At 42.9% G+C, this 57,671-nt stretch carries 49 protein-coding genes and 1 pseudogene (2 of these 50 only partly in view); 27 read left to right on the top strand and 23 right to left on the bottom strand.

From position 1 onward, the window contains the following. Positions 1-995, top strand: the 3' portion of a protein-coding gene (locus ACVW2L_RS20265; protein WP_457129773.1) for a mechanosensitive ion channel family protein. 61 nt of this gene lie to the left of the window's left edge; the window shows 995 of its 1,056 coding nt (coding positions 62-1,056); its start codon lies off the left edge, out of view; its stop codon occupies positions 993-995. A 193-nt stretch (positions 996-1,188) separates the two neighbouring features. Here ACVW2L_RS20265 and ACVW2L_RS20260 read toward each other — a convergent pair whose 3' ends face one another. After that, positions 1,189-2,397 carry a zinc dependent phospholipase C family protein gene (locus tag ACVW2L_RS20260; RefSeq protein ID WP_457129772.1) on the bottom strand — a complete coding sequence of 403 codons (1,209 nt, stop codon included), beginning with the start codon at positions 2,395-2,397 and terminating at the stop codon, positions 1,189-1,191. Positions 2,398-2,669: 272 nt separating this feature from the next. Then, on the bottom strand, positions 2,670-3,560 hold the full coding sequence (locus ACVW2L_RS20255) for a winged helix-turn-helix domain-containing protein (RefSeq protein ID WP_457129771.1): 891 nt from the start codon (positions 3,558-3,560) through the stop codon (positions 2,670-2,672). A 115-nt stretch (positions 3,561-3,675) separates the two neighbouring features. On the opposite strand from ACVW2L_RS20255, the gene ACVW2L_RS20250 reads away from it, so the two are divergent. The 6 genes from ACVW2L_RS20250 (at position 3,676) to ACVW2L_RS20225 (ending at position 8,467) form a co-directional block, all read left to right on the top strand. Further along, complete coding sequence (locus ACVW2L_RS20250) at positions 3,676-3,888, top strand: hypothetical protein (RefSeq protein WP_457129770.1); 213 nt, start codon at positions 3,676-3,678, stop codon at positions 3,886-3,888. Beyond that, positions 3,888-4,361, top strand: coding sequence for a WD40/YVTN/BNR-like repeat-containing protein (locus tag ACVW2L_RS20245; protein ID WP_457129769.1), 474 nt, complete (start codon positions 3,888-3,890; stop codon positions 4,359-4,361). Before ACVW2L_RS20250 ends, ACVW2L_RS20245 begins: the two co-directional genes overlap by 1 nt. Positions 4,362-4,414: 53 nt before the next feature. Further along, positions 4,415-5,437, top strand: a complete 1,023-nt coding sequence (locus ACVW2L_RS20240; RefSeq protein WP_457129768.1) for a ligand-binding sensor domain-containing protein — start codon at positions 4,415-4,417, stop codon at positions 5,435-5,437. Positions 5,438-5,606: 169 nt separating this feature from the next. Further along, the gene (locus tag ACVW2L_RS20235) at positions 5,607-6,464 is read left to right on the top strand and encodes a hypothetical protein (protein WP_457129767.1); all 858 of its coding nucleotides are present in this window, start codon (positions 5,607-5,609) and stop codon (positions 6,462-6,464) included. Between the two features lie 46 nt (positions 6,465-6,510). Then, positions 6,511-6,813, top strand: a complete 303-nt coding sequence (locus ACVW2L_RS20230) for a hypothetical protein (protein WP_457129766.1) — start codon at positions 6,511-6,513, stop codon at positions 6,811-6,813. Positions 6,814-6,907: 94 nt separating this feature from the next. Then, positions 6,908-8,467 (top strand): carboxylesterase/lipase family protein, encoded by a 1,560-nt coding sequence (locus tag ACVW2L_RS20225; protein WP_457129765.1) that lies wholly within the window; start codon positions 6,908-6,910, stop codon positions 8,465-8,467. A 70-nt stretch (positions 8,468-8,537) separates the two neighbouring features. On the opposite strand, the gene ACVW2L_RS20220 is transcribed toward ACVW2L_RS20225, so the two are convergent. Beyond that, positions 8,538-9,614, bottom strand: coding sequence for a DUF922 domain-containing protein (locus tag ACVW2L_RS20220; protein ID WP_457129764.1), 1,077 nt, complete (start codon positions 9,612-9,614; stop codon positions 8,538-8,540). Between the two features lie 160 nt (positions 9,615-9,774). Between ACVW2L_RS20220 and ACVW2L_RS20215 the strand changes: the two genes are divergently transcribed. The 4 genes from ACVW2L_RS20215 to ACVW2L_RS20200 all read left to right on the top strand — a co-directional run bounded on the left by ACVW2L_RS20215 (position 9,775) and on the right by ACVW2L_RS20200 (position 12,231). Continuing rightward, positions 9,775-10,014, top strand: coding sequence for a hypothetical protein (locus tag ACVW2L_RS20215; RefSeq protein ID WP_457129763.1), 240 nt, complete (start codon positions 9,775-9,777; stop codon positions 10,012-10,014). Between the two features lie 109 nt (positions 10,015-10,123). Next, positions 10,124-10,900, top strand: coding sequence for a helix-turn-helix domain-containing protein (locus ACVW2L_RS20210; protein WP_457129762.1), 777 nt, complete (start codon positions 10,124-10,126; stop codon positions 10,898-10,900). A 59-nt stretch (positions 10,901-10,959) separates the two neighbouring features. Continuing rightward, positions 10,960-11,472, top strand: coding sequence for a hypothetical protein (locus tag ACVW2L_RS20205; RefSeq protein ID WP_457129761.1), 513 nt, complete (start codon positions 10,960-10,962; stop codon positions 11,470-11,472). Between the two features lie 129 nt (positions 11,473-11,601). Further along, the gene (locus tag ACVW2L_RS20200) at positions 11,602-12,231 is read left to right on the top strand and encodes a CatA-like O-acetyltransferase (RefSeq protein ID WP_457129760.1); all 630 of its coding nucleotides are present in this window, start codon (positions 11,602-11,604) and stop codon (positions 12,229-12,231) included. A gap of 73 nt (positions 12,232-12,304) precedes the next feature. Here the strand turns inward: ACVW2L_RS20200 and ACVW2L_RS20195 are convergent, their stop codons facing one another. Beyond that, positions 12,305-14,344 (bottom strand): M3 family metallopeptidase, encoded by a 2,040-nt coding sequence (locus tag ACVW2L_RS20195; protein WP_457129759.1) that lies wholly within the window; start codon positions 14,342-14,344, stop codon positions 12,305-12,307. 181 nt (positions 14,345-14,525) lie between these two features. Beyond that, positions 14,526-16,791, bottom strand: a pseudogene (locus ACVW2L_RS20190) (aconitate hydratase). A gap of 307 nt (positions 16,792-17,098) precedes the next feature. Here ACVW2L_RS20190 and ACVW2L_RS20185 point away from each other — a divergent pair. Together ACVW2L_RS20185 and ACVW2L_RS20180 are read left to right on the top strand one after the other, a co-directional pair. Beyond that, entirely contained in the window at positions 17,099-18,163 is a 1,065-nt protein-coding gene (locus ACVW2L_RS20185) for a branched-chain amino acid aminotransferase (protein WP_457129758.1), read from the top strand. A gap of 150 nt (positions 18,164-18,313) precedes the next feature. Then, positions 18,314-19,450 carry a hypothetical protein gene (locus ACVW2L_RS20180; protein WP_457129757.1) on the top strand — a complete coding sequence of 379 codons (1,137 nt, stop codon included), beginning with the start codon at positions 18,314-18,316 and terminating at the stop codon, positions 19,448-19,450. A 10-nt stretch (positions 19,451-19,460) separates the two neighbouring features. On the opposite strand, the gene ACVW2L_RS20175 is transcribed toward ACVW2L_RS20180, so the two are convergent. Then, positions 19,461-20,255 carry an O-methyltransferase gene (locus tag ACVW2L_RS20175; protein WP_457129756.1) on the bottom strand — a complete coding sequence of 265 codons (795 nt, stop codon included), beginning with the start codon at positions 20,253-20,255 and terminating at the stop codon, positions 19,461-19,463. A gap of 40 nt (positions 20,256-20,295) precedes the next feature. On the opposite strand from ACVW2L_RS20175, the gene ACVW2L_RS20170 reads away from it, so the two are divergent. After that, the gene (locus tag ACVW2L_RS20170) at positions 20,296-21,153 is read left to right on the top strand and encodes a transglutaminase-like domain-containing protein (RefSeq protein ID WP_457129755.1); all 858 of its coding nucleotides are present in this window, start codon (positions 20,296-20,298) and stop codon (positions 21,151-21,153) included. A gap of 127 nt (positions 21,154-21,280) precedes the next feature. Here ACVW2L_RS20170 and sov read toward each other — a convergent pair whose 3' ends face one another. The 14 genes from sov to ACVW2L_RS20100 form a co-directional block, all read right to left on the bottom strand. Further along, the gene (gene sov / locus ACVW2L_RS20165; protein ID WP_457129754.1) at positions 21,281-28,348 is read right to left on the bottom strand and encodes a T9SS outer membrane translocon Sov/SprA; all 7,068 of its coding nucleotides are present in this window, start codon (positions 28,346-28,348) and stop codon (positions 21,281-21,283) included. A 24-nt stretch (positions 28,349-28,372) separates the two neighbouring features. Then, complete coding sequence (gene ruvA, locus ACVW2L_RS20160) at positions 28,373-28,957, bottom strand: Holliday junction branch migration protein RuvA (RefSeq protein ID WP_457129753.1); 585 nt, start codon at positions 28,955-28,957, stop codon at positions 28,373-28,375. A 60-nt stretch (positions 28,958-29,017) separates the two neighbouring features. Then, positions 29,018-31,294 (bottom strand): NADP-dependent malic enzyme, encoded by a 2,277-nt coding sequence (locus ACVW2L_RS20155; RefSeq protein ID WP_457129752.1) that lies wholly within the window; start codon positions 31,292-31,294, stop codon positions 29,018-29,020. Between the two features lie 105 nt (positions 31,295-31,399). Further along, the gene (locus ACVW2L_RS20150) at positions 31,400-32,674 is read right to left on the bottom strand and encodes a transglycosylase SLT domain-containing protein (RefSeq protein ID WP_457129751.1); all 1,275 of its coding nucleotides are present in this window, start codon (positions 32,672-32,674) and stop codon (positions 31,400-31,402) included. Positions 32,675-32,738: 64 nt separating this feature from the next. Further along, a complete protein-coding gene (gatA, locus tag ACVW2L_RS20145; RefSeq protein WP_457129750.1) occupies positions 32,739-34,166 on the bottom strand; it encodes an Asp-tRNA(Asn)/Glu-tRNA(Gln) amidotransferase subunit GatA in 1,428 nt (475 codons plus the stop codon). 98 nt (positions 34,167-34,264) lie between these two features. Next, positions 34,265-34,432 (bottom strand): twin-arginine translocase TatA/TatE family subunit, encoded by a 168-nt coding sequence (gene tatA, locus ACVW2L_RS20140; protein WP_457129749.1) that lies wholly within the window; start codon positions 34,430-34,432, stop codon positions 34,265-34,267. A 27-nt stretch (positions 34,433-34,459) separates the two neighbouring features. Further along, the gene (locus ACVW2L_RS20135; protein WP_457129748.1) at positions 34,460-34,927 is read right to left on the bottom strand and encodes a Sec-independent protein translocase subunit TatA/TatB; all 468 of its coding nucleotides are present in this window, start codon (positions 34,925-34,927) and stop codon (positions 34,460-34,462) included. Between the two features lie 59 nt (positions 34,928-34,986). Further along, positions 34,987-36,249 carry a murein hydrolase activator EnvC family protein gene (locus ACVW2L_RS20130; protein ID WP_457129747.1) on the bottom strand — a complete coding sequence of 421 codons (1,263 nt, stop codon included), beginning with the start codon at positions 36,247-36,249 and terminating at the stop codon, positions 34,987-34,989. Between the two features lie 19 nt (positions 36,250-36,268). Beyond that, on the bottom strand, positions 36,269-37,066 hold the full coding sequence (locus tag ACVW2L_RS20125; protein ID WP_457129746.1) for a DUF4292 domain-containing protein: 798 nt from the start codon (positions 37,064-37,066) through the stop codon (positions 36,269-36,271). Then, a complete protein-coding gene (locus ACVW2L_RS20120; protein WP_457129745.1) occupies positions 37,044-38,792 on the bottom strand; it encodes a tetratricopeptide repeat protein in 1,749 nt (582 codons plus the stop codon). Before ACVW2L_RS20120 ends, ACVW2L_RS20125 begins: the two co-directional genes overlap by 23 nt. Positions 38,793-38,814: 22 nt before the next feature. Continuing rightward, positions 38,815-39,246 carry a dUTP diphosphatase gene (gene dut / locus ACVW2L_RS20115; RefSeq protein ID WP_457129744.1) on the bottom strand — a complete coding sequence of 144 codons (432 nt, stop codon included), beginning with the start codon at positions 39,244-39,246 and terminating at the stop codon, positions 38,815-38,817. Beyond that, positions 39,243-40,766, bottom strand: a complete 1,524-nt coding sequence (locus tag ACVW2L_RS20110) for a lipopolysaccharide biosynthesis protein (RefSeq protein WP_457129743.1) — start codon at positions 40,764-40,766, stop codon at positions 39,243-39,245. Before ACVW2L_RS20110 ends, dut begins: the two co-directional genes overlap by 4 nt. A gap of 29 nt (positions 40,767-40,795) precedes the next feature. Continuing rightward, positions 40,796-41,080, bottom strand: coding sequence for an acylphosphatase (locus ACVW2L_RS20105; protein WP_457129742.1), 285 nt, complete (start codon positions 41,078-41,080; stop codon positions 40,796-40,798). A gap of 110 nt (positions 41,081-41,190) precedes the next feature. Then, positions 41,191-42,363: an amidohydrolase family protein gene (locus tag ACVW2L_RS20100; protein ID WP_457129741.1), complete on the bottom strand. Its 1,173-nt coding sequence runs from the start codon at positions 42,361-42,363 to the stop codon at positions 41,191-41,193. Between the two features lie 130 nt (positions 42,364-42,493). On the opposite strand from ACVW2L_RS20100, the gene rlmN reads away from it, so the two are divergent. The 9 genes from rlmN (at position 42,494) to ACVW2L_RS20055 (ending at position 48,304) form a co-directional block, all read left to right on the top strand. Continuing rightward, positions 42,494-43,546, top strand: coding sequence for a 23S rRNA (adenine(2503)-C(2))-methyltransferase RlmN (gene rlmN / locus ACVW2L_RS20095; RefSeq protein WP_457129740.1), 1,053 nt, complete (start codon positions 42,494-42,496; stop codon positions 43,544-43,546). A gap of 164 nt (positions 43,547-43,710) precedes the next feature. Further along, positions 43,711-44,280, top strand: a complete 570-nt coding sequence (locus ACVW2L_RS20090; protein WP_457129739.1) for an RNA polymerase sigma factor — start codon at positions 43,711-43,713, stop codon at positions 44,278-44,280. Beyond that, positions 44,277-44,591 (top strand): hypothetical protein, encoded by a 315-nt coding sequence (locus tag ACVW2L_RS20085; RefSeq protein WP_457129738.1) that lies wholly within the window; start codon positions 44,277-44,279, stop codon positions 44,589-44,591. The genes ACVW2L_RS20090 and ACVW2L_RS20085 overlap by 4 nt, the downstream gene beginning before the upstream one ends. A gap of 9 nt (positions 44,592-44,600) precedes the next feature. Then, a complete protein-coding gene (locus ACVW2L_RS20080; RefSeq protein ID WP_457129737.1) occupies positions 44,601-45,182 on the top strand; it encodes a Spy/CpxP family protein refolding chaperone in 582 nt (193 codons plus the stop codon). A 113-nt stretch (positions 45,183-45,295) separates the two neighbouring features. Further along, positions 45,296-46,087, top strand: a complete 792-nt coding sequence (locus ACVW2L_RS20075; RefSeq protein WP_457129736.1) for a YHYH protein — start codon at positions 45,296-45,298, stop codon at positions 46,085-46,087. Beyond that, entirely contained in the window at positions 46,059-46,643 is a 585-nt protein-coding gene (locus tag ACVW2L_RS20070; protein WP_457129735.1) for a toxin-antitoxin system YwqK family antitoxin, read from the top strand. The genes ACVW2L_RS20075 and ACVW2L_RS20070 overlap by 29 nt, the downstream gene beginning before the upstream one ends. Further along, the gene (locus tag ACVW2L_RS20065) at positions 46,640-47,281 is read left to right on the top strand and encodes an SCO family protein (RefSeq protein WP_457129734.1); all 642 of its coding nucleotides are present in this window, start codon (positions 46,640-46,642) and stop codon (positions 47,279-47,281) included. The genes ACVW2L_RS20070 and ACVW2L_RS20065 overlap by 4 nt, the downstream gene beginning before the upstream one ends. A gap of 290 nt (positions 47,282-47,571) precedes the next feature. Next, positions 47,572-48,081, top strand: coding sequence for a ComF family protein (locus ACVW2L_RS20060; RefSeq protein WP_457129733.1), 510 nt, complete (start codon positions 47,572-47,574; stop codon positions 48,079-48,081). Between the two features lie 55 nt (positions 48,082-48,136). After that, on the top strand, positions 48,137-48,304 hold the full coding sequence (locus tag ACVW2L_RS20055; RefSeq protein WP_457129732.1) for a ComF family protein: 168 nt from the start codon (positions 48,137-48,139) through the stop codon (positions 48,302-48,304). Between the two features lie 92 nt (positions 48,305-48,396). Here the strand turns inward: ACVW2L_RS20055 and ACVW2L_RS20050 are convergent, their stop codons facing one another. Beyond that, positions 48,397-51,522 (bottom strand): PAS domain S-box protein, encoded by a 3,126-nt coding sequence (locus ACVW2L_RS20050; RefSeq protein WP_457129731.1) that lies wholly within the window; start codon positions 51,520-51,522, stop codon positions 48,397-48,399. Continuing rightward, the gene (locus ACVW2L_RS20045) at positions 51,522-52,808 is read right to left on the bottom strand and encodes a serine hydroxymethyltransferase (protein ID WP_457129730.1); all 1,287 of its coding nucleotides are present in this window, start codon (positions 52,806-52,808) and stop codon (positions 51,522-51,524) included. The genes ACVW2L_RS20050 and ACVW2L_RS20045 overlap by 1 nt, the downstream gene beginning before the upstream one ends. A 585-nt stretch (positions 52,809-53,393) precedes the next feature. On the opposite strand from ACVW2L_RS20045, the gene tnpA reads away from it, so the two are divergent. Both tnpA and ACVW2L_RS20035 read left to right on the top strand, forming a co-directional pair. Continuing rightward, a complete protein-coding gene (gene tnpA, locus ACVW2L_RS20040; protein WP_457129729.1) occupies positions 53,394-53,858 on the top strand; it encodes an IS200/IS605 family transposase in 465 nt (154 codons plus the stop codon). Between the two features lie 43 nt (positions 53,859-53,901). Then, a complete protein-coding gene (locus tag ACVW2L_RS20035; protein ID WP_457129728.1) occupies positions 53,902-54,948 on the top strand; it encodes a hypothetical protein in 1,047 nt (348 codons plus the stop codon). A gap of 6 nt (positions 54,949-54,954) precedes the next feature. On the opposite strand, the gene rsgA is transcribed toward ACVW2L_RS20035, so the two are convergent. Then, a complete protein-coding gene (gene rsgA, locus ACVW2L_RS20030; RefSeq protein WP_457129727.1) occupies positions 54,955-55,875 on the bottom strand; it encodes a ribosome small subunit-dependent GTPase A in 921 nt (306 codons plus the stop codon). Between the two features lie 84 nt (positions 55,876-55,959). Here rsgA and ACVW2L_RS20025 point away from each other — a divergent pair, with 84 nt between their 5' ends. Continuing rightward, the gene (locus tag ACVW2L_RS20025; RefSeq protein WP_457129726.1) at positions 55,960-56,766 is read left to right on the top strand and encodes a carbon-nitrogen hydrolase family protein; all 807 of its coding nucleotides are present in this window, start codon (positions 55,960-55,962) and stop codon (positions 56,764-56,766) included. Between the two features lie 230 nt (positions 56,767-56,996). Beyond that, positions 56,997-57,671, top strand: partial view of a bifunctional aspartate kinase/homoserine dehydrogenase I gene (thrA, locus tag ACVW2L_RS20020; RefSeq protein ID WP_457129725.1) — the beginning only. It continues 1,776 nt past the right edge of the window; the window shows 675 of its 2,451 coding nt (coding positions 1-675); its start codon is at positions 56,997-56,999; the stop codon falls past the right edge of the window.

Genomic DNA, 57,671 nt, shown 5'->3' with positions numbered 1-57,671 from the left:
TGATTGTAGCTGCTGCGTTGTTAGGATACCTTGTTAAAGTTGTAATAACGATTCTGCTTCATTATTATAAAAACACGAAAGACTACTCGCTTTTCAAGTCGATACTTACTCATTTAAGCAAGCCACTAAATTATTTTGTGCCATTGCTTACCCTAAATGCGCTGCTGCCATTTTTAATGTATGAGGGTGGATACATAGTCTATTTTAAAAAACTGCTTGAAATATTATTGATCATCTCTTTTTCAAACGTCTTGATGAATTCCATTAAGATATTTGAAGACTATGTATACTATGCTTATGACTTTAATAAAGCAAATAACCTTGAAGAGCGTAAAATACAAACGCAGTTAAGGTTTATACGTAAACTTATAGGAGCCTTTATAATAATCATAACAGTGGCCGTGGTGTTACTCACGTTTGATAATGTTAGAAAAATCGGCGCCGGTTTATTAACAGGTGTCGGTATCGGCGGTATTATTATTGGCTTTGCCGCGCAAAAATCCTTGGGCAGCCTATTAGCCGGCTTTCAGATAGCATTTACGCAACCTATACGGATTGACGATGTTTTGGTAGTTGAGGGTGAGTGGGGCAAGGTTGAGGACATTACCCTTACTTATGTGGTACTTAACATTTGGGATCAGCGAAGGTTGATTCTACCAATTACTTATTTCATTGAAAAGCCTTTTCAGAACTGGACGCGCACTACGGCTGAATTGTTAGGGACCGTTATTTTATATGTGGACTACACCTGCCCGGTTGAAGATGTACGTGGCGAATTAAACCGCCTTTTAGCGGAGACATCGCTTTGGGATAAACGGTTAGGCATCTTACAAGTTAGCGATGCCAGAGAAACCACAATGGAATTGAAAGTTATCGTAAGTGCTGCCGACTCGAGCAAAATCGGTGACCTCAGGGCCTACTTACGAGAAAAACTCCTGCAATTTATACAGCAAAACCATGCCGGCGCGTTGCCAAGAATAAGGGTAAATCAATAAAAGTGCCTTCTTGAAGTGCAGTGTAAGCAACAAAAGTATTATGATTTCGTCTCGGAACGGACTTGAATCGATCAATCTTACTTAAAATGCCATACTGCGCAAATCATATAAAAATAGTTCGAGATAGGCCCACTTTTAGTTTACCATTAAAACTTAGCGACACCAAAAAGTATCTTACAGATATAATTCTTTATCAGTATTTTAAAGCTCCGAACATTATCGGCAAATCAGATTGCTTTCTATCATTATCTATTTGATTAACGGCTAAACCCGATATCTCTACTTTACTATAAAACGCAAATATGTTTCGCTGTAGTGCGGGGGTAATTACTGCCCCTTTGTCAATTTGTAGTTTGGCTACCCATTCGTTGTAAGTGGCATCAGCCAGGGCATATTCATTTAAGGCCGTTGGCCTGCCAGTATCATAGTCAATATTGGCAAGCACCAGTTGGCTATTGGCTACCGTGGCCAGCGCCGCATCATAATTAACCATAATGCTATCCATGCTTTGTAAAAACATGTCTTCGCAGGTAACGCCCGGGTATTTAAATCCCATTTTTTTAAGCGGACCTATTTTGGGTAATCTTTGAATTATCCGCGCCAGTGACCTGGCAACAAAACCTGTGTGGCGGGAAGAGGTACTGTATTGTTCGTTAAAACGATTCTGCGGCATGCGCGAACTGAAATTTTTACGGGTAATATTATTACGCGATACTGCAATTCCCACCTTATCAGATCGCCATGCCACGCGGGCCAGTTCCGGAAAAAGATCGCGCACGCCCCAGCGGAAATGAGCAACAGACGATTGGAAATTAGGAAATACCGTAATAATATCCTGCCCATATATCTTTCTGAATGCCCTTTGTAAAACCGGCGTAGCTATTTCAAATCCAATAAAATTATGATACGCAGCACCGGCGTAATTGCCTTTAACGGTTTGGATCACATCAAAAGCAAACTCTATTCTGCTGTGCGAAGCATGATCATCTTCATAAGTAACCACATCGCCAAATTTCTTTTTCAACTCAGGGTAATCTATAGCAACAGACAGGTTAGTTGCCAACGAATGTCCGTACTTATCGGCCATATAGTGCGACATAGCGCCTAAGGCAAAGGCATATTCATCCAGGTTTTGGGCCTCATCAATCAGCGTTGTTACAAAATCGCCGCTCCGTACGTAGTGCAATAAATTGGTAAAGTAAGGGCTGCCAAAGGGCATGTACCCCATGTCGGCTACAAGGCTACCACCATAAGTATAAGCATAAGCGCGTTTTAATTCATCTGCGGTGGCTGAAGGGTATTTTTTAAGCAGTACAGGTTTAATATGATTTACCCATGAGGCATCAATAATTGCCTCGTGTGCTAATATAGAGAAGGCACGGACAGGGGTGAAGACAACCATGCAGCACAAAAAGAGAAGGATTTGTCTGCATTGGTACATCCGTTTCATGATAACTGTACCGTATTATATATTCGCCCGTAGATCACGATACAAATATCGCGCTGCAGTTTAAGCTGAAACTTGCTTAAAATTAAGATTGCGTTAAATAATTAATTCTGAATTGATGGGTGTTGATTTCATTGTAACAAAAAAGACACTTCTTGGTAATCTCTAATTAACAAATAGCTAATTTACAACGCCGGCAGCCATTAATACGGAGCGGAAGTTCAATTTTATGCGCTTATTTCAAGCCTGTATCCCTTACCACGGATAACAACGATATTAATGTCAGGATCAACCTCCAGCTTTTTTCTGAGTTTTGATATAAACATATCCAGACTGCGCCCAACAATAACGCCTTCATCTTCCCAAATCTCTTTTTGCAGCCTGCTTCTCGCTATCGTTTGGTTAGGCGATAAAGCGAAAATGCGTAACACACGGGTTTCGGTACCGGTTAAATCTATGGTGTTTCCATGTATGGTAAGTTTGCGGTGCTGCGCATCGAAAAAAGCGGAGCCTATAGCAATAATGCCGGTATCCTGACTATCCAGTGTCTCCCTCCTCGGCTTGGCAGATCTAAAAAAAAGAAAGCCAACAAAGGCTAAAATAGGCAGGCCGCCCAAAATATATTCACCTGTTGCTGCGCTTAAGCCTGTAAGTTTAAATTTAACATTAATGGTATAACATGCTGTGGGTTGTTTTCGTCCTTTACATGTAATAATATCATCTTTCTTGTTTTTAGATATAGCGTATCCATATACTACACCGGCCTTGCCGCAGTTTAAAACATTGACAACATAATCACGGGCCATGGGGTCCTTAGCCAGCAAACGTCCGGTAGTACTCACCAGCGAGTCGGGGCTAAAAGTAAGCTCGTTCTCAAACCTAATCTGGTATTCATTTTCCGCAATCGTTTCTACAGGCAGCACCCTTGATGTACTATCGCCCGATTGCAAGAGCAGCTCGTGCCCTATTTTTCGGAGCAAGACTTCGCGCCTGGCTATGCCGAAGTTGTCATCATCCTTCAAACTGAAAGCTACGCTGATCACAGCGATAAACGGAAGCAGTACCAATCCTGCCAGGTATTTGCGTTTCCCGGAGAGGAGATTTGGGCTAACATGCATAACGTCAATATTTTATTTACAAAGTTTACATTTTTATTTACAATCCTGATTCTTCAGCCGAAAATATATCAAAGTAATTTCGCTGAATCAATTTTAACAGGATGAAAATAAAAATATGAAAAGATTATTTGCGTTTGTTCCGGCCATGATGGTTGCACTGTTTCTGCTAAATTCTTTTGTACTAAAAGAAAAGGACGCGGCCAGGATATATAAATATAAGCCCGGCCGTATAACCACCGTTTTAAAATCTATTGACGGTGGACAAACATGGCAGGACGTTAGCAAAACGCCGCCGGATATTGATCGGCTTAGGCGAAGGGTAAGGTAGTGCAGTTAGAAGGAGTGCTGATTGCTGCGGATGCAAAAGGGATCATACGCTCTACGGATGATGGCAAACACTGGCGATTGGCAATAAGCGAGGGTGGCGCCGGAATAGCTGTTGAACGCATCAAGGGTGGATTTGCTGCCATAACTTATAACACCACAACCCAATGCAATAAGATACGCATCTCATTGGATAAGAGAAAAACCTGGCGAGCAATTGACAATGACCTTTCGCCTTCCATTTCATCTATTAAGCAAATGGGTAAATATTTAATATGTGGTGACATGGGTGGCCTATTCCGCTCATCTGACATGGGTAAAACATGGAGCAGGGTTCGTTTCGCTATCATTGCTCCCAATGCGTTTCAATTTTACCAACAATACATAATCCGCCCTCCTGTAGATTCTAATAATGTATTAAGGTTATATGTTGCTGGCGATACACTGTATGCTGTAGCTGAGCCTGCCGGATGCTGAAAGACCCATCTCGACCGGGCATTATAAAAAAATGATTTAAATAAATAAAAACTATGAAATACGCACACATTTACATCTTGTTGCTGCTGGCCGCCTTTTGTGCTCCCAGCAAAGCACAGAACAAAGCCGATTTACTAAACAAAACAGCTAACACCCGCGGACCTAAAACTGTTACCCGGAACATCATACAAGATAGAAAGGGCGACGTTTGGATAGCTTCCTCAGAAGGCATTTTTAAATATGATGGGCAATCGTTTACCAAAATTACAGCTAAGGTAAGTTCCGCGCGTTTCTTCTCTGTTTTAGAAGATAGCAAAGGCAACTTCTGGTTCGGCTCAATTGGATCGGGTGTTTACTATTATGATGGGAAATCTTTTAAAAATTTTACAACTAAGAATGGGCTGGCTAATAATGATGTTACCACTATTTATGAAGATAGAACCGGTAACATTTGGTTAGGTACTAACGGCGCCGCGAGCCGTTACGACGGCAAATCCTTCAAAAATTTTACAACGAAAGACGGTTTGCAGAGTAATGATATTAATTCGATCATTGAAGACAAAACCGGAAAACTTTGGTTCGGAACAAGGGGATACGCATCTGTTTATGATGGCAAGAACTTTACAGTCTTAACCCGTAACGGCAAACCGTTTACCAATATCCGTAGCATAATTCAGGATAAAAAGCGCAATATCTGGTTAGGCGGCAACGACGGACTTTGGTGCTATAACGGCCGCACATATACCAAATTGACGGATGACTTTGTTGGCTATGTTTACGAAGACAAAAAAGGGAATATATGGACAAGTTCAGAACGTTCAAATGACAATTTCCCGACTATGCAGACTGATAGCATGCCCAGCGGTTCTGTAAATAGTGCCAAGGGGTGGGTGCTTTCGCGATATGACGAAAAGTTTTTGTTAACGGAAAAGCCAACTGTAACCAAAATAAAACCGGAAGATGGTGTAAAAATTACGCTTTTTGGGATTTTAGAACTTAATGACGGAAGCATTTGGGCTGGCGCCGAGAATGGGATATACCGCTATGATGGATATACCTTTAACAACTTTAAGTAAACGGGGCATGATTCCGATTCGGACTACATTTTAGATAGTTTAAGTACGTGGTACTTAACCGCTTTAGCTATACTTTATAAGCCTCAAGTTGGAAAATTTGAGGCTTTTTTAAATTAATATTGCACATTAGTGGCCGATAAAAAATCACAAGTTAAAAGTATAATTGCATATGCGCGTCAAATTATTACTAGCCTTTGTTTTTGTTACAACAATTGCAGCAGGTCAAACACTTAAAGTGGAAATTGACAATATCTATAATTTTCAACCAAGTAAACTTTCCAAGTCTGAACAGGAAGCAAAGTTTCCGGCAATGGATAAACTTTTTAATAAGATTACTAGTGATACCGCTCGGTATTTACCTCAGTTACGAACTGAATTAATTGCTTCAGGGCACAACCCTTATTTTTATTACGATGGCTGTGCTTTGTTATTTTCATTGTCTAACAAAATCTCTGATAAAAATTTAATAGCACAAACGATTGTAAAAGCCGACCTAGAAGATTTAAACCCTGAATCATACACAAGGATGTTAAATCAATTGGCTAATGAAGGCGTGGATGTAACTGCCGCTGCTTTAAAGATATTAAATGATGATAAATTTTCGTTTTTTCTACCACAGCATGCCTTCACCTTCAATCAGGGATATGCGCTTGCTTATATGCTACTTCCACAAAAAACCACATTGTATGTCGACAATTTGATCGCTATTTTTAAAACTTCAAACCCTGCAGCCCAAAAATCGATACTTATGACTTTGTCGTTTGTTTATAGTTGTAAAGGTGATGCTTTAATAAAAGCGTCCCTTGAAGATAAATCATTAGGTAAAGATGTTAGAGAATTTGCAAAAGATGCAATGGCGCATGGCAAATTAGGGAAAGAAGAAATCAACTACGTCAAAACACTTGATAAGCCTGCATTATTAAATTTGAGAATGATAGCGTTGAAGCGATTTAGTGACGAAGCTGTAGGAGAATTAGACTTAACAACAAAAGTATTGCGCAGGGACGAGAGTTGTCTGCAAAATTAACACACATGGTATCAACAAATGCCTGCCTTTAAATAAGCGAAGCATAATGAAAACCCTAACCGATTTTAAAGCATCACTAAATTTACCACATCCGGATAGCGCGCTTTCTGTGCAGTTAAAAAGTCTTTGGTACGATGGTAAAGGTGACTGGCATAAAGCACACGCGCAGGTTGATCAGCAAGCCGATCGAGCATCTGCGCAGGTACATGCCTATTTACATCGTAAAGAAGGGGACATTTGGAACGCTGATTACTGGTATACTAAAGCAAATTATAAACGGCCTAAAGTATCTCTTGATGAGGAGTGGGAACAATTAGTATTACATTTTCTTAATTCCATTAAAACATAGCTCACCCTCTCCGAATCTGCAATTCGCCAAAAACTTAAAGTTGCAAAACTTTACTAACAAAATAATTAGCTTTGATAAACCAATAAAACCACACATGAAACGCTTAACATCTTTGCTCGCCTCAATACTGTCGGCAGCTTTTTCATACGCTCAAATCCCAACCGCGAAAGTTGCGGAAGGCGCCTTACAGGGAACCATAGAGGGTAATCTTTCAGTTTATAAAGGCATTCCGTTTGCAGCGCCACCAATTGGCAATCTGCGATGGAAAGCACCCCAGCCTGCCGCCAAGTGGACAGGCGTACGTGTAGCCGATAAATTTGCACCAGGCCCTATTCAAGGGGGTAACATCCCGTCTGGTAAAAGCGAAGATTGCTTGTATCTGAACGTTTGGACACCCGCAAAATCAGCCAGCGAAAAGGTACCTGTACTGGTTTGGATCTATGGCGGCGGCTTTAACGCAGGCGCTACTTCTGAGAGCAATTATAACGGCGAAAAGCTGGCAAAAAAAGGTGTTGTACTGGTATCAATAGCTTACAGGGTTGGCCAGCTGGGTTTTTTGGCACATCCTGAGCTGAGCGCAGAAAATCCGGATAAAGTATCAGGCAATTATGGTTTGCTGGATATGATAGCAGGCTTGCAATGGATAAAGAAAAACGTAGCGGCCTTTGGCGGCGATCCAAATAAGGTAACCATTTTCGGCGAATCTGCCGGGGGCATTGCCGTTAGTCAATTGTGTGCATCGCCATTGGCAAAAGGTTTATTTCAGGGTGCTATATCAGAAAGCGGTGGGTCATTCGGTCCATCGCGTGCTATAACTTTCCCCGGCGAAAACATGAAACGCCTTAAAGATGCAGAAGCCGCCGGCGATGCCTATGTTAAAGGCGCAGGCTTTGCATCAATTGCCGATCTGCGCAAAGTTGAAGCGGATAAACTACCGGCCGTGCGCGGTTTGGCCTGGCCCATTGTTGATGGTAAGGTAATACCTGACGATCAGTATAAACTTTACGAGGCAGGGGAATATAATGAAACGCCCATATTGGTGGGCTATAATTCTGATGAGGGTTTAAGTTTCTCGCCACCAAAAACTACTGAAGATTACATCGCCGGCGTGAAAGGGAGATATGGTAAATTTGCGGATGAGCTTGTTAAAGCTTACCCTGCCGGAAACGGCAAGGTTGAAAAAACTGCGCGCGACCTTGCCCGCGATGCCGCCTTTGGCTGGCAAACCTGGGCCTGGGCTAATCTGGTAGCTAATCGTGGCAAGTCAAAAGTGTTTTATTACTATTTTGATCAGCATGCTGATTATCCTGCAGGCTCACCAAAAGAAGGTAACGGCTCGCCCCATGGGCAGGAAGTGGCTTATGTGTTTGGAACATTAAATACCACCAGCCCACAAGCTTTAAAAACCGACGCTGAGATCTCTGATGCAATGGGTACCTACTGGACCAACTTTGCCAAATACGGCGACCCTAACGGTGCCGGCGTACCTAAGTGGCCCGTTTATAATACTACAGGTGGCAATAACGTAATGTACTTTGCCCAAACACCGCATGTTGGCCCTGTACCAAGCGCATCATCGTTAAAAGTACTTGAGGGTTATTTTAAATGGAGACGCTCGCCCGAGGGTGAACAATGGGCGAACAGGCAGAAATAGAGCAAGCCCGGCAAAGCCATAACCACCAGACGCTCCACCGGAACGTCTGGTGAATTGATTGCGTTGTCTATTACTCTGCCAACATTGCATCGATCTTCTTACCCCATGCAGATTGTGCATCTTCATTAATGCCATGGCGGGTTTCTTTGTCGTAAGCTTTTTGTAGCGCGTTCATATCCCGGTAGGAATCGAGGTATTGCATGTTGATAAATGCCTCGTACGTATCGGGTGTTAAACCTGCGGCCAGTATTTTTTTCTGATATTCTTTGACTATACCGCGGGCAATGTCAAAATGCCGCTGCTCATGGTTAAGGCCGTAACTATCGCGTACGTTGCCTGCCCAACTATCGCTTTTAGCAACGTATGTTTTCATTTCCATCTCCACATTAATAACCCCGTTTTTTACTTCCCGGTTTAAGTTATATCCAAAGCCTGGCATTATCATGGCTTCAAATGGACCCGGCGGACGTATTTTCGATTGAAAATCATTCCATTTAAGTGGCCTCGCAGCCGAATAATAAATGGTGTCGCCCTCTGCGCTGTCAGAATAATCAGTAAACTTAAACGAAACGGCTTTAGCCAGCTTTGGATCACGATCAACGTTAGCCTGCATCCAACCGTTAAAATAGACCAGGCCTGATTTTATTACATTCCGTAAGTGGGCCTCAATAACCTCGCTTTTGCCCGGTATCCGCGTATAATGCAACCCGCCCCTGTATTGTATCAGTTGCTGCATGCCATACTCTTTAGGCAGTCCAAAGCTCAGGCCAATCTGAATGCGGCCGTCTACCCCACCGTTGGGTATTATGGTTTCGGTGAGTTTAAAATCTTTAATGCTGATGTTTACCGCCCGCTCTGAGGTGTCTTTTTTTAGGTTACGGCTTATAAATCTACTTATCGCCACGGCGGTGCCTCCTTGCAGATCGGCTTCGTGTATTTCAGATTTACCATTGCTTCCCAACGCCAGTATTGCAATAACCCCCTTTTCGGCGCGGTCATCCGTAACAGAACTGATATAAAAACCCTGCGGCACAATTTGCAATGGATAATCGTTTAGAACGATATCGTTTTTAAGGGTGTAAGAAGTAAGCATTATGCCTGCCGTTGCCAGCGCGCATACTAACCCATAAACTCTTGCATTATACATAGTGCTATTAACGATGGATGACCACCAAAAGTATAATTGAAACCATTGCTGCGGCACCGAATTGATACCACACAAGCTTTTTAAATCCGCGCCAACAATACACTTTACTTTTTGTTATAAAAAATAGACTTCGTGAGGGTCCCGTTAAAATAAATGTATCATGAAAAATCCATTCAAGAAAAAAAATAATACCGCCATTATAGCAACAATTGCCGTAGCCAGCATAGCCGCAGGCGCTGTTGCCTATTTATTTTTAACAGAAAGTGGCAGCAATGTACGTTCCGGCTTAAAGAAAAAGATTAAATCAATAGCCAAAGATGCCGCGGTTGATGCCATTGCCAAACACACCAGGATCCCTAAAAAGGTGGCCAAAGCGGCTGCAGCACATGTTGCTAACTAATCGGCTTAATTAAAACTTATTGATAAACAGTCTTGCATTTTGCAGGACTGTTTGCATTTTATGCCTTTTTGTTTTTACGGTCGACTTAAAAATCAATATATTAGGCATAATGTTGTACAAAGAATATCTGCCCGCGCCCGAATTACGACAATGGGTGGAATGTTATTGGAAATTTGTAGTGCCGGCGAACCACACAGCACCGGCAAACCCTTTTGAGCATGTATATCCACCGGAAGGTGCCTGTTCATTGCTTTTTATAAAAGTTCCGGCTATACATTACAAGGGGATCTTTTTTGCAGGACCATCAACGCAGGTGCATGAGGTTAATGTTTTTGCGGACTCGATAAATGTTGGCATCCGTTTAAAGCCGGGCTATGCTGCCTGCATTAATCCAATTGATCCTGGAGCTATACTTAACTCAAGCTTGTCTGTAACTGAGCCTTTACAATGGCAAACCGATTTTCTAAATAACCTTACTGTTGATTTTGATCGTCCGCAGGTGTTGGATGCCTTGCTGCTTGAACATTGCGCCCCAATAACCATAACACCCGACGAGCGTATTATAAAAGCCGTAAACCTTATAATTAAAAATGCAGGCGACATAAGCCTTACCGCGCTATGCGACCAATGCTTTCTGGGCGAACGGCAGTTGCAAAGGCTGTTTATTAAACACACGGGTGTAGGTATTAAGCAATTTTGCCAGATAAGGCGTTTAAGGCAGGCGGTGGTAGACCTTTACGTGCAGCGCAGGCCATGGGCCGAAATGGTGGTTGAGCGGGGCTTTACAGATCAGGCACACTTTTATAAGTCGTTCCGCAATGTTGCGGCTTACAAATTAGATAGGTTTTTAAACCATATAGATCTAATAGACCACCAATTGTTATAAAGTCGGTTTTGTACAATACTGCATTAAGCCCTGTTGCTAACTTTACCTAAAAAAACAACATGAAAAAAATACTGACTATACTTTTATTATTAGCAGGTTATGCTGCCCATGCACAGGATGCAGTTGCTGAACGTTTAGATAAAATGTCGCACGTTAAATTTTTAGTAGGCCAGTGGAAAGGCACAGGCTGGATGCTGATGGACGGCAAAAAAGAATCGTTTGAGCAAACCGAAAGCATTACTACCAAGCTGGATGGCGGCGTTATTATGGTAGAAGGCATGGGTAAAGTGCCGCAAACCGGTCGCGTTATACATAACGCCCTTGCCATGCTTACCTATGATGTTATTAAAAAACAATACCGGTGGACCTCAACCACAACTGCCGGTTATATAACCGACATAGTGCCTGAGGTGAGCAACGAAAAATTTGTTTGGATGCTGAACTCGCGCGGCGGTAAAATTCGGTACACCATTACTTTAGATAAAGGGGACTGGCTTGAAATTGGCGAGCAATCAAATGACGATGGCAAAACCTGGGCGCAGAATTTTGAAATGCGCTTGAAAAAGATGTAATGATCCGTCAATAATTTTAATCCTGAGTGGTGTAGCACCCACCCGCTACGCTACAAACCTGGTCGTTTTTGAATAGCTATTTATTTTATCGAAATTTATCTGCGACGGATAATCCGTCGCAGATAAAATATGTACAAGGAAATTGACCTGAAAAACTGGAGCCGCTTAGATACTTACAACCATTTCTCTGGTTTTGAGCTACCCTTTTTTAACATCTGCAGCAACGTTGATATCACTCCGGTTTATCAAAAATGCAAGATCAATAAGCAATCCATTAGCCTGGCATTGCAGTATTGTTGCCTGCAGGCTGCAAACACTATCGACGAGTTTAAACTGCGTATACTAAGCGGCGGCGTAGTACAATACAATGTAATACATGCGGGCGCAATAGTGTTGCTGCCTGATAATAACATCCGCTTTTGCATGTATGAGCATACTACCGGCTTTGAAGAATTTGAGTCTAAAGCTTTTGTTACCCGCCAAAATGTTTTAGACACCCGGCAAACCCAACCCCGCAGTCAGGAGCAGGATGTGATACATTTTTCGGTACTGCCCTGGATATCCTTTACCTCTATCTCTCATCCACGCGGGTTGAATAGTAAAATGGAGAGTATCCCCAAAATTACCTTAGGCAAATTTTATAAAAGCGAAGAACGGATCTTGCTTCCTATCTCTGTTGAGGTTAATCATTGCCTGATGGATGGCTACCATTTAGGTTTGTTTAATGAATATCTGACAAAAGCCATTGATAGCTTTTAGGTCATAACACAAGGCCGCCCCATTTTGGAGCGGCCTTGTCAATATTTACATCCGATATTGAAAATCAAAATCCCTACAGTCCTATCGACTTTAAAAATGCTTTTGAATTTGGTTTGCGGCCTAAAAAGTTTTGCAGCATTGTAGCCTCATCCACGGTAGCACCTTTTTCTAATATCAGCTTACGGTATTTTATACCAGTGGTGGGGCTTAGCACGCCATTTTTTTCAAACACCGAAAATATATCTTGCGCGTAAACTTTTGACCACAAGTAGCCATAGTAATTGGCACCATAGCTACTAAGGTGATTGAACGCGTAAATAAAATGCGAACCTTCTACAAAGGGTAACTGTGTCATGCTATACAGATCTTTTGATATCTGCCAGGCGCCTTTTTGTTTGGTTTCGGCATAGCGGTCCTCGTAGGTAAAATCTATCATGCTATAATAAACCTGGGCAATTTCGGCATTACTAATACCCACCAGTCTTGATTTATCTAATTTGTCAAATAAGGCCTTTGGCATTACCTCGCCTGTTTTGTAGTGCTTAGCAAAAAGTTTTAAGCAATCATAGTTCCAGGTAAAATTTTCCATAAACTGTGATGGGGCCTCAACAAAATCTCCCTTTACAGAAAACGCATTTTGCGACGAAATAACCGGGTGACTTAACAGAAAGTGCACAAGGTGCCCAAACTCGTGAAACATAGTTTCCACATCGCCATGTGTAAGCAATGTTGGCTCGCCTGTGGCTCCTTCCGGGAAATTGCAGATCAACGCACCGGTAGGCAGCACTTCCTTGCCTTTATTGTTGTTATAAAACGAAATAGGGAAGCAGGCAAAGTGGGTGTATTTATTAGCGCGCGGGTAAAGGTCCAGGTAAAAGGTCCCCATTTTCTTTCCATCCTTATGTAGCTCATACGTTTTTACTTTGCTGTACCAAACAGGCAGGCCCTTTACCTCTTTAATAGTAAAGCCAAAAAGTTTTTGATAAAAGCCCAACATACGTTCAATGGTATTATTCATTTCAAAATACTGCTTTAGCTCATCGGTATTCAGCTTATATTTATCATCAAGCAGTTTTTTGCCGTAATAAGAAAGGTCCCAGGCGTTTATACCTTCTTTAAGTGCCGGGTTCAAACGGTGCTTAAGTGCGGCCAGTTCTACAGTTGTTTCGGGCACATGCGGACTTAACTTGTCGCGCAGATCATCAAGAAAACTCCAAACATTAGCCGGTGTTGCCGCCATTTTTTGTACCAGGGCATATGCTGCATAACTTTTATAACCCAGTTGCCCGGCCAATTGCTGGCGATAAAAAAGCAAACTGTCTAAAACCTTTACATTGGCCGGGTAAGCGCGGTTATTGTATTTAATAAGCATGGTTTGACGGGTTGTTTCATCGTCGGCGTATTTAGCTATGTTAGTGTAATTAGGGCCATTTACTGTGAGTACATAGTTTCCGTCGGGGCGTTTCCAGGCTTTGTTAATTGTTTCCGGAACGCCTTGTAACTGCGCTGCTGTAAATTTAGCGCTGTCCTTATATTCTGCTATGTTACGATCAAATGTGCTTCCTAAGCCTATAAGTTTCTCGTTGGTTTTTTTAAGTGCTGCACGGCCCGCATCGCTAAGTTTGGTGCCATTTATTTCAAACGAAATCAGCGTTTCGTTAATAAATTTTTTCTGATCCGGACGGAGGGTTTTAGCAACTGCGCTGGTTGAGAAACGTTTTAAAGCCCTGTAAAGATCAACGTTTAACGCAATATCTGAATAATATGCCGATAGCCTGTCGCCCTGGCTTGTACCGGCGTTACGCGTTTTATCATCCTCAAAGGTGGCCCCAATAATGCTTAGCTTACCACCCAGGTCTGAGAGTTTATAGTATAAGTCATCAAACCGATTTAAGGTATTAGCCGCAGTTTGCTTCCCTGTGGGGATGCTTACAACGGCTTTGATCAGCGCGTCGCTTTCATTAATTACTTGCGTTACCGCGTTATTAATAATAGCACTATCTATCTTCTCAAAATGAGTAGGCACGTTAGAGCGGGTGAGCAGGGGGTTAATAGTTTGAGCACAAACGGCCAATGGCGATAGCATCGCCAAAAAAAGTATCTTTTTGAGCATAGTAAAATCAGTTTAAACAAATATATCTTTTTGAGGCGAAAGGTAAAAGCAGAAAGCAAAAAGCTTCTATTGGTCACCCTAACAAGTTGCATAACAAAAACGACGTCCGGAATTTTCCGAACGTCGCCATGCTATAAAATCTAAATAAATCCGAAATCGAAAATTCGAAATCCGAAATCAATTAAGCCATTTGTTTCCTGATGATGTTTAATGCGCCACCAGCTTTAAACCACTCAATTTGCTGAGCGTTATAGGTATGGTTAACAGCAAATTGCTCGGTTATACCATCCTGATGATGCAACACAACGGTTAATTGCTTATCAGGAGCAAATTCAGTCAAACCTAAAACATCAATCTTATCATCCTCGCGAATTTTCTCATAGTCGTTAGTATCAGCAAAAGTAATACCCAGCATACCTTGTTTTTTAAGGTTAGTTTCGTGGATACGGGCAAATGATTTTACCAATATAACGCGCACACCTAAATGGCGTGGTTCCATAGCTGCATGCTCACGTGATGAGCCCTCGCCATAGTTTTCATCGCCAACTACAATTGAACCAATACTATGTGCTTTATAATCACGCTGTGTAGCCGGAACGGGGCCGTACTCGCCGGTTAGTTGGTTCTTAACGCTATCAGCTGTATTGTTAAAATAGTTAATGGCGCCTATCAGCATATTGTTACTGATGTTATCCAGGTGACCACGGAACTTTAACCATGGGCCTGCCCATAGAAATGTGGTCGGTAGTACATTTACCCTTTGCCTTAATTAACAAACGTAAACCTTTAAGGTCAGTACCTTCCCAAGCTTTAAATGGTTCTAATAATTGCAAACGGGCAGAAGCAGGGTCAACCTTTACTGATACCTGGCTGCCGTCCTCTGCAGGGGCTTGATAACCTGCATCTTCAACAGCGTACCCCTGTATTGGCATTTCAATGCCTTGTGGCTCATCTAACTTTACCTGTTCGCCTTTTTCGTTCGTAAGGTAATCAGTAAGCGGATTAAAGGTAAGGTCGCCTGCAATAGCCATAGCGGTCACCATTTCGGGCGAAGCCACAAAGGCGTGCGTATTAGGGTTACCGTCCTGGCGCTTGGCAAAGTTACGGTTGAATGAAGTAATGATAGAGTTTTTGCGGGTAGGGTCATCGGTATGACGCGCCCATTGGCCAATACATGGGCCGCAGGCATTAGCCAACACTACACCACCCATTTGGTCAAAAGTATCCAGATAACCGTCACGATCCACAGTGTAACGCACCAGTTCAGAACCTGGGGTAATGGTAAATTCAGCCTGGGCTTTCAAGCCCTTATCTATAGCCTGCTTAGCTATAGAGGCTGAGCGGGTAATATCTTCGTATGATGAGTTGGTGCAAGATCCTATCAAACCAACTTCCAGTTTTGCAGGCCAGTTGTTTTCTTTAACTGCAGTAGCAAATTTCGAAATAGGCCAGGCCAGATCGGGCGTGAACGGTCCGTTAATATGCGGCTCCAACTCGCTCAGGTTGATCTCAATAACCTGGTCAAAATATGCAGAAGGGTTAGCATAAACCTCGGCATCGCCCGTTAAATACTCGGCAACCGCATCGGCAGCATCGGCAATTTCCGCACGTTTAGTGCCACGCAGGTAAGTAGCTATTTTTTCATCATAGCCAAAAACTGATGTAGTAGCGCCAATCTCGGCACCCATATTACAGATAGTTCCCTTACCGGTAGCGCTTAACGATTCTGCGCCTTCGCCAAAATACTCAACGATAGCGCCGGTACCACCTTTTACTGTTAAAATACCTGCAACTTTTAATATAACATCTTTAGCTGATGTCCAACCTGATAATTTACCTGTTAGTTTTACGCCGATCAGTTTAGGGAACTTTAGTTCCCATGGCAATCCGGCCATAACGTCGCAGGCATCGGCACCACCTACACCAATAGCAACCATACCTAAACCACCCGCATTAGGCGTGTGCGAATCGGTACCTATCATCATACCACCCGGGAATGCATAGTTTTCTAACACTACCTGGTGAATGATACCTGCACCAGCTTTCCAGAAACCAATGCCATATTTGTCAGACACCGAAGAAAGGAAGTCGTAAACCTCTTTGTTTACATCCTTGGCGGTACTCAAATCAGCATCGGCACCAACTTTAGCCTGTATCAGGTGATCGCAATGTACGGTTGAAGGTACTGCAACTTGCGGGCGGCCGGCTTGCATAAATTGCAGCAGCGCCATTTGTGCTGTCGCATCCTGCATAGCAACACGATCCGGTGCAAAGTCAACATAATCTACACCACGCGTGTAAGCTTTAGAAGCATCGCCTTCACTAAGGTGCGCGTATAATATCTTTTCGGTCAATGTTAAGGGTTTACCGGTAGCGTTGCGTGCCGCAGCTATGCGGGTGCTGTACCTGCTGTAAACCTGTTTTATCATGTCAATATCAAAAGCCATGGTTGTATGTCAATTAAAATGAGAAGAAAATGTAAGTAAAACTACATTTCTGCCTTGCAATTTCTTAGAAATGTGGCGTAGAAATGAATATCGGCGAATCTACAAAATATAACAATAAACCCGAAACCAGTGTTTTGCTTAAAATTATTTAGAAATGTTCTGAATTAGATGAGTTTGAGGGAAATCCATATAGATTTCCCACGATTTCCATTGTCTTTATCATAAAAAAGTAATTTTCATCGGCGTTCTGTTTTCATGTAGTCTGTTTTTTAGGTAAATTGCAAGTTCAATATAATACGCAAAAGCCATGACAGAGACGCTGGATATTAAGATCACCAAAACAAGCAACTCCCGTTTAGCACAAACGGATTTTGAAAACCTGCCCTTCGGACAAATTTTTTCTGACCACATGTTTGTGGCCGATTATGCCGATGGCGAATGGAAAAACCTTCAAATTGTTCCTTACGGTGATATTCTGGTCAGCCCTGCTATTTCATCGCTGCATTACGGTCAATCTTTTTTTGAGGGATTAAAGGCTTACAAACATGCCGACGGAAAGGTATCTATTTTCCGCCCCGATAAGAATGCTGTGAGGTTTAACAAATCTGCCGACCGCCTGTGTATGCCTGCTTTACCTGAAGAAACTTTTATTCAGAGTATAGCTGCTTTGGTAGACATTGACCGCGATTGGATACCTACCAAGCCTAATCAATCATTATACCTAAGGCCATACATGTTTGCTACCGACCGATTTTTGGGGGTAACACCATCTAAAACTTTTAAATATATGGTGTTAGCTTGTCCGGTAGGTGCCTATTTTTCAAAGACGCTGCGCGTAAAAGTTGAAACGCATTACACCCGTGCTGCCGAAGGTGGAATGGGTTACGCAAAGTCATCCGGTAACTATGGAGTGTCAATGTATCCTGCACTTAAGGCTGCCGAAGAAGGCTTCGATCAGCTAATATGGACCGATGCTAAAAACCATGAGTATGTTGAGGAAATGGGAGCAGCTAACGCCATGTTTGTGTTAGACGGCAAATTGATAACTCCATTGGCCGGAGATACTATTTTAGATGGCGTAACCCGTAATACGGTTATAACACTGGCTAAGGAATGGGGCTATCCGGTTGAAGAGCGCAAGGTATCAGTTGCTGAAATTATGGAAGGAGCCAAAAATGGCAAACTCACCGACGCTTTTGGTGCCGGTACCGCTGCAACCATCGCTTCTGTAGGATCTATCAGCCACAATGGCGAGGAGTATACCCTTATTGATCCAAAAGAGAGAGAATTTTCGCAACGCGTGTTAAAAACTATCGACGCCATACGTTACGGCAGTATTGCCGATACGCATGGTTGGAATTATATAGTTTAGCAATTGGAGATCTTTGTTTTAACAACAACATATATAATATAAAAGGTGGCCCCACATTCTGGTCCACCTTTTTGTGTTTTATGTAGAAAGCTAATTCCCTATCATGTAATGCGGTGTTTAAAAGCTATATTAGCAACACCGTATCCTTATATGAAGAAACTTGTAGGTATAATTCTCATTGTCACAATTAGTCTCCAGTCGGCAACGGCGCAACGCATCATTCCAAAATTCATCCGCAAAATGTATTTTGAAAAAGATACCAGCAAACGCGGTGGTTTTGTGCTGATACCTGTACTTTCATCAGCACCCGAAACAGGCGTAGAAGTGGGCGGCGCAGGCTTGTATTCTTTTTACACCGATACTGTGCATAGGGAAACACGCGTATCTAACATTTATACCTATGCCACTATTACAACCAAAGGGCAAAACAGGTTTAATCTGAGTACAAGTCGCTGGTCGTCACAAAACAAGTATCATTATACGGCTGCCATTACGTTTGTTAATTTCCCGGCCAATTTTTATGGGATAGGTAATAATACCCGCAAGGCAGATGCCGACCTGTTAGACGAAAAAAGATTAAGGATTGATATTGCCGCCGAAAAACAGGTTGTGCGCAACTTGTACATTGGCTTTTTAAGCGGCATGTATTATTACAGGTACAACAACAAAACAGCAGGAGGTATTTTTGACACGGGTGCCGGAATACAGGATAAAGACGGCGGACCAATAGCTTTTTTAGGCCCCAGTCTGATCTTTGATTCGCGCGACAATAATACTTATACCACAAAGGGCTCGATGTTTACAGCCCAGTTTAAAGCCATTAAAGGCGTTTTTGGCAACAACGGCTATAACGGCGGACTGGTAAACATTGAATATGCCAAATTTTTAAAGCTGAGCAGTAAATTGATTTTAGGGCTAAATGCGCGGGGCCAAAGCCTCACGGGCGGCGCATCGCCATTTTACCTGTTGCCACAAATGGGCAACGACGAAATAATGCGCGGTTACTATGGCGGTCGTTATCGCGATCGTAACCTGGTGGCGGGGCAGGCTGAACTGCGGTATCGCTTAACCGAACGTATTGGCATAGCCGGCTTTGCCGGCGCTGGCGAGGTGTTTCGCAGTAAATTCGCTATGTCAGAACTGAAGCCCAACTTAGGTGGAGGTTTACGTTACTTTTTTGATTTAGAAAAGGGCCTGGCCGTAAGGGTTGACTATGGCATTGGCCAAAAACCTACCGGCGAAACCCGTGCAAGCGGCTTGTATGTAGCGCTGGGGCAGTCGTTTTAAGATGTGCATATTAGCATATTTGCAACTTTATCACAAAATCTTCCTTCACCTGCCCTTTTCTGAAATAGACTAACCCTATCCAAAAAAGATCAACCGTTACGGTAACCTGAGGATGTGCCTTTATTTGGGCCCAGGCTTGTTTCATGCCTTCGCTCCAGTAAATGTCATCAAAAATAAGCAAGGTACTTTCGTGCACTTTGGGCAGGCACCATTCAAAGTATTCAAGAGTGGCGTCCTTACGGTGGTTCCCATCAACAAATACAAAATCAAGTTTATCCAAACCTTTTATAACATCTGGCAGGGTGTCGTCAAAATTACCTACCACCAATTGTATATTATCGGTTTTGGCTTTTGCGAAACTTTCTTTGGCTACTCCTGCAGTCTGCGGGCAGCCCTCTAAGGTATAAACCTCTGCTTTCGGCGCTGCCTTTTGCAGATAAGCTGATGTAGTGCCCAAACAAGTACCCAATTCAATAATATTATCGGGTTGCGCATCTGCGGCGAGGCGATAAAGTAGCTGCGCCAGTGTTGGTGGTTTAAGGGCGTTTTTGGCAATGTCCCCAACCCGCTTTTGCTTGTTATTGTTAACGTGGGATCCGGCACCTAAATCCGTGACGGTTATCATCCGGTCATCGGCAAGCAGATTTTTACGAATGCCCTCTACCTCATCATATACTTTTTTGGCACTATAATCGTATATTACTTTATCAACCAAACGGTACACAAATGGCGAATGTAGACCATGCCTGGTTTTGGCTTTTAAGCGGTATAAAAGGTAGTCAAACCCGAACCTTATATTGAACATGTTGTAAAATTATACAAACCTTAGTATTTTAGCGGTATAGATGATAAATCAAACAGAAGTAAAATCCCTTATACACCTGTTGGATGATCCGGATCAGGAAATATATAACCACGTACACGATAAATTGTTGTCGTACGGCAGCGAGGCTATCGAATATTTGGAAAGCGCCTTTGAGCAGGCTTTTGACCCCATACAACAGGAACGCATTGCCAACCTGGTGCACGAGATACAATTCGGCATTTTAAAAACTGATCTAAAGCTTTGGCACCAGAGCGGATCTTTTGATCTGCTGCAGGGCATCCTTATACTCAACCGTTACCAATATCCCGACCTTGATGAGCAAAAGCTGATCAATCAGATAGAAACTATCAAACGCGATATTTGGATCCAGATGATGAACGAGGCCAGTCCGGTGGAGCAGGTTAAACTCATTAATCATGTATTTTACCATTTACACGGCTTTAGCGGCAATACTACTAACCATCAGGACCCGCAGAACAGCTACCTGAGCCAGGTGCTCGAAACTAAAAAAGGCAACCAGATATTGCTGGCCAGCATTTACTCTATCATTGCTCAAAAACTGGATATCCCCGTTTATGGCGTTAACCTGCCGCAGCATTTTATATTAGCTTATATGGACGAAAGTCAGCAAAGCGAAATGGAAGGCGGTGTGCTCTTCTACATCAATGCCTTTAACAAAGGTTTTATTTTTGGCCGAAGGGATGTGGATATGTTCCTGAAACAGCTTAACCTAAACTTTGACAAGCAATTTTACGAGCCCTGCTCCAACACCGATATCGTGCGCCGCATTCTGCGCAACCTCATCAGTTCCTACGAGCATTTGGGCTCGCCTGATAAGGTTAACGAATTGAATGAATTATTGGGCATTTTAGATTAGCATGTAGCGCAGCAGGTAGGGTGCTACACCCCGCTACAAACCTCCTACACAACTTAGGGTTATCAAAATTTATATTAAGAAAATAAATTTATCCCGCCGTCCCTGTTGCAATTAGGTATTCAGATTTTTACTGTAACAACAACTTCAAATTAACCCCAAAGTTAGTGAACGAGGTATTGAATGACTGCGAGGTGTACGGCCTTGTAAGGTTCGAATCGTAAAACAGCGTCATATTAAACCGCTGACTTATGCTGTAATCTATAGATGGGCGGTAGGTAATGTTTTGCGCGCCTGATGAAATTTGCGCAGCCTGAACATCGGCACGGTAGATCAACGTTTTATTGTCCCGCAATGCAAAATCTACTTTAAAGTTAAGTTCGTTTTTAAGGATGGTATTAGGGAACAAACCAAACGGGAACCTGAAATTTCGCGTTTTGTAACCCATTCCAAATTGAACCACCTTCTCATTTTGCTGCGTAAGCTGGCTGTTTGCCATACTCAAACTTAATATGCGGCTTTGTCTGTATTCGAAATTTGCAGTTACATTGTTTCTAAAGCGCATGTCGGCGCCCAGTAAAGGGACAAATTGCTCATAAATGGTTATCTGCGAAAACTGGTAACGCGGCAAAAAGTCGTTATTAACATCGCGCGAAACAGCATGCCCGCCAATCTCTTTGTATTGCAACAAACTGCTGTAGCCGCTTATAGTATAGGTTGATTGATACCCGTGGCGAAGATCAAATGAATCAAAAATTTCCTGCATAAAAGGGATCCTGCTTAAACCGCCATAAGTAATTTGCCAGTTAGGAATTGGTATGGCTGGGAACTGGTTAAGGCTGGCGCCCGATGGATCTTTACCTGTTACGGCAGCCAAAAATGCCGGAACCAAAACATTTTGAGCATTGGGCCCAAAACCGTCAGCGTACCCAGAGGCGCTGGTACCTGCTGAATTCGGATTTTCTGTACCCAGGCGTTTTGAAATAGCGGCCCTGTTTTCTAAAAATTTTAAAAACGTTGCAGAAGTATTCTCAATGCCCGACGGTGATGAGAACGCGGTAGCCAACGATAAGAAAGAAACACTGTAATCCCCTGCGGTAATTGCTGCCATGTTTTCAAACCCGCCGGTAACATCAGAATATTTATAGTTGGTTTGATAGTTGCGATTTTGCGATTTAAATGATGATAGCTGTATCCGCAGGTCGCGGATAGGCTCAACCATAGCTTTAAGGCGCAGATCTTCATTAAAAGTTCTTGAATAAAGTTGATTCTGCAAGGTGTTTTTTGACAGCCACCCGTTAGCTATTGCCTTCTCGCGCAGATCAGCCTGGCTGCCTAACAAAAAGCCCAGCCCGGGAGCATCATATGTAAAATCCTGCCCGAAGACATTGGACTGCGGCAGGTACCCGGGCAAAAATGTACCTTCTGTACGGGTGTAGGTACTGCTTATGTTTTTTATGCTGAATAACGCCCCCATAAAGAAATTGCCTATGCCCTTGCCCTCAAAATCGGGTTTCTGTCTGTCACGGTATGCCGAAAACTTACTGTACAACCGCGTAAAATCAAGCGAAGGCGTAAGTTGAATAGTCCGCCCGTTCTGAATGCTATTGCCTACGTTAAGCGATGGATCCCTAATGCCGAATAAGGGCTGTGCCTGCCAGTCAAAATGCGCTGTGTAATGCACTATCATTGTTGTCCAGTCAAGGCCGGGTATCTTATTTATGGGCGTTGTATAATTGATGTTTAAATTGTGAGTGTAATTAGTGGTACGGCCCAACTTTTTTATATTCTCCCAAAGGGTATCGCGCTTTAAACCTGTTATGCGCCCATAAGGCTCGTCAACTACCGCCAGATTGGTTGCATCAATATCCATGGTTAATGATTTGGTCAGGTTCCACCCTATGCCATAAATACGTATAATGTTAAAGTTTTTGTTAAAGTTGGTAGGTATAGCGGTGGGGTTATCTTTATCAATGTTACGCAAAGTATTTTCAGCATAAAAGCGGTTAAAATTCATGCTGAAGTTTAGTCGCGACGGCATGGGGCTAAAATTGATATCGCGCAGCAAGGCTAACGGATTGCTTTTGATAACCTTTGCCAGCGGACTTATATATTTAGGCTGGTTGGCATAATTATAAGCAAAGGCACCTGTATAAGTTCGCTCAACGTTGTTCTCGGTTATGTAATCGCGGTGCAGGTATTCGCTAAAGGCGTAGCTAACGTTAAAATTTTCAATGTCCCATAAATGCACAGAGGCCGTTGGGTTGGTTCGCTCCTTATGCACATTGGTAAAATTAAAACTGCGGCGTTTGGTATAATCTTCGGCTACTGTTTTTATCGAGTCGCGCTGTTTTTCGGTGGCGGCGTTATCCATTGATTGTTTAAGCAGGATATCTGGCTGACCGGGATCATACATCGGCGTGCTAACCTGCGATGAAAGGTTTATATATGTTGGTATTTTTATCCCCGACTTTTCAGGAAAAAACCTGCCAATGTCCATACTTGCGGAAATATCATAAGCCTGGTTATCATTTAACGATCGCTCCTGTAGCTTAGAGTCTAACGCGCCAAAGCCCGCGGTAGATCTGCTGCCTGCCATGGTTACATCAGCAAAATCAGCCAGTTTAAAATCAGCACGCGCCATTGCCGCCCAGCCTTTCTTAGTTTTAAAATCAGTAAGCCTCAGCTCATCAAACCAAACTATACCGGCTTTCGGTAATCCGTCGTCAACACCGGGGGCCGAGTTTGCTTTAAGCGGATTGCGTACCCCCAGCATAATGGTGCGCAGGCGACTAAGGTCAGGCACACCCATTATGGTTATCCTGTTTTTCCCATTTGAATAGGTAAACGGCCTGTTAACCGGCCAGGGCAGGCCCATATATTTAGCGTTGTTACGGGCCAGCTTAGCATCGGTTAATATGCTTAGGTCAATATCCAGCTCGTTTTCTGTGGGCCATATACTGCTTGCATTGGTTGTGCCCGGCTGTGTTACAACAAGCGGTATTTCGTATTCGTAGTAATTATTTTGGTAGTCCGTTCCTAAACGCACAAATGCGCTTAGGTCGCCATCGCGCAGCATGCCTTGTGCCACAGCCTCCGCGTGGATAAACATTTGCAGGTGATTGTACCGGCGCAGGTCATTATAAAATGTTTTGAACGACGCCCTGGAGTAACCATCAGTTAAATTAGCTACCGTTTGCGAGAGCGACTGCTCATTTAGCTGCGTGTTAATTTGTAAGTTGTTATAATCGCGCTGGCGCTGTATACCAGGGGGTACCACATAAGGGATAGGTACTCTCTTGCCATTTTCTTCAATATTAACGGTTTGCACAGCATAGGTTGAATTATCAAGCGGCGGATTATTTAATGCTACATCAGCAATAACATTAGCAGGATTGTTTTCTGTATTAAAAGCGCGCCAATCGCCTCTTACCAGTTCCATCGTCGCGAAGCGCAAAACGGCAGTATCAGCAAAATTGGTCATGAACATACGCATATAGCGGATGGCCTTAAAATCCTGTATACCACCAATTGTTGACTGGTAGGACGTAACCGGGATACGGAACTGATACCAGGTAACGGGTTGCGTAGTACCATCGGCCAGTTTTACCTGTGACGTAAGCTTATCATTAACAAAGTTTTGCCCAACCACCAGATCATTTGGCCGCATGGATACTTTATATTGAAAGTACTGATCATCCTGGCTCATGTTATTATCGCGGTCAATGTCTTCCCCATCCGGGAGTGCTGTTGATGCCGATGTTGGCAGCCCTAATTCTGCCTGCGATTGCTCTGCCGTTTTTGAGTTACCTTCATTACCATTAAACCTGCTGTAGCGGGCCAATATTCCAGCCCCTGCCTGATCCTGGTTAGCGCCAAGGTAGTACTGAAAGTCATCAGAAGACGGGTCATTGTTAAACGCGGCGGCAGCGGGTCCGCTTACTTGCCCCTGTATTTGTTGGATAGCATCGGCAAAATTTATACGTTCGTCTGCACTGTTCAACCCATCTAAGCCAATATCCTGCAAAGACCGTGATGTTGGGTTACTATCAAAAGCATTGATAACAGGTTGGGTGCGCGTTACACGCCCCCAAACGGTATTGTCAACAGTGCTGTAGTCGCCGTTTGCAGGCAGGCCATTTTCCAGACTTTTGCGGCCATCTTTTAAAACATCTTCGGATGTACTTCCCAAATTAACATACAGATCACCGCCTTGCGATTGCGGTTTATAGATAAAGGGATCCATTACCCAAAATTCAATGTACTGCACGTTAAGCGACTGGAAATCTGTAATTGGAATGCTGCGATATATGCCGCCCCAGCGTGAGCGTGGGTTTTGCAGTGTACCATCGGCGTTAATGCCGCTTGTTGCATAGTTATAAGGGCCGCGTACGGTTGGATAAAAAGCCAGATCTAACGTAGCAACGGCCAGCGGCTGCCCCGTAACCGATTGTTTGTAAGGGAACACTTCCGTTTGGAAGATCTGCCTTACATAATGGTTAGATAATTGGGTACGCGATACTGGTATTGATCCTGAAGTATAAAATATCGGGTCGATATTATAAAATGCAAGCCGCGCACGGTTGTAGCCATAAGCTAAATTATTAAACACGCCCGATTCCGGGAACAAACGCGGCGTGCCCGATAGTTGCCACGCATTAGCGGCCTTTACATCAATAACCGATTGGCTGTTCTCAAAATCATCCAGGTAAGATGTACCGTTCCGTGCACCGGCATAACTTAATACATTTGGGCTGCCGGGCAAAAGCTGAGCAAACTCTCCGCTAAAATTTACTGAGGATGGTGCTTTGGTTTCTAAAAAAGGCAGTTTATCAATCATCCGCGTTAAAAACCGCGACTCAGAACTGTAGTTAATATCTAAACCCCATATGGTATTAGAGATAGATTCTGCTCCGATGGCTTCATTCTGAGAAATAGGCTGCTCGGTGAGGTGCATAATTGTACCACCCAAGGCCAGTTTATTATCCATACGATAATCAAACCGGGTACCGTATAACGATTTCTGTTGCACCCCAAAAAGCTCGTTATTTTCCAGATTTACAGTGATAGGCTGACCAGATGACAGCAAAGCGCCATTAATAACATTGAGTCGCCCCGAGTTATAATCAATGGTATAATCTGTCCCCTCAACAAGTTTTACAGCCCCCGCAGAAACAACTACTGAGCCCTGCGGAATATTAGTAGCATTAAGCTGATAAGAGCCGCCGCCCCCCTGCGATGAGTAAGTTCCCTTTATAGCATACCTGTTTAACTGCGGGAAGAATTGCTGGGCAACCGTCTTTGTTGAATCATATAACTGCTGATAAACATACCGGCGCCGCAGATCTGTTTCGCCCGCCGCAAAACGCGCGGCAAGGTCGGAACCGAAGGGCTCCAATACCGGAAATACGATTCGCCCGTTCTGCGAATCAATGGTTACGCCCTCCAAAAAATCAAAATAACCATCCGGTCGCTTCTCATTCTGTTGGCTTAGGTTATCAAGGCCGGTAAGCTGCAGCCACAGTTTTCCGTTGGTATTCTGCCCTTCTTCCATCACGGGTTTTTCAACGCTGGTCTTGTCGTCTAAACGCGCCACGCGCAGCTTAAAATTTTGCGAACTGATCTGATATCTTCCCAGGGAGTAAATATTCTTCATCATCAACTTCCATGTGGGCAGCTTCGTTTTAAGCAGGGTATTTTTTAAGAGTTTTAGGTACAAAACCTTCGGCTGTGCCGGATCAACAGGGATATCGGTTGAGAATTCCCCTACCTGGTACTGCACGCCGTTATAGGTATACTGAAAGGCAACAGCCAACACCTCATCATTATTTAACGGATAATTAAGCGAGATGTAACCTAACTGAGATTGAAGCGTAAATTCTTTATTAAGGGTAAGTTTACGTGCATAGGTAAGCTTGGCATAATTATCTGTACCACCATTGGCTGCAAAGTAATTAGCCAAAGCGTTAGTGGGATCATTAGTTTGGCGGGCACCTGCCGGAAGGTTTTGCAATAATGAGTTAGATTGCTGGTTGGCTATAGGCCCTGAAAAGCCCGATGGCAAGGGCGAATACCCGCCCCCACCCTGTACAAGCGGCGTGGTGTAAGGGTTGTTTTCGCCGAGATCAAGCAAACCCAATACGTCTCTTGAATCGGTGGTTGAATTAGTGCGGTTGGTTACCCAAATCTCCACACGGGTGATATTAATGCCTGAAGCGATGAGTGGAATATTTGCCAGCGACTTATTGTAGTTATCCCTGAAATATTGTGCTAAAAAATAATGTCTGTTTGCTTCGTAATCTGATCCCATTAAATCGATCTCGCCCTGCTCTGATCCCTTGGTAATGGTTATCGTCCTTGATTGTGACCGCTGCTGGGAGAAGACGCTGGTTACACCCAACTTGCCAAATTTCAATTTAGTGCGAATACCAAACAGGGCCTGTGTACCGGTTATCAAGGTAGTTGGCAATGGCATACTTACGGTACCTGCCTGTATTTCCTGTATAATTTCGTCAGCGTTGCCCTTGTACTCCAATTTAAACTGGTTATCAAACTGAAACTGGGCATCAGTATTGTAGTTGGTGGCTATTTTTAGCTTATCGCCAATGTTACCCGTTACGTTAAGCTGTATGCGCTGGTCAAAATTAAAATTGAATTGCTTGCGCTGCCGCGTATTGAATAGCGGGTTTTGGTTATTATTAATCTGGCCAGACATAATAGCCTCTGCGGAACCCTGCGGGCGGATATCAATTACATTGCTGCCAAATATTTTCGCAAAAGTTTGACTGCGTACTTTTATCTGCGGTAAAAAACCGGGTTGCAGAGATTGATAGGCGTAATTGTCTGTTAGTTTTCTAAAATAGCCTCGCTTTTCTTCCTGCTGTTTTAACTTAAGATATTCTGAAAACGAGAGATAAACCGGTGGCCTGTACAACATATTACCAACACGTTCATACATCACATAGCGATTGTTAGCAACATCGTATTCTATAGTACGGGTAAGGCCGGGCGGGTCCGGATCAAATATTCCTTTTCGGGCCTGGCTGCTGTTGGTGGGCTTATAATTGTACGGAACCTTGATAACTACCGAGTCGGGTTTGCTTAGCGGGCTTCGTTGGCCAAAGGCATTGCCTGTACCGCACAGCGCGGCAAATGTAAACAGTGCTAAAAAATATCTACCAGTAAAAATCCCGCTCAAAGGCCCAAGTTTAATTAAAGGTAATTATAAACTTTTTAACGCAATTTTTATAAGCTGTTCTACAGTTAACGGGCCATCTATTTTATTCATTTGCTGCTCCAGCACTTTTTCTACGGCGTTGCGTGCAAACCCAAGCATTACCAGTGCCGATAAGGCTTCGTCTTTAACAGAAGGATTATGCGGCGCCACACTTAAGGTTTCAGACCCTTCCTTCCGTAATTTGTCTTGCAACTCTAATATGACACGCTGTGCAGATTTGGGCCCAATGCCTTTAATGCGCTGTATTAACGATACGTTTCCGCTTACTATGGCTGTTTGAATCTCGGTTGGCGTTATGGATGATAACATCATGCGTGCCGTGTTGGGCCCTATGCCTGATATGGAAATAAGGTGTAAAAATAAACGGCGTTCGCCTTCATCAGCAAAGCCGTAAAGTGTATGGGCATCTTCTTTAACATGCAGCCACACATACAGCTTTTGCCGCTCCTGGCTACCCAACAGCGAGTAGGTATGTAATGATATGTTGATGTGGTAACCAACGCCGCCGGCATCAATTACTACATAAGCAGGGCTTTTAAAAGCTAATTTACCGTCGATATAATTATACATAGTTTTTGCTGACGGATAAATTTACACGTTTAGAATGAAAGCTTGCCTGCAAGATTACTTTTATTGCATTTGCTCTTTGGCTTGCGCGTCAACAACGGCTATGGTAACCATATTAACTATCTCGCGCACAGAGCTACCTAACTGTAATATGTGTACTGATTTTTTTAAGCCCAACAAAATAGGGCCAACAGCTTCAGCACCTCCAATTTCCTGTAATAGTTTATAAGCTATATTGCCCGACTCAAGGTTGGGGAAAATAAGCGTGTTTGCTGCTTTACCTTTCAAGGTAGAGAAAGGAAAATTATCCGCAAGCAGATCGGCATTCAGTGCAAAGTTGGCCTGCATATCCCCGTCAACTACCATGTCTGGATGTTGTTTATGTAAGCGACGCACTACCTCGCGCGTACCTTCAGGGATAGGCCCTTCATTGGAGCCAAAGTTTGAGTAGGATAATACCGCAACCCTCGGACTGATATTAAATTGCTTTACCGATTTTTCTATCAGCACTGTTATCTCAACCAGCTCTTCAACACTTGGATCAACATTTACTGTTGTATCGCCAAAAAACACAGGGCCCTTAGGGGTTATCATCAGATACATACCTGCAACCCGGCTCACACCTTTCTGTACCCCAATTATCTGCAGCGCGGGTTTAATAGTAGTAGCGTAGTTTTTACTCAGGCCTGATATCAGCGCGTCTGCTTCGCCAAACTCAACCATGCAGGCACCGTAATAGTTATAATCAGATAATAACTTGCGTGCTTCATAAAGGGTAATACCCCTGCGTTGGCGGTGTTCAAACAAAAAGTTGGCGTACTTTTCGGCATTTTCGGCACCCAAATGTGGATCAATGATCTTCACATCGCCAAAGTCCATATCGTGCTCTTTTATTATCGCCTTTATCTTTGCCTCATCCCCCAATAATATCGGGGTAGCAATTTTTTCGTCTTTAACTATTTGGGCGGCACGTAATATTTTGTAATTATCGGCATCGGCAAAAACAACACGTTTCGGGTTGCTCTTGGCCTGGTTGGTAATGTTACGTAACAGTTTGTCATCGGGCCCTATTCTTGATCGTAATTGCTCGGTGTATGCATCCCAATCGGTTATGGTTTTTCGCGCCACACCCGACTCAATAGCAGCTTTGGCAACAGCGGCCGACACTTCTGTTATCAGGCGTTGATCCATCGGTTTGGGAATGATATAATCGCGACCAAACTTTAAGTTTTTAGCATTATAAGCTTGGTTTACTGCTTCAGGAACCGATTTTTTCGCCATGTTTGCAATAGCGTGTACCGCAGCCAGCTTCATTTCTTCATTAATGGCGCTTGCACGCACATCCAATGCACCTCTGAATATATAAGGGAAACCTAAAACGTTGTTTACCTGGTTAGGGAAATCAGAACGTCCGGTTGCAATAATAATATCTTTTCTTGATTTAATGGCAAGATCATATGCTATCTCCGGTTCAGGATTAGCCATGGCGAACACAATAGGATTCTTCGCCATGCCTTTAAGCATATCAGGTGTTACACAGTTGCCTGCCGATAATCCTACTAAAACATCTGCCCCTTTTAACGCCTCGGTCAGTGTTTTTACATCGGTTCTGTTTGTGGCAAATTGCAAGCGCATTTCGTCCAGATCCTGCCGTTCCGGCGTTATCAATCCATTGATGTCAAACATCACCAGATTCTCTTTTTTAACACCTAACGAAAGGTACATTTTTGAGCAGGACACGGCTGCAGCTCCCGCGCCGTTCACGACCATTTTTATCTTATCCAGTTTTTTGCCCTGTATCTCGCAGGCATTCAACAACGCCGCGCCAGATATGATAGCTGTACCATGCTGGTCATCATGCATTACCGGGATCTTCATTTCGGCTTTAAGCCTGCGCTCTATCTCAAAACAGGCCGGTGCCCCTATATCTTCTAAATTAATGCCGCCAAAAGTAGGCTCAAGCGCTTTAACTATGGTTACAAACTCGTCAACCGTAGTAGCATTTATCTCCAGGTCAAAAACATCTATATCTGCATAAATTTTAAAAAGCAGGCCCTTACCCTCCATAACCGGTTTGCTGGCTTCGGGGCCAATATTACCCAAGCCTAAAACAGCAGTACCATTGCTTATAACGCCTACCAAATTACCTTTAGCAGTATATTTATAAACATCCTCAACATTTTCTGCAATTCTTAAACAAGGCTCAGCAACACCCGGCGAGTAAGCCATGCTTAAATCGCGCTGTGAGTTGGTAGGTTTGGTAGGTATAACCTGTATTTTACCGGGACGGCCTTTTGAATGGTAGTTTAACGCGTCCTGCTTTCGGTTGGGAGTATCCATAATTAGTATTTAATCGGCACAAATTTAGGTGTTTTTGGGCCATTTACATTAAAAAAGCCCGGTAACATACGGGCTACAAATTTAAAATAAGCTTAAGGCATCAATTTAACCATTGCTTCCGGCATCAGCAGATACAGTTGGCTCAATTACAGCGTCTACTGCCAGTTTCAATTTTCTGCCGGGAGTAAGGCTGTAGCCACGTAAATGGTTCCATTTTTTCAGGTCCTCAATATCCACCCCGTAGGTAGAAGCTACATCAACAAGGTTCTCGCCGGATTTTACAACGTGAATATTAGTGTTGGCCATAGTTACTGCGGCAGGCGAAATCGTTGTAGGTTTGGGTGCAAATATAGGCACTACCCGTTTTGGTTGAACGGGTATAACAGCGTTAGGATCGGTTAAAGCAGTATATAAAGTGGCGTAATCAACGTCAAACGTACGCGGAATTACCAGCATGCGCGGGCTTTCAGAGGTACCATTAATTACCTGTTTTTTGTAAGAAGGGTTCAATGTTGCCAGGTCTTTAACCTCCATGCTAAGGGCTTTCGCCACATTGTTCAGTGTGATAAACTTATCAATCATCACCGTTTCGGTTGTACCTAATATCGAACCTTTATGTGCTTCAATATCGTGGTCGTTTGCGTAATTCATTACATATGACATTGCTATAAAAGCCGGCACATAATTACGCGTTTCCGGCGGTAAGTATTGTCTGATAGTCCAAAAATCCAGCGCTCCGGTCTTTTCAACCGCACGCTCTACATTGCTTTTACCGCAATTGTAAGATGCTATTGCCAACAGCCAGTCGCCAAATTCCATGTATGAATCTCTAAGATAAGCCGCAGCCGCATAGCAAGCCTTAACCGGATCGCGACGTTCATCAACGTAGCTATCCATACCTAAGCCATAAGCTTTGGCGGTAGCGGGCATAAATTGCCATGGGCCGGTAGCTCCCACCCTTGATACCGCAAAGGGATCAAGCTTTGATTCAACTATAGAAAGATATTTTATTTCTTCGGGGATACCCGCTTCACGAAAGATCTTCTCGTAAATAGGAAAGTAGTATTGCGATAAGCCTAACACATGGCTCATTTCATCTTTGTGGCGAATGTAAATGTCTATGTAGCTTTGTACATGTTCATTATAATCCAACTGCACTTCTTTTTGTATAGCGGCAAGTTTGCCCGCAAAAGATGTTGGATCAGGAGATAAGGCCTTACCGGGAAATAACTCCCTAACAATTAACGCAGCTGCGTCATTGGGGCCTGCATTTGCAGGCGTAACGGCTTTATTTTTGATTGTACTGTCAACCGGTAGGTTTGCGGCTTTAGTAATTTGTTGTGATAAAAGGCATAAAGCGATAATAAATACTCTCTTCATCTTCTCTCATTAGGGGTTAATGGCTCACGTACGTGTACGTACATTTTACTAAAGTATAAATTATTTATAGTTCAACGAAATATTTCGAGAAATTTAACAACTCCTGCTCGTTAAAATGACTGGTTAATAATTGCAGGCCTAAGGGTAAACCTTTGCTGTTGTTACCTGCAGGTAACGATATAGCAGGCACACCCGCCAGCGATGCTTGCACGGTAAATATATCGGCCATGTAACTTTTTAACGGATCGTCGCTGATATGGCCGATCTTAAAAGCAGGCTCGGGAGTGGTTGGGATCAATATAAAATCAAACTCCTTTAATATGCTTTCTGTACGTTCTTTTATCAATCTGCGTACTTTTTGCGCTTTTGCATAGTAAGCATCATAATACCCTGCGCTAAGCACAAAGGTGCCCAGCATAATGCGGCGCTTAACTTCTTTGCCAAAACCTTCAGACCTTGAAAGTTTATAAGTTGAAACCAAATCCGTAGCGTTTTTGCTGCGATACCCGTAATGAACACCATCAAACCGCGCCAGGTTGGATGATGCCTCGGCCATTGTAAGAATATAGTAGGTGGGTACAATGTAATCCAGGTAATCAAATTCTACTGGTGTAACTGTATGCCCTTCGGCCTGTAATTTTTCTATCCTTTCTTTTAAAACCGCTTTTACATCATCATCAACGCCACTGCTGGTTAAAGCTTCGCGTAAATAAGCTATCCTTTTTTTACCGGATGATTTTTCAAGTTTATCGCCATAAGCGTCTACCTTAACCTGTGATGTGGTACTATCATAATCATCAGCGCCTGCCATTATTTCTAACAACAACGCTGCATCGTCAACAGAGCGGGTTAGCGGGCCGGCCTGGTCAAATGATGACCCATAAGCAATAAGGCCATAGCGTGAAACACGCCCGTAAGTGGGTTTTAAACCAATAAGGCCGCAAAAAGCAGCCGGCTGTCGTATTGATCCGCCGGTATCTGTACCTATCGCAGCATGGCACATATCAGCCTGTACAGCCACGGCTGCACCGCCTGAAGAACCACCCGGAACACAGGTATTGTCAGCATGGTTTTTTACTATACCGAAATAAGAGGACTCGTTCGAGGCGCCCATTGCAAACTCATCGCAATTGGTGCGACCAATTATAATGGCATCTTCGTTAAGCAGCCGCTCAACTATAGTTGAAGAGTAGATAGATTTAAAGCCCTCTAAAATTTTTGACGATGCGGTAACTTCGTGCCCCTGGTAGCAAATATTGTCTTTAATAGCCAACACCATTCCGGCCAAACGGCCTGCATTGCCCTGCTTTAGTTTTTGGTCAATAAGCTCCGCATTTTGCAGTGCCTCTTCTTCAAAAACCTCGTTAAAAGCATTAAGGTGGCTGTTTGCCTTTATGTTAACCAGGTAGTTATCAACCAGCGCCTTTACGGTGATGGTTTCGCTTTTTAATCCACTTTGTATTTCAGCTAAAGAGGAGTAAGATTTAATCATAGGGGCCTAAAATAAAAAACTTATCCGTTGAAAAAGATAATATTTTCAACAGATAAGTTATATTTAATAAAGATCTTGTAAAAGAGTACTTTAGCTTATTAAGCTTTCGGTTTTTCTTCTGTAGTTTCGCTAGTCCCGTTTTGAGCGTCTTTAAATTCTTTTACGCCTTTACCCAAGCCTTTCATTAATTCAGGTATTTTTCTGCCACCAAACAGTAACACAACAATTAAAAGAATTAAGATTATTTCCTGCATTCCAAATCCCATGATTTCTACTTTTTAATATTATTTATTCTAAAATATTTTTTTGTTGTTGGGTTGAGTGGTTTCGGGTGCATCATTAGGCAATTGCTGCTCGTTTTTGTACCTGGTGTCGTGCTCAACATTCTCTTCAAATTCTACCTGATCCGTACCTGTAACATAATCCTGGCTGGCAGGTATGCTATTTGAAAGATATTCATCACCTGCAGATTTTTCTTCAATAAACCGGTTAGGGTCATATTCATCATATTCGGCAGGAGTTTGGTCTATAGCGGATTTACCACGCTCCTCTTCCAGTTTTTTATTTTCAAAACTGTCTATCTGGTTGTTAATCTCGCGTTTTACGCCCTCTGATGCTTCTTTAAAATCGCGAATACCTTTTCCTAACCCCTTTGCCAAACCCGGCAGCTTGTCGCCTCCAAAAAGCAATAGAGCCGCTCCAAGTATCAACACTAATTCGCCGCCCCCAATATCCAGAAATAAAAACAGCCCGCTCAACATCTTCTTTTTTTTAATTTTAGGTTACAAATATAAACAATTAAAATCTTATAAAACACCAACTATCTGTTGGCGAGCCATATCTCCGGGTTAACAGATAACTGCCCTCTGTATAGCTCAAAATGCGCAACTGTTTCGCCGGTAGCACCATCAGTTGCAACTGCACCTATGCTTTGTTTAGTGCTTATTTTCTGCCCTACCTTTACGTTTACACTACGTAAGTTAGAGTAGGCCGTAAAGTATTCCCCGTGTTTGATAATAACAAGCGATGTGCCCATTATATCTTTAACGGTAGTTACTTCACCTTCAAACACGGCCCTCATTACAGCACCGCTTGATGTTCTTATATCGATACCATTATTTTCAATTTCAATCCCGTCTACCCTGTTAGTACCAAAGCCCTGTATAGTAACTCCAGTTGCAACCGGCCACGGCAATCGGCCTTTATTGCCTAAAAAACTAACTGAAAGCGCCGCAGCTTCGGGCGTTGAGTTAAGTATTTGACTATCAGTCTTACGGGCAACAGGCGCGGGCGCAGGTGCATCTTTATTAGCCGCTTTTGCCCTTGCGGCAGCTAACCTATCTTCCTCTTCCTTCTTTTTGCGGGCTTCTTCAATCTCCTTGCGTATTATAGCCCTTGTTGCGGCGGCTATCTTTCTTTGCAAATCTCTTTGCGCGGTTTTTAACTGGCCTTCTTGTTTTGAAAGGCTGCTTGCCACCTGCTGCTGGCTGCTTCTCTCCTTACCCAGGTTTTCTTTTTCTTTCTGCTGCTCTGAAAGGATATTGCGTTTTTCTTCTTTCGTTTTATCTAACTGCACAATGCGCCCGTGCAATTCTCTTTCTTTCTCTTCAATATATCCCGCTTGTCTTTTACGATAAGCTGCAAATTCCTGCAAATATTTTAAACGCTTGTAGGCCTGGTTAAAGTCTTTAGCCGCAAAAACAAACATTAGTTTATTGTAGCCGCTTTTGTTGTGGTAGGCAAATAAAACCATAGCCTTGTATTCATCGCGCAACTGGTTAAGCTGCTGCTCAAGGCTATGTACGGTGTTTGTATTTTCGGTAATTTCGCTGTTCAGGTTCCTTACTTCAGCATTTATATTATCTATTTTTTTCTCACGAAGATTGATCTGCGCTCTTAGTATATTAAGCTGTTTAAGTGTGGATTTTTTGTTGTTAACCGTTTCGTTAAACTCGCGGTTAAGTTTTTCCAACTCATCAGTATACCTGTCTCTTTCGCGTTTAAGCTGCTCGCTGCTTTGCGCGCTAACGCTCAATGTAGCCACAACACAAAGCAAAAAGAATAGTACCTTTAAAAATTTCATCCCTTCAAAAGTATTAATTTTAATTGGCAGGTTTATACGTTTCGGGGATATTGAATGGATATTCAAGCACACGGTCAAGCTCTACCTTTGAGTACTCTAATTTAACCGCTATCTTTTTATCCTTAAGGCTTGAGTTAATATTGATCAACGATGGCAGCGTGCGCCCATCCACCAACACAAAATTGCTGTTATTTACCTGAAGTGACTGCTGCTGCGCACTATTAGATAAATTCAATTGCGATACTTTCATATCAGGGTTGATAATCATCTTATATAAAAGCTGCTGCAATTTTCCCGACAGGATGGCGTTGTTATCAGCCTTTTGTATATCTGCGTCTGTTGATAATAATTCGGGTATTGCGTTGCCTGTTAACAACGACTCCAGGGTAGTATAATTAACCTGTTTACCTGCATATTCATTGATATAACTGAACGGCTTTTTAAAATAAACCCCCTCCAGTTTATTCATCACTTTAATGCTATCGGGGGTAATGTATGCCCGCGCAACTTCAATGGTTGCCAATATGGTTATTGAAATTGAAACCCATATTTTCTTACCCTTGTCAATGCGAATATTCATGGACACACTTCTGTTATTGTTATCAATGTCCAATTCAGCATCGGCCTTGCCCGAAAAAGTATTGAAGTTGAGCTGCCTGCTTTTAATGGCAGCAAGAGTATTTGCCTTGGAGTTATCAACTATTACCGGTGGAGTAGTTGTTACCGGAGCCGTTACCATTTTGCGGGTTTTACATCCTGTTGCAATTACCATTACAACACAAATTGCTGCTATTTTATTCGCTATATTTCTTTTCATTTATCTTCCGCTCTAACACTGCCGATTTCCCACCATATTCCTTCGCTTTCATCCAGCTCTGTAAAGCTGCCTCGGCATTACCTACATTAAACAAAATGTCGCCGTAATGTTCTGCTTGTGTTGCACTTTTATCTTTGTTGTGCAGCATGGCTTTTTCCATCCAGGTTTTTGCTTCTGCATATTTTTTCTGCTTAAACAACACCCAGGCGTAGGTATCCTCAAACGATCCCATGTCCGGCTTAGTATCAACAGCGCGCTTGGCCATTGCTGCAGCTTTAACCAGGTTCTCGCCGCGTATGGCTAAATAATACGCGTAATTATTTAAGGTATAAACGTTATCAGCGCTGTATTGTAATGACTTGTCGTAACTTTCATCAGACAATTTATTGTTCTGCAGTTCATGATAACAATCGCCCAGGGCAGAGTACGCCTGAGATAATAATTCTTTATCCTCTAACTCCAGCGATGTCGCATTCTTCAAATAGGTGAGGGCTCTTTTTGGATCCTTTTTTTGCAGCCATGCAAGGCCGACAAAATAATTCATTGGTGCCTGGTTAGGGTAGAATGAAAGCGCCTCTTCGCCATCTTTAATAACGGTTGCCAAATCATTTTCGCCAAGCGCTATTCTTACCAATTGTTCGCGCACCTCATAAACCTGATCATTAATAGCCAGTGATTTTTTATAGCTGGCTTTAGCTTCTTCTACTTTATCATTTTGTAAAAGTATATCGCCATATAATGCGTGTGCACGGGCGTCTTCAGGATGGCTGGCAACCAATAATTTTGAAAGTGCCAACGCACTTGCTTTGGCATTTGGATCAGGAAACTGCGGAATATAACCAGCTATGATCCTGATTTTTTGTTCGATGCCCAATTCGGGTACAGAGAATGCCTGCTCCAACTCGCTGAAGCTGCCCTCAATATTTTTTTTGTCGCGATAAATATCGGCCAATCCCAAATGGATCAAACCGTTATTAGGATCTACCTTTTTTGCCCGCTCCAGTACCTTCGCCGTTTTATCCCGCTGATTGACGGAGTTGTACAGATCAGCCAGCATCAGGTAGTATCTTACATTGTTAGGATTGGCCGCTATCAATGCTTCCAGCGAAGCTGCTGCTTTATCCGCGTTGCCTTGCTTTAGGTATACCTTTTGGCGGTTAAGCGTTAGGTCATCGCTTGGGCCTGTTATTTTTTCTACCTGATCATACACTTTTAACGCATCATCAAACTTGCCTTGCAAAAAAAGTGCATTTGCCTTGTCAAAATAAACATCAGGTTTATCAGGATTCAGCCGTATCAGCTGCGCGAATACGCTTTCAAGCTTAGCAAAGTCATTGTTCCTTTCATACACATCAGCAAGTGCCAACCAGTACCAAATGTTATCGGGCTTTATGGTCACCGCCTTTTCAAGCAAAGGCAAAGCGGCAGGGTAATTTTTCTGCAGTTTTTTTATGTTGGCCAGCTCGTATAATGAAGCATCGTTATTTGGATCTATTTCTAATATCTTAGTAAAGATGCCGGCGGCCCCTGCATTATCCTCAATTGTTTTTTTGCTAAGTGCGGCGTAAAACATCTGCTCCACATCTCCTTCACCTTGCGCGCCCACACGTAACGTTTGCGCTTGCAATGCTTGTAGCGACATACCGCAGCAAGCAGACAGCAGCACAAAAACTCTGATCTGCTTTTTGCCCGTAATGCCGAATATATTCAATGCTGCGCGTCCCAATTTTCTATCTTTTTAATATACATTATTTACCGGTATGCCCGTAGCCACCTGCGCCCCTTGAGGTTTCGGTAAGCAATTCTACTTCCTGCCAATCTACTTTTTCGTGCCGGGCAACAACCATTTGTGCAATGCGGTCGCCTGGGTTTATTTCAAAAATCTGATCTGACAGGTTAACCAATAACACGCCTATTTCTCCCCTGTAATCAGCATCAATGGTTCCGGGCGCGTTCACTATGCTTATGCCATGCTTATAGGCAAGGCCGCTTCGCGGACGGATCTGCCCTTCAAAACCTTCTGGTAACTCTATATATAAACCTGTAGGCACAAGTTTGCGTTCAAGCGGTTTAAGCGACATAGACGCCTCAATGTTAGCGCGAAGGTCCATACCTGCGGCATGCAAAGTCTCGTAAGCAGGCAAACTATTTTTTGATTTGTTAACTATACGAATGGTCATGATTTAATAAAAATACTCTTTAAGTTTTTCCATTCAAAATATAAAGCTACTGATGCAAATGCAATTAACAGCCCATTGCCTATAAAAATGTTACGATTGAAAACGTAGAACGATATATAAACGAGAAAAACTGCCGACAAGATATAGGTTATACTCTTTTTTAGATTGTAAGGAATTGGGTAGTGCTTTTGCCCCCACAGATAAGATAAGATCATCATGCCTGAATAAGCTATAAGCGATGTCCAGGCCGAAGCCATGTAGCTGTATTTGGGAATAAAAATAACATTCAGAATGATGGTGATTATCGCGCCTATTCCCGATATATATAGCCCGTATTTAGTTTGGTCAGAAAGCTTGTACCACACAGAAAGGTTCATGTACACGCCGAGGCTGATATACCCGAACAATAGTATAGGGACTACTGGCAAGCCCTCCCAGTAAATATTATTTATAGTTTGGCCCTTGATAATACTCGTTTCCGGCTTAAGTATAATAGTAGCAAGCAAATCAATATTAGCCATAACAGCAACGCTCATAACACATATAGCGATGATGAAATAGGTCATTATACGCGAATAAGTATCAGGGGCATTCTTATTTTTAGCATGACTGAAAAAGAAAGGCTCAGCACCCAGTCTGAATGCCTGTATAGATATATTAAGGAATATGGCAATTTTGGCACAGGTACCATAGATGGCTGCCTGTTCATCGCCAATATCCGGTGGCAATAACTGCTTGATCAACACTTTATCCAATGCTTCGTTAATGATAAAAGAAAGATTGGCTACCAGAACAGGCCAGCTATACAGCAGCATTTCCTTTAGCATTGATTTATCATAGCTTAACCTAAGTTTTGATATCTCGGGCAACAAGAGCAAAATGGTGAACACGCTGGCAGCCGAATTCGATAAAAATACATAACCTACCCATTCGGGCCTGTACCATGATGCCATCCACTCTGCCCCCAACCAACCGTGGTTAATAAAAAACGGAACGCCAAATAAAAAGAAAAGGTTAAAAGACATAACAAAAGCTATGTTAGCCAGTTTGACGACTGCGAAGCGCATCGGCCTTGATTCAGCGCGTATTTTAGCAAAAGGTATAACACAAAATGCATCCGCCAGTAAAATAAACAGGAAACATTTTACGTAAAAGGTATAGTCGGCCCGATCCTTCTCGACCCCAGCAACAAGATATCCAACAATTCCGTCTAAAAACAACAAAGAAAATAAAAGAACTACTACAGATACGGCCAAAATAACACCGAATGAGTTATTATACACCTGCTGGCGGTTATCTTCGCGCTTTTGCAAATAGCGAAAATAAGTTGTTTCCATGCCGAAAGCCAGTACAGCGTTTACTATAGAAGCGGCACTGTAAAGTGATGTGAACACACCATTGCCAGCCACTGATATTTTACGCGTATATATAGGCGTGAGCACAAAATATATCATCCGCGAAATGATGGTACTTAAACCATAAATGATAGTTTGCCCTGCAAATTTTTTAGCTGTTGACAATAGAATTTGTAATTAAGTACCCGAGACTACTATTTAAACAGCCCCCTTTTCAGTACTTCAAAATTACGATAGTTTTTTAATTCGCCCTCATTAGTTTCAATGGAGTCTACCTGGCCATATTCAGGGCCTTCTTTACAAAAATCCAAAAACATATCAAGCAAAACGGGGTCGCCTTCGGCTTCTATAAAAACGCTGCCATCGGGTTGGTTCTTCGCAATGCCCCGGACGCCCAGCTGGTCGGCCACGGCCTTTGCAGATGCACGAAAGTGCACGCCCTGTACTACGCCTTTTATAGTTATGTTTAGATGTTTCATAGTGCCCCTCCTAAATCCTCCCCGGTAGGGAGGACTTTAAATTTCTTGCTAAATTAAAAAAATGCCGTAAAAGTCTCCCCTGCCGGGGGAGAGATAGACGGGCCACTATCTTAAATCAACCGCCTTACCTTGGTTTCCCCGGTTATCTTCAGATCATCCAAGCCCGTTATCAGGTTAAGTCCGGGGGTTTTACCTGGTTCTAAAGTCCCTTTATCGTGGTCTATTCCTAAAAACCTGGCCCCGTTTATGGTTGCCCACTGTAAGAGCCGGTTTAAATGTAACTTGGGGAAATGTTTTTGTAAAGTTGCCATTTCGCTTAAAATACACAGCTTATGGTTTGATGCCAGGCTGTCCGTGCCTAACGTGATATTAAATCCCTGGTCGATAAACAGATCTATCTTGGGCAATTTGCCTTCAATATACATATTGGCGTTAGGGCAAAAACACCAATGTATTTTATGATCAAACCGCTTAATAAAATAAATGTCCTTTAAATTGGTGCAAGTATTATGCACCAATAATATGTCCTGTTTGTTAGAAAGTAACGGCAGTACAGACTGTAAAGAATTGCGGGCCTGTGGTTTAAAAAAGCTAATATCTGTGCCAAAATGGGCATAAAGATCATTAAACCTACCAAGTTTATACCTAAAAAACTTGTTTTCGTCCTCGCACTCCTGGTTATGGATGCTAAGCAGGTTTTTGTTGCTGTCAGAATATTTCTTTAGTAGTTTAAACAACTCTTTTGATACCGAATAGGGCGCGTGCGGGGTTACCGAGCAAGATTGCGGCTTAAATTGGTTGAGCAGGTCAATGGATTTAGCAAATACCTCCTCCGCCTTTTCCGGTACGAATGCAAAGGCCTCAACAAAGGTATGGTAGTATAGCTTACTTTTTGATTTTAAGTCGATTGTGACACCGCTGTTTGCTATGTCGCCTACGGCAACAATCCCATTGTCATACATGCTTTGATCGGCAGCCAAGGCAGCGTCTGCTATGTCTTGCTGACTGGAATTTCTGTGCAGTTGTACATTCTGGATGAAAGAAATGAGGCCCTCTCCGTTGGCTATTTTGCCTTTAAGGTGCGAAAGCTCAACATGGCAATGTGTATTAACAAACCCGGGGCATATAACCCCGCTAAGCTGTTCAACAGGAATATTGGCGTGTTCTGGGGAGACTTCTTGAGATACAGAGATGATCTTACCATCATCACTTACAACAATTGCTCCGTTTCTAATTGGATCGGCATTAATAGGAAAAACGTAATCGGCTCTAAAAATTTTCATGTATCGTAACTTAGCGTTTACGCAACTCGTTTAACTACCGCCCAATAAAGTTAAAAACAATAATTAAAAGTTAATTGTTTTTAACCAATCGATTTAAAAATACCGCTTTTTAATTTCGTATTTTTGCAGCGTGAACAGCGTTAAAGAAAAGATAGACATTCGTAGTTTGAGCCTGGAGAGCATGCAGAAGCATTTTTCGGATATGAACGAAAAAAGCTTTCGTGCTAAACAGGTTTACGAATGGCTTTGGAAAAAATCCTGCTTTTCTTTTGACGAGATGAGCAATATTTCAAAAGAACTTCGTACCAAGCTGGAAGAAAACTTCACCATAAATAATGTACGGATCAACAATTCGCAGTTTAGTGCTGATAAAACTATAAAAAATTCTTTCATTTTACATGATAACCATTTAATTGAGGGTGTTTTAATTCCGACAGCTGAGAGAATGACTGCCTGTGTATCCTCTCAGGTAGGGTGCAGTCTTACTTGTAAATTTTGTGCTACAGGTTATATGGAGCGCAAGCGGAACCTTAATGCCGACGAGATTTACGACCAGGTAGTACTGATAGACAAGCAATCGCGCGAAAATTACGGTATCCCGCTAACTAACATTGTTTATATGGGCATGGGCGAACCCTTGCTTAACTATAAAAACGTTTTAGACTCGATAGAAAAGCTTACGTCTGAAGAAGGTTTGAACATGGCCGCCAAGCGCATTACTGTATCAACTGCGGGTATTGCCAAAATGATAAAGAAACTGGGCGACGATAATGTTAAATTTAACCTGGCGCTGTCGCTCCATGCGGCTAACGACGAAAAACGAAATACCATTATGCCCATTAATGAGCAAAACTCATTAAAAGCATTGGCCGAGGCGCTTAAATACTATTACGCCAAAACCAAAAACCCGGTAACCTACGAGTATATAATTTTTGATGGCGTTAATGATACATTGAAGGATGCCGAAGAGCTGGCCCGCTTTTGCAAGCATTTGCCATGCAAAGTAAATATTATTGAATATAACCCCATTGCTTTTGCCGCTTATATTAATGCAGGCGAAGACCGCGTTGATGCCTTTGCAGAATACCTGCGCAAGCAAGGCGTAAACACCCACCTGCGCCGCAGCCGCGGTAAAGATATTGATGCTGCCTGTGGCCAATTAGCCATAAAAGACGCGCAGTAGTTAATGACTAGTGATTAGCCGGACTGGTTTATAGTCTCCAATTCCTTTCGCGTTCCTCAAAAAAGCCAATCTCTAATCTTTATCAGCAATCTTTGATCTAATTACTAATTTAGGGCGAAGGATTTAAATCCACCTATCGTCTAACCCAACAGAGAATTTAAACATTGACGGAGCAAGACCTAATTGCTTACCTGATTAAGGGCGATGAAAATGCCTTTAAACTACTGGTTAACACCTATAAAAAAATGGTGTATAACACCGTATTGGGCTTTGTGCAAAACACGCACGACGCTGAAGATGTTACGCAGGAGGTTTTTATAAAGGTTTTTGAGGGTATCGGCAAATTTAAGCAGCAGAGTAAGCTTAGCACCTGGGTTTATCGCATAAGCATTACGCAATCGCTTGATTTTGCAAGGCATAAAAACCGCAAAAAAAGATTGGGTTTTTTAACCAGCCTTTTTGGTACTGATAATTCACCGCTGCATGATCCTGTAGACTTTGTTCACCCTGGTGTGTTAACCGAAAACAAAGAGCAGGCTGCAATTTTATTTACTGCGATAAATCAGCTTTCTGAAAATCAAAAAACTGCATTTATACTGCAAAAAGTACAGGATATGAGTCAGCAAAAAATTGCGGAAGTAATGGGAATAAAAGAGGGAGCGGTTGAATCGTTATTGATGCGCGCTAAAGCAAACCTCAAAAAATCATTGATCAATTATTATTCATCGTTATGAAAGATAAGAAACAGATTGAACAACTGGCTGAACAAGCCCTACAAAGTTTGGATAAACTGCAACAGGTGGATGCCAATGATTTCCTGGCGGCTAAGGCGTGGCAGCGCATGCAAAATCAGCGGCAGAGTATACCAACCGGATACAATAAGTTGCTGGTAAGGCTGGTCGCTGTATTGGTATTGTTCATTTGCATAAACTGTGTAAGCTTTTATGTTTTGAATAAAACGAGTGCGGATACAGCATTAACCACTACGGGTGTTGATGCTTTTGCCAGCGCGTATGGCTTGAGCAATAGTTCAGAAAATTATTAAAATGCACATATGAAAAGTGTTAAAATATTAATGGCGATAGTGATGCTGCTTGTGTTGGTAAACTGTGCGCTCTTAACTTTCTTCTGGATGCAGCGCGGCAGGGGGCCTGGCCCCGACGGCCCACCGCAGCGCGCGCACGAGTTTTTGACAAAAGAGTTGAAACTTACTAAAACGCAGGAAGAAAAATATGAAAAGATGCGCACAAAGCATTTTGAATTTACCCGTGCCTTGAACGAAGCAAACAGCGGGCTCCGCGATTCACTTTTCAATTACATACAAACACCGGCTTTAGATACGCCAACCGTTACCCGGCTTGAAAAGCAAATTGCTTTTAATCAAGCAGAACTGGAGAAGGCTACTTTACTACATTTCCGCGAGCTTAGAAACATTTTGGATGCAGAGCAGCAGAAAAAATTTGATGATGTAATTAAAGATGCCCTGCGCATGATGGGCGGGCCACCACGTGGGGGACGAGGGCCAAACGGTATGCCACCGCCGCGCGATGGAAATGGGCCTCCGCCGGGTCAGGGCCCGCCAAACGGTGAAGGCCCGCCGCCGGGAGATGGCTTTCCGACTCCGCCGGGTAATTAAGCTGCGTAAAAAAGTCTCCCCCTCCGGGGGAGATTTAGAGGGGGCTAACTATTTTCACTTTCGCCGAAGGAATTTATATCAACAGGCTTCTAATGATATAAATTCCTTTTATTATGAGAACCAAACCTGTTTTTCTACTACTAACCATCGCCATATTTTTTATTGCGATAATATCCTGCAAAAAAGATAACACAGCTAATACCACCGATAGCAGCATAACAGCTATCAGCATTACCCCGACATACGGCGCGGATCTACCTGCTGTTTATAAAAAGATCTACAACGCTAAAGAGATATACATACAAAGCGGCTTTGTTATAATAAAAACCACCAGTCTGCCCGACCATAAATCACCCTATTACAAGGGCACCAAATGGGCTGCAACACAGTACGAGGCTTATAATGGAACTAATCCCCTATGGAACCAAAACCCTAACACTATAGCCGAAGCTGATGTTACTTTTAAAATCCCCCTAAATCCAACTGTGGCTGCCAGCCATACATCAACCCCAATGGGGCCAATGGGTGTGGCTATTAACGGCGTGCCTATATTTAATCAGTACGCAGCGGGCGGGGCGCCATTAACCGGCGAGATCAATAGTTTTGATCAATACTACGGACATCCGCAGCAGCAGGGCATGTATCATTATCATGCAGAACCTTACTACTTAACGGCTCAAAAAGGCAAGGATGCGTTAGTAGGTTTCCTGCTTGATGGCTTCCCGGTATATGGCCCTAACGAAGGCGGCAAAGCCATAACCAATGCCGATTTAGACGTATATCACGGCCATACAGCTGCAACTGCAGATTACCCTACAGGCATCTATCATTATCATACAACCGCTACCGACCCCTACATTAACGGAAATCAGTTTTATGGAACACCGGGTACAATCTCTCAATAAATTACTGCTGCTGTTTTGGGCGGCCATAGTGGTGGTAACCTTTTACAGCAGCGCTAAACCAAAAACCATTGAGGATACGTGGGTGAAAACCACCGACACGAACCTGGTTTATATGAATGGCTTTTTATACTATAATAAGAAAGTGTATACAGGCTGGCTGTTTGAAAACTTTGATAACGGAACCCGTGCCAAAGAGGTACCTTATTATGGCGGCAAAATAGAGGGAACCATGAAAACCTGGTACCCTGATAAAACGCCGGAGCAGGAACGACTTTTTGTTTCGGGCGAAAAACAGGGCGTTCACAAAGGTTGGTGGCCAAACGGTAAATCCAAGTTTGAGTATAATTTTGTTGATGACGAGCACGAAGGTGTGGCCAGGGAGTGGTTCAGCAATAATAAGCTTTACAGGGAATTCAATTATGTAAAAGGCCATGAACAGGGCCGGCAGCAAATGTGGTGGGAGGATGGCAGCGTTAGGGCCAATTATGTTGTTAAGAATAACCGTCAGTACGGATTAATAGGGCGCAAGCTTTGCAAGAATATTGATAAGAAATGAAGACTGTTAGATTGCCGATTATTGTTTTATTGTTGTTTGCATTTTCTGCCTGCAAACAGGAAAACAACGGACTCCCGTTTTACAATACACCCGATTTTACGCCTATATGGCTCCAACCCGGCGATGATGGGTATGACAAGATCCACACCATACCACCTTTTAGCTTTATCAATCAGCTTGGCCAAAATGTAAGCAATAAAACCACAGCCGGCAAAATATATGTGGCTAACTTCTTCTTTGCATCGTGCAAAAACATTTGCCCTGCCATAATGGACAATCTTGAAAAAGTACAAAAGGCATTTAAAAACAACAATAAAGTGCTTATACTGTCGCACTCGGTAACACCTTTAAAGGACAATGTTGCGGCATTGCGAAAATATGGCGACGAACGGCACATTAACAATAAAAGCTGGCTGCTACTAACCGGCGACAGGGACGCTACCTATACACTTGCCCGCCAGGCTTATTTTGCTGATGAGGCCGGTGGTTACGGCAAAAAACCTGATGAATTTCTGCATACCGAAAACGTTGTGCTGATTGATACAAAGGGCCGCATCCGCGGGGTGTATAATGCATCGCTTGCGGTGGAGATTGATATGCTGGTTGAGGATATTAAGCAGTTGCAGAAGGAGATCTGAGAAACAGGCGTTTCACGATAATATATAACACAAGCGAAACGGCCGAAACGCTTTTAAATGCGACTTGCTGATTTTAAACGTATTATCTTATCGTGGTGAAACGCTGTGAAACTACGTATTCGTCAGGAAATTTAGCCGTAGAATTAAGTTAATACATTGAATATCAAATAGTTATAAAATAGTGCGATTTATACTTTTTGTGAAACGCTGTTTAACCCGCTTGTCTGCTGTAGTCGGAGATTACAGGCATAGAATCCGAAGTTGAAAACTTCCGATGGCGTATTGGTGAGATGGATTCGACAGAAAACACTTATCTTGATGCCATGAATGTGCTCTCCCAATACCTGGCAGATTTTACATCCTTACTATTCCCTCACCTTTGCCCCGCCTGTGGCGAAGCCTTGGTAGCGAATGAGGCTGTGCTTTGTACAGATTGCCGCTATAGCCTGCCCTATACCAACTTCCATTTACAGCCGGATAACATAGTTGCACGCCAGTTTTGGGGCAAGCTGAATATTGAGGCGACCTATGCTATGTATTACTTCAATAAAGGCGGCAAAGTGCAAAACCTGCTGCATCACCTAAAATATAAAAACATGCCGCACATAGGCCAGGTACTAGGCATCATGGCGGGAGAGCAATTGCTAAAAAGCAATGCATTTAACCAAATAGACTACATAATTCCAGTTCCGCTGCATAAGCGCAGGTTAAGGGAACGCGGGTACAATCAAAGTGCCCGCTTTGGCGAAGGTTTGGCTCAAAAACTAAATGCGGAATTATTAGAAGACAACGTTGGTTAGAACGCGGCACACTGAAACGCAAACCCATAAATCGCGGTTTGCGCGATTTGAAAACATGCAGGAAGTTTTCGCTGTGAAAAATCCGGATCAGCTTGTCGGCAAACATGTACTATTGGTGGATGATACTGTAACCACCGGCTCAACTTTGGAGGCTTGTGGAATAGAGCTGCTAAAAATACCGGGTATGAAAGTGAGTATAGCTACTATTGCGTATGCAGAGTAGGGAGACTGGTTATTGAAGATTAAAGATTGGGGGAATGGCATATTGCGAGATCAAAGAACCAATCTTCAATCTTTAATACCAATCTTTAACTACTACCCCTTCTGATACCTGCTTAATTTCTCAAACAGCGTTTTGGGTTCAAACGGTTTCAATATATAATCGTTCATACCGGCATCGCCTATCTGGTTCATCTGGTTGGTAAGCATAGAAGCCGTAAGGGCTATTATAGGCAGTTGCTTAAAATATGGTTCGGCTTTTGAGCGTATAACCTGCGTAGCTTCCAGCCCGCCCATTTCCGGCATATGTATATCCATCAAGACAACATCGTAGTTTTTGTTGGTTTCAACTTTATTAACTGCCTGTAAACCATTTTCGGCAAAGTCAATAGTAGCTCCCCACTTGGTTAGTATTTTATTAATAAGTAACCTGTTTATTTGGTTATCATCTACTACAAGTACGTTAATATTTAAACCTGATTCCACGTTAATGTTGTTATAATCGTTTTTTTCTGCCTTTTTAAATGTTATCGCAAACCAAAAGGTTGAACCTTTACCCGGCCGGCTCTCCACGTTAATACGCGAGTCGTGCAGTTCAATCAACCTTTTACTGATGGCCAAACCTAAACCTGTGCCGCCATACTTACGGGTGGTGTCGGCTTCGGCCTGCTTAAACGTTTCAAATATCGTATTTAATTTGTTATTTGCTATACCTATTCCGGTATCAGTTATGGCAAACCTAACACGTACATCTTGTTCGTTTTGTTCAACTACCCGTAATTCAACAGTTACACTTCCGCTTTCGGTAAACTTAACTGCATTGCTTACTAAATTAAGCAGTATTTGCGATAGGCGCGTTCTATCGCCAACTACTGTTGCCGGTATATCGCTATCTATCTTTTGAGTCAGCTCTATTTGCTTTTCCCTGGTCTTAAACTGCATAGATCCGGTAATGCCCTGCACCAGGTCGCGCAGATCAACGTTTGCCTTCTCTAATTCAATGTTACCGGTTTCTATTTTAGTAAAGTCAAGCACATCATTAATAAGCAGCATTAAATTTTCTGCAGAGAATTTAAGTATATCCAGATTTTCTTTTTGCGATGGATCACTATTGCCCTCTAACATTAAATGCGACATGCCGATAACGGCGTTTAGCGGCGTACGGATCTCATGCGTCATTACCGATATGAACATGTCTTTAGCACGACTAAGCTGCAAGGCTTCTTCTTTGGCCGTGATCAATTCAAGTTCTACCTTCTTTTTGGCGCTTATATCAATAATTACCTCGATGTACTTTTCTACTTCGCCCTGCTTGTTTAATATAACCGAGTTGATAACCGATATCCACATCGGCTTCCGGTCTTTACGGTAAGCCAGCAGGTCAACCTCAAAAGACTTTCGGTTTTTTGATAATTCTCTTGCGTCCTGGATCACACTCGTGTCGGTCAGGTCCCCCTGCAAAACGTCTCCTAAAAATTTCTTTTCAACGTCTTTTAAATAGTAACCCGTAATTTTTTCAAAGGCAGGGTTTACCCACTCAATTTCGCCGTTACTGTTATTTATAACAACACCGCTATTAATGCTGCTGCCCACTAAAGAAAGCAGTTTGAGCTCAGCCTCAGCATGCTTGCGCTCTGTAATATCTATAACCGAACTTACCTGTCGTTCCACCCCACCTTCTTCATTAAATAAAGGGCTGTTAGACAATGCCACCCAAACCTGTGTTCTGTTTTTTCTATAGATCAGTATTTCTATGTCGTAAGGTTTATTTTCCTGAAAAGATTTAACAGCGTTTTCAAACACGCTCATGTCTGTATCAGGGCCTAACAGTATAGTACCAAAGGTCTTTCCCTTCATTTCAGCAAGGGTATATCCGGTAATTTTTTCTACCGCTTCATTCATCCACATAATGTGCCCTTCAGCATCGCGCGTAAGCATGCCTGCAGGTGATTTTTGTGCAGCGAAGGATAATATCTCCAGATCCTGCTGTGTGGTTTTCCGGGTTGTTATATCAGCTATTATACGTACGTACTTGTCTACATCGCCCTTTTGGTTATAAATAACCGATGTTATCAGCGATAGCCAAACTTGCTGACCATCCTTGCGGGTAGCATAAACGTGTACAGAATAAGATTTTTTTGATTGAATTTTCTCTTTATACTCGGCTATAGGGTTGATAGTACTATCGCCCGGTACAAAGATATCCCGCAGGCGTTTTCCTTCAACGTCCCACAGATCGTACCCGGTTATATTGGTGAAAGCATTGTTTATCCAAATAACATTATCGTTAGCATCGCTTATGCTACAACCATTCACCATGTTACTTGCAACCAGAGACAGTTGCTCCAGTTCTTCCGTTAGTTGTTTCTGATAGGTAATATCCCTGCCGCTGGCATACCATTTACCTCCCTTATGTATGGCGCACCAACCTATCCACTTGGCTTCTCCGCTTGCACTAATGGTTTGCGTCTCTAATTCAAAAGGGCGCCCTGTTTCCATCGCCATCTCTATAAGCGGTAAAAATTGTTCGCGGTTCTTGCTCACCACAAACTCCCATAATGACCGGCCAATGGCCTGCTGGGGGGTGTAGCCTAAAATATTGGTTACAGCGTCATTAATAAATTCAATATTAGAATCAGCACCGGCTATATAATGAATCTCCGGCGAACTGTTAAACAGGTTGTAAAACTCCTTGTGCGCTTCAAGCGACTTTTCAAGTGCCTGTTTTTGTTTGCGCAGCAGTAAATGCGACATCACCTCATCAGCCAGTGTGCGCAAGGCATCGCGTTGTTGTTCGTTCAGTTTACGCGGTACTGTATCAATTACACACAATGACCCCAAGCGATGACCGTCCGGATCAATAAGCGGGGCACCGGCATAAAACCTGATGTGCGAACTGCCTGTAACTAAAGGATTGTCTTTGAACGTTTCGTCTTCGGCAGCGTTGTCTACCTCTAACAGTTCATCATTAAGAATGGTATAATTGCAAAATGCATCGGCTCTGGGAGTTTGGTCGATGTCAAGGCCAACGGATGATTTAAACCATTGCCTTTGGTGGTCAAGTAACGAGATCAGCGCAATAGGCACCTGGCATATATAAGATGCCAGGCGCGTAATGGCGTCGTATTCCTTTTCAGGCAGGGTATCCATTACATTATAGGAGTTAAGGGCGGCTAAGCGCTTATCTTTTATTGCTGAATGGGTTTCCTGCGTGTTTATCATCACTCTTTATCTTTGTCGCTGTATAACGGGAACTGCTCCGTTAGCTTATGCACCTTTTTACGTATTTTATTCAAAGAAAGTTCGTTTTCAGGGTCTTTTATTACTTCATCAACCAAGGCAACAATGGCTTCCATCTGTTTCTCTTTCATCCCGCGCGTAGTTACCGCTGCAGTGCCAATGCGGATGCCTGAGGTAATGAATGGCGACTTATCATCAAACGGTACCATGTTTTTATTTATTGTGATGTCCGCTTTAACCAGCGCGTTCTCGGCAGCTTTACCGGTTACGCCTTTATTTCTAAGGTCGATAAGTACCAAATGGTTATCTGTACCACCCGATACGATCTCATAGCCCCTGGCTGTAAAAGCTTCAGCAATAGCTGAGCCATTCTTTTTTACCTGAACTATATATTTCAAATAACTGTCAGACAAAGCCTCGGCAAACGCAACTGCCTTAGCAGCAATTATATGCTCCAGCGGGCCGCCCTGTGTACCAGGAAAAACGCCCATATCCAACAAGTTCGACATCATTCTGATCTCTCCTTTCGGGGTTTTCAGTCCCCATGGGTTTTCAAAATCTTTACCCATCATAATTAAGCCGCCACGTGGCCCGCGTAATGTTTTGTGGGTAGTAGTACTAACAATATGACAATGCGGAAGCGGATCTGTCAATAAACCACGTGCAATTAAACCCGCAGGGTGAGAGATATCAGCTAAAACCAAAGCGCCAACTTCATCAGCCACTTTACGAATGAATTCATAATCCCAATCGCGCGAGTAAGCCGAAGCACCGCAAATGATCATTTTAGGCTTTTCGCGCCGGGCTACTTCTTTTAACTGATCATAATCAACATAACCGGTATCTTTTCTAACGCCGTAAAAATGCGGCTCGTACAGTTTACCAGAGAAGTTAACAGCAGACCCATGGGTTAAGTGCCCGCCATGAGAAAGGTCAAATCCTAATATTTTATCGCCCGGCTGTAAGCAAGCCAGCATTACCGCAGCGTTAGCCTGTGCGCCCGAGTGCGGCTGCACGTTAACCCATTCGGCGTTAAAAAGCTGTTTGGCGCGCTCAATAGCAATGGTTTCAATCTCATCAACTATCTGGCAGCCACCATAGTAACGTTTACCGGGAAGGCCTTCGGCATATTTGTTGGTAGCAACAGATCCGGCAGCTTCCATAACCTGTAGGCTCACAAAATTTTCTGATGCAATAAGTTCCAAACCTTCTTCCTGGCGTTGCTGCTCTTCATCCAACAGCTTAAATATTAGTTTATCTCTTTTCATTGTTATTGTTAAAAAACGTGAGCAAAGTTATTAATATTAGCTTTATATGGCTAAAATTTAGCTAATTAGTTTGGTTTTGTGAGTAAATTTTGAGTTTTTAACAAAAGGCGGGTATTTGTTAATGTATGGCGGGGGAAATGCGGTATTTTATGTGGTTTTTGGGAAGAAAAAGTATTGTTTGATTAATAACATTAATATTTTTCAATGATAAAAGTCCTCTAAGCGCGCCGATGGGTAGCCCCTCCGGGGCACGGTAATTCAATTTTCTTTTTTTCTACAAACAGGTAGCCCCTCCGGGGCATGGCTTAGTACATATGAATGGGTAGCACCCACGAGATAAAAATACTTCTATTCTTTTTTTCTACAAACAGGTAACCCCGCTGGGGCATGGGTTTATTGTAGAAAAAAATAAACTGAAATTTTGCGCTGAAAAGGGCTACCCCTAACCTGCAAACAGGTAGCCCCGCTGGAGCATACGGTAACCAAAAATGCCCCGGAGGGGCTACCTGTTTGTAGAAAAAAAATGAAAAGATTTTGCCCTGGAAGGGCTACCCTTAATCCGAAACAAATGCATATTTTTACAATATGCCTGATACTTATACACAATTATACATTCATTTTATATTCGCTGTAAAATATCGTGAAGCTTTGATCAAATCCGATTGGGAAGAACGTTTACACAAATACATCACCGGTATAATTCAAAACAACGGACACAAGTTATTGGCTATTAATTCAGCTACAGATCATACACATATTTTCATCGGGCTTACTCCTAAACAATCAATTTCTGAATTAATGCGCCTGGTTAAGGGCGACAGTTCTGAGTTCATCAACAAAGAAAAATTAACAACCCGAAAATTCCAATGGCAGGAAGGTTACGGTGCGTTTAGCAACAGCCGATCACAAATTGATGGTGTTGTCAAATATATTTTAAATCAAAAAGAGCATCACGCTAAGCGAAGTTTCAAAGACGAATACCTGGATATATTAAAAGATTACGATGTTAAATACGATGAAAGGTATGTGTTTCAGGATTTAACGGATTGAATTATTATTTAAGTATTATATTTACCTATAATCCCTTTACCTTATGAAGTTAAGACACTTACTTTTTTCTATTGTAGTTTTAGCTGCAGTCGCTTCGTGCAAAAAGCCTGAAAAAAACACACCAGAACCAACCGAGCCCGTAAAAAAAGAAGTTGATGTTTATATAGCAGGTTACACTACCAATACCAGCAACAAAACCGTTGCGACTATTTGGAAAAACGGAGTGGCTCAGATTTTAAGTAATATAAGCTCAGAGGCGACTTCAATTGCCGTCAAAGGGACCGACATATATGTTGTTGGACGTTCTTTAACAGCTACCGGCAAAGGAGTTATTACCTATTGGAAAAATGGCATCGCTACGAAACTCGCTGATAGTGTAGATTACAGCGGTGCAACTGGCATTGCATTATCTGGCAACGATATTTATATAATTGGAAACATGAATCCATCAGGAGGTGGGCGGCGCCCTGTCCTTTGGAAAAACGGAATTGGGCAAACACTTCCTTATTCCGGTAATACCGCCGTTGCAGAGAGTATCAGCATTAATGGTAGTGATGTGTATATTGTTGGGTCTGTAACGAATAATATCGTAGTTAATTCAACCGCAAAAGCTGTTTATTGGAAAAACGGAATTGAAACAATACTGCCGGGCGGCGCTTCAGTCTCCAATGACGTTACTTCAAACAAAGGTGACGTCTTTATAGTAGGAGGCAAGTCATTAGCTTCTGAAAACATAAACACCGCTATTATTTGGAAAAATGGAGTACCATCTGTACTGCCAGATGAAACCGTGCTACCTATAGCGTACGCAATCGCTGTTCATGATAATGACATATATCTTGTAGGCTTTTCTCACTACTCTCCCTATTCTTATGGAGTAGTTACCTATTGGAAAAACGGCGTAGCGGTAAGGCTTTCTGATGAAAATACCGCCTCAGATGTGTATTCAATCGCTGTAAATTTTGATGATGTTTATGTCGGGGGAGAAACTCCTCTGGGCAGGGCTGTATACTGGAAGAACGGCACTTTGAATGTACTTAGCAACACCAATTCGAGAGTGTATAAAATAATTGTCGTGCCGCGTAGTTAGGCAACCTCACCCCCTCGTATCATTCCCATTATAAATACTCAGATAGCTCTCATAGCGCGATAATTCAATTTCGCCATCTTCCAACGCTTCCAAAACGGCGCATCCTGGCTCGTTAATGTGGCGGCAGTTGTTAAAGCGGCAATCCTGCATGCGGGTGCGCATTTCAGGGAAGAAACGGCCAAGCTCGTGCTGTTCAATATCTATAATGCCTAACTCGCGGATGCCGGGGGTATCAATAATAAAACCACCTTGCGGTAATTCAAACATTTCTGCAAAGGTGGTGGTATGGGTGCCTTTATCGCTCCATTCAGATAGGTGACTGGTGCGCAGGCTCAGATCGGGTAAAAGGGCATTGATCAAACTTGATTTACCTACGCCGGAGTGTCCGGATAACAACGTTACCTTATCTTTTAACAGATCCTGAACCTGTTGAATGTTTGTGCCTTCTGTAGCAGATACCTCAAAGCAAGGGTAGCCTATTTGCTCATAAATAGCTTTGTAATCTGCCAATATCTCCAGGCCTTCGCCGCTGAAAAGATCAAGCTTGTTAAAAATCAGCATGGCAGGGATATCATAAGCCTCCGCCGTAACTAAAAACCTGTCGATAAAACCCAACGAGGTACGCGGTGATGCCAGCGTAACAATAAGCAATGCCTGATCTAAATTAGCGGCCAATATATGCCCCTGTTTAGACAGGTTAACCGATTTGCGGATAATGTAGTTTTTACGCGGATGCAAATGAGATATCACACCGGTTTCCTGCTCGGGCTCTGTTTCAAAATCAACCACGTCGCCAACAGCAATGGGGTTGGTTGTGCGGATGCCCTTGGTACGGAAAATACCTTTTATGCGGCAGTTGTACTTCTCCCCCTCGGGTGTTTGCACCTGGTACCAGCTTCCGGTTGATTTGGTAATTAATCCCTGCATTTAAGATGTAAAGGTATAAATTTAACAAAGCGCTGAAAAATAAAACGCCTGCGCTGCTTATCTTTAGGCCTTAACAACGCCAACATGAAAATTGCTTTAGCTTCGCCCACATTTCCAAAATCTGTTAATGATGGTTTGCAATCACTAAAAAAATTGACACAGGAAGCGGCTGCGCAAAAGGCGGAGATCATCTGTTTTCCCGAATCGTTCCTTCCCGGTTACCCCTACGAGGAATTTAATGTAAGCAAGTGCTCGCCCGAAGAGCTGCAATTGGCCTTGCAAGAAGCTAAGGCAATAGCCACCGAAAATAACATTGCCATAATACTGCCTATGGACTGGTACGCTGACGATAAATATTTAAACGTGGCGCATGTAATATCTGCCCAGGGAGAGTTATTAGGCTATCAAGCCAAAGTACAGCTTGACCCCAGCGAAGACAACATTTGGGATGCAGGGACCGACAGGCAGACGTTTGAGGTGAATGGCTTAAAATTCGGCATTGTTATCTGTCACGAAGGTTTCCGCTACCCAGAGACCGCAAGGTGGGCAGCAAGGCGCGGGGCGCAGGTAGTTTTCCATCCGCATGCAGCGGGCAGTAATAAAAGTGGTGATGTACCAACAGAATGGGGTGATAGAAACAGTCCGTATTACGAAAAAGCAATGATGATGCGCTCCATTGAGAACAGCGTATATTTTGTTAGTGTAAATTATGCTTTTGAATATCCTGAGTCCGCAAGTACCGTTATAGCACCGGATGGTAGTTATATAGCACATCAGCCGTATACCGTACCGGGTGTGTTGGTTGTTGATATTGATCCGCAATTGGCTACAGGTTACCTGGCTAAGCGTTATAAACATAGCCCGCACCAACAAGGTATACAAAGTCTGTAGACTTAATAAAAAAAATAACGCTTTAATTTTGCTATTTAGAAAATTTACCGTTTAATTTGCCCACGCAATAAAACAATGATAAAAACTAACACCATAACAACAACCATTACTACCACCGGGATAAATATCGGAGGAAGATAATCGTATGGTGTAACCAGATAAAGAAAAAACCACATGAGCGCCTTCCTCCGGAAACCGGGGAAGGCGTTTTTGTTTAATAGCTATTACAAATGAAAGTTTTAAAATTTGGCGGCACATCCGTAGGTTCAGTTCAGAGCATCAGTACTTTAATTGATATTTTAAAGAACGAGGTGACAACAACGGGCCAAAAGCCAATTGTGGTGCTGTCTGCCATGAGCGGCGTAACCAACCTGCTGCTTTCAATGGCAGAACAGGCTGCGGAGGGACACGACTTTGTTGCCGGTCTTGCCGAATTGGAGCGCCGCCATTTTGATGTAGTAAAGGAACTTTTGGAGATTCAAAACCAAAACCCTGCTTTAACCCGCCTTAAGCTAAACTTTAATCAGTTAGAGGAACTTTTGCAAGGCATTTTAACCCTGCGCGAGCTTACACCAAAAACCCGCGACCTGGTTTTAAGCTACGGCGAGCGTTGCTCTGCCATGATGATAAGCAGGATAGCCGCGCAATATTTTCCCGAGGCTATTTATGTTGACGCGTCTGAATTGATAAAAACCGATAGCAGTTTTGGCAACGCCAGGGTACAAACAGAAATTACAGAGCAGATCATCCGTGGGTTTTACAACGGGCATAAAGATAAAATGCTGTTTGTTACCGGATTTATTTCCGGCAACGATCAGGGGCAAATAACCACCCTTGGCCGTGGCGGTAGTGATTATACAGCGGCCATTTTCGCGGCAGCGCTAAACGCAAAAGAAATAGAAATA

This window comes from Mucilaginibacter sp. HD30, assembly GCF_054061755.1.
The sequence above is the reverse complement of the archived record's forward strand: the minus strand, read 5'-3'. Positions and strand labels throughout refer to the sequence as shown.

Bases quoted from the DNA above. Each gene is read 5' to 3' on its own strand.
- ACVW2L_RS20080 (WP_457129737.1), top strand. From the start codon at position 44,601: ATGAAAAGTGTTAAAATATTAATGGCGATAGTGATGCTGCTTGTGTTG.
- ACVW2L_RS20230 (WP_457129766.1), top strand. From the start codon at position 6,511: ATGAAAACCCTAACCGATTTTAAAGCATCACTAAATTTACCACATCCG.
- ACVW2L_RS20250 (WP_457129770.1), top strand. From the start codon at position 3,676: ATGAAAAGATTATTTGCGTTTGTTCCGGCCATGATGGTTGCACTGTTT.
- ACVW2L_RS20205 (WP_457129761.1), top strand. From the start codon at position 10,960: ATGAAAAAAATACTGACTATACTTTTATTATTAGCAGGTTATGCTGCC.
- ACVW2L_RS20060 (WP_457129733.1), top strand. From the start codon at position 47,572: ATGGATTCGACAGAAAACACTTATCTTGATGCCATGAATGTGCTCTCC.
- ACVW2L_RS20065 (WP_457129734.1), top strand. From the start codon at position 46,640: ATGAAGACTGTTAGATTGCCGATTATTGTTTTATTGTTGTTTGCATTT.
- ACVW2L_RS20235 (WP_457129767.1), top strand. From the start codon at position 5,607: ATGCGCGTCAAATTATTACTAGCCTTTGTTTTTGTTACAACAATTGCA.
- ACVW2L_RS20135 (WP_457129748.1), bottom strand. From the start codon at position 34,927: ATGTTGAGCGGGCTGTTTTTATTTCTGGATATTGGGGGCGGCGAATTA.
- ACVW2L_RS20125 (WP_457129746.1), bottom strand. From the start codon at position 37,066: ATGAAAAGAAATATAGCGAATAAAATAGCAGCAATTTGTGTTGTAATG.
- ACVW2L_RS20075 (WP_457129736.1), top strand. From the start codon at position 45,296: ATGAGAACCAAACCTGTTTTTCTACTACTAACCATCGCCATATTTTTT.
- ACVW2L_RS20150 (WP_457129751.1), bottom strand. From the start codon at position 32,674: ATGAAGAGAGTATTTATTATCGCTTTATGCCTTTTATCACAACAAATT.
- ruvA (WP_457129753.1), bottom strand. From the start codon at position 28,957: ATGTATAATTATATCGACGGTAAATTAGCTTTTAAAAGCCCTGCTTAT.
- tnpA (WP_457129729.1), top strand. From the start codon at position 53,394: ATGCCTGATACTTATACACAATTATACATTCATTTTATATTCGCTGTA.
- ACVW2L_RS20155 (WP_457129752.1), bottom strand. From the start codon at position 31,294: ATGGATACTCCCAACCGAAAGCAGGACGCGTTAAACTACCATTCAAAA.
- ACVW2L_RS20170 (WP_457129755.1), top strand. From the start codon at position 20,296: ATGATAAATCAAACAGAAGTAAAATCCCTTATACACCTGTTGGATGAT.
- ACVW2L_RS20105 (WP_457129742.1), bottom strand. From the start codon at position 41,080: ATGAAACATCTAAACATAACTATAAAAGGCGTAGTACAGGGCGTGCAC.
- ACVW2L_RS20240 (WP_457129768.1), top strand. From the start codon at position 4,415: ATGAAATACGCACACATTTACATCTTGTTGCTGCTGGCCGCCTTTTGT.
- ACVW2L_RS20215 (WP_457129763.1), top strand. From the start codon at position 9,775: ATGAAAAATCCATTCAAGAAAAAAAATAATACCGCCATTATAGCAACA.
- ACVW2L_RS20225 (WP_457129765.1), top strand. From the start codon at position 6,908: ATGAAACGCTTAACATCTTTGCTCGCCTCAATACTGTCGGCAGCTTTT.
- ACVW2L_RS20070 (WP_457129735.1), top strand. From the start codon at position 46,059: ATGGAACACCGGGTACAATCTCTCAATAAATTACTGCTGCTGTTTTGG.
- ACVW2L_RS20220 (WP_457129764.1), bottom strand. From the start codon at position 9,614: ATGTATAATGCAAGAGTTTATGGGTTAGTATGCGCGCTGGCAACGGCA.
- ACVW2L_RS20085 (WP_457129738.1), top strand. From the start codon at position 44,277: ATGAAAGATAAGAAACAGATTGAACAACTGGCTGAACAAGCCCTACAA.
- dut (WP_457129744.1), bottom strand. From the start codon at position 39,246: ATGACCATTCGTATAGTTAACAAATCAAAAAATAGTTTGCCTGCTTAC.
- ACVW2L_RS20130 (WP_457129747.1), bottom strand. From the start codon at position 36,249: ATGAAATTTTTAAAGGTACTATTCTTTTTGCTTTGTGTTGTGGCTACA.
- rsgA (WP_457129727.1), bottom strand. From the start codon at position 55,875: ATGCAGGGATTAATTACCAAATCAACCGGAAGCTGGTACCAGGTGCAA.
- ACVW2L_RS20255 (WP_457129771.1), bottom strand. From the start codon at position 3,560: ATGCATGTTAGCCCAAATCTCCTCTCCGGGAAACGCAAATACCTGGCA.
- ACVW2L_RS20210 (WP_457129762.1), top strand. From the start codon at position 10,124: ATGTTGTACAAAGAATATCTGCCCGCGCCCGAATTACGACAATGGGTG.
- ACVW2L_RS20180 (WP_457129757.1), top strand. From the start codon at position 18,314: ATGAAGAAACTTGTAGGTATAATTCTCATTGTCACAATTAGTCTCCAG.
- gatA (WP_457129750.1), bottom strand. From the start codon at position 34,166: ATGATTAAATCTTACTCCTCTTTAGCTGAAATACAAAGTGGATTAAAA.
- ACVW2L_RS20195 (WP_457129759.1), bottom strand. From the start codon at position 14,344: ATGCTCAAAAAGATACTTTTTTTGGCGATGCTATCGCCATTGGCCGTT.
- ACVW2L_RS20045 (WP_457129730.1), bottom strand. From the start codon at position 52,808: ATGAAAAGAGATAAACTAATATTTAAGCTGTTGGATGAAGAGCAGCAA.
- ACVW2L_RS20025 (WP_457129726.1), top strand. From the start codon at position 55,960: ATGAAAATTGCTTTAGCTTCGCCCACATTTCCAAAATCTGTTAATGAT.
- ACVW2L_RS20200 (WP_457129760.1), top strand. From the start codon at position 11,602: ATGTACAAGGAAATTGACCTGAAAAACTGGAGCCGCTTAGATACTTAC.
- ACVW2L_RS20100 (WP_457129741.1), bottom strand. From the start codon at position 42,363: ATGAAAATTTTTAGAGCCGATTACGTTTTTCCTATTAATGCCGATCCA.
- ACVW2L_RS20035 (WP_457129728.1), top strand. From the start codon at position 53,902: ATGAAGTTAAGACACTTACTTTTTTCTATTGTAGTTTTAGCTGCAGTC.
- tatA (WP_457129749.1), bottom strand. From the start codon at position 34,432: ATGGGATTTGGAATGCAGGAAATAATCTTAATTCTTTTAATTGTTGTG.
- ACVW2L_RS20175 (WP_457129756.1), bottom strand. From the start codon at position 20,255: ATGTTCAATATAAGGTTCGGGTTTGACTACCTTTTATACCGCTTAAAA.
- ACVW2L_RS20050 (WP_457129731.1), bottom strand. From the start codon at position 51,522: ATGATAAACACGCAGGAAACCCATTCAGCAATAAAAGATAAGCGCTTA.
- ACVW2L_RS20185 (WP_457129758.1), top strand. From the start codon at position 17,099: ATGACAGAGACGCTGGATATTAAGATCACCAAAACAAGCAACTCCCGT.
- ACVW2L_RS20260 (WP_457129772.1), bottom strand. From the start codon at position 2,397: ATGGTTGTCTTCACCCCTGTCCGTGCCTTCTCTATATTAGCACACGAG.
- ACVW2L_RS20055 (WP_457129732.1), top strand. From the start codon at position 48,137: ATGCAGGAAGTTTTCGCTGTGAAAAATCCGGATCAGCTTGTCGGCAAA.